This window comes from Bacteroides finegoldii DSM 17565 (genome assembly GCF_000156195.1).
GTDB lineage: Bacteria > Bacteroidota > Bacteroidia > Bacteroidales > Bacteroidaceae > Bacteroides > Bacteroides finegoldii.
This window is the reverse complement of record NZ_GG688322.1, coordinates 57672-115342: the sequence shown is the minus strand read 5'-3', so window position 1 is coordinate 115342 and position 57671 is coordinate 57672. Positions and strand designations below refer to the sequence as shown.

The following is a 57671-nucleotide window of genomic DNA, read 5'->3' as shown; positions in this document are numbered from 1 at the left end:
TCCGTAGGTCCACTCGCTGCTTCCGGATGGAATTGTGCAGAAAACCAAGGGTTTCTTTTATGCTTGATTCCTTCGTTAGAGCCATCATTCATATTAATAAATAACGGTTCCCAATCTGCACTCAACGTATTATTGTCTACGGCATAACCGTGGTTTTGCGAAGTGATGAAGCAACGTTCCGTACCTACCATACGAACCGGTTGGTTGTGGCTACGGTGACCGTATTTCAATTTATAAATCTTGGCTCCTCCCGCTTTCGAAAGCAGTTGGTTACCCATACAGATTCCGAAGATAGGCAGTTTCTCGTTTGCCATTGCCTTGCGGATATTCTGCACCGCAGCATCACAGGTATCCGGATCCCCAGGTCCGTTAGAAATAAACAGTCCGTCAAATTCGAGTCCGTTATAATCATAATCCCAAGGTACACGAATCACCTCAACATTACGTTTCAGCAGGCAACGAATGATATTAGTCTTCACACCGCAATCTACCAGAACAACTTTTTTTAATGAAGAATGAGGAATGAAGAATGAAGAATTAGCTGCGCTGTGGCTGCTTGTTCCACTAGGGAAATAATGAATAATTTCTTTACAGGAAACCTGGTCTACATAGTTTATATCGCTATAAGACGGAAATTCTTCATTCTTCATTCTTAATTCTTCATTTTCAAATACTATTTTCCCCATCATTACTCCATGTTCACGAAGCACTTTAGTCAGCTCGCGCGTATCAATGCCCGTGATACCAGGAACTTTTTCCCGTTTCAGCCAGTCACCAAGACTTTCCACAGCGTTCCAGTGGCTGTATTCATAAGAATAGTCACTTACGATAATCGCTTCCGCGTGGATCTTTTCACTTTCCATGAAAGTGGCAAGTCCATTCGGCTCGATAGTAAAAGGAGGAACACCGTAGTTACCTACCAAAGGATAGGTAAGCGTCATCAACTGTCCGGCGTATGAAGGGTCAGTGAGGCTCTCCGGGTATCCGGTCATGGCAGTATTAAACACTACTTCGCCCGCCACCGGCTTCTCGTAGCCAAACGACTTACCGGAAAACCGGCTCCCGTCGTCAAGGATTAATGTCACATTTCTCATTCTTATTATTGAATCGTTGTATGGTTGTTAGAATTGATACATTTGTTCTATATAGTCGATGAACGCCCGGTTCACCATTTTCACACCACCCGGTGTAGGGTAGTTACCGCTAAAATACCAGTCGCCTTTATGATGCGGACAAGCCTCGTGCAATCCCTCCAACGGTTGATAGACGATTTCCACTTTCGCCTTGGTTCCCTTGGGTGTCAGCAGTTCCACCATTTTGGCAGAGATTTCCTCATCAGTGAACGGAGCATAAATATCTTTCACATAGTTTACCATCTGCTCTTTCGGCAGTCCTACCTGCTCTTTCGATTTACGGTAGGCGGCCGCAATCACATCTTTCATATCCCGTTCCTTTAAAAGTTCGACAGCAGCCCTGAAGGCGATAAACTCGCTCATCTTTGCCATATCAATACCGTAATAGTCAGGATAACGCACCTGCGGAGAAGAAGATACGATGACAATCTTCTTCGGACCGAGACGGTCGAGAATACCGATAATACTTTGTTTCAGCGTAGTGCCACGCACAATGCTGTCATCGATAATCACCAGATTATCAACACCGGGTACAAGACTTCCGTATGTAATATCATACACATGGGCAGCCAAATCATTACGACTGTTTCCTTCGGCGATGAACGTACGGAGCTTAATATCCTTGATTGCCACCTTTTCGCTACGAATACGACGGGAAAGAATAACTTCTAACTCCTCCATATTCGGGTTATGCCCCAATGCAGCGATCTGCTGCACTTTCTCCTCATTCAAGTAATCATCCAGTCCCTGCAACATTCCGTAGAAAGCAACCTCCGCAGTGTTTGGAATAAAAGAGAAGACCGTATGATCGATATCATTATTGATAGCTTTCAGTATTTTCGGAACCAACTTTTCGCCCAGCCGTTTCCTTTCTTTATAAATATCGACGTCACTGCCACGGGAGAAATAGATACGTTCGAAGGAACAAGCCTGATTTTCACGTGGCTTATTGATTTGCGAAGTACGTATCTTTCCCTCTTTGCTAATCAGCAATGCCTGCCCCGGTTGCAGTTCCTTGATTTCCTCAAACGGAACGTTCAAAGCTGTCTGGATCACCGGACGTTCGGAAGCAAGAACAGCTATCTCGTCATCCTGATACCAAAATGCAGGCCGGATGCCCCAAGGGTCACGGATAGCGAAAGATTCACCGCTTCCGGTCAATCCGCAAATAACATACCCCCCATCCCATTCGTGACTGGAAGTACGCAGTACGTTTGCCAAATCAATATGTTCTTCTATATAATGCGTGATGCCCATGCCCGTAAGCCCTTCGGCTTCGGCAAGATTGAATACACGCTCCACTTCACGGTCAAGACGGTGTCCCACCTGTTCCAACATGATATATGTATCGGCATATTTACGCGGATGCTGACCAATGGCAGTGATACGGGCAAATATTTCGTCCACATTCGTCATATTGAAGTTTCCGCAAAGAGCGAGATTCTTGGCACGCCAGTTATTTCTTCTTAAAAATGGATGCACGTATGAGATTCCGGATTTTCCCGTAGTGGAATAACGAAGATGCCCCATATATACTTCCCCGGCAAAAGGCAGGACTCGTTTGGCATACGCAGCATCATGCAACTGTTCGGGAGTGAGCTCCTTAAAGTTGTTTTGAACATTTTCAAAAATCTCCGTAATAGCTCCGGAGCCTAAAGCACGTTCACGAAACATATATTCTTCACCCGGATTTGCTTCCAGTTTCACACATGCCAGTCCCGCACCTTCCTGTCCACGGTTATGTTGTTTCTCCATCAACAGGTAGAGCTTATTAAGACCGTACATCCATGTTCCGTACTTTTTCTCGTAATACTCCAACGGTTTAAGCAAGCGTATCATGGCAACGCCACATTCATGTTTCAATTGTTCCATCTATACTATTTACGATTTGACGATTTACTATTTACGATTTAAATTACCACCTGCCAATCAAACAACTTACTATCTATCATTGATTCTTCAATCGTAAATAGTAAATTGTCTAATTGTAAATCACATTACTCTACCGTTACCGACTTCGCCAGATTTCTCGGCTGGTCTACATCCATCCCCTTACATACCGCAATGTGATAAGCAAGAAGTTGGAGAGGTACCGTAGTAATTAACGGATCGAGACACTCTATTGTTTCAGGAAGTTCGATACTACAATCGGCAATCTTGCTGATAACCGTATCTCCCTTCGTAACGAACGCAATCACTTTTCCCTTCCTCGCCTTGATCTCCTGAATATTACTTAGCACTTTTTCGTACAGTCCATTCTGCGTAGCAATCACCACTACCGGCATTTCCGCGTCAATCAAGGCAATCGGTCCGTGCTTCATCTCGGCAGCCGGATAACCTTCGGCGTGAATATACGATATTTCTTTCAATTTCAATGCACCTTCCAATGCAACAGGATAACTATATCCGCGTCCCAGATAAATAAAGTTATGCGCATACGTGAAAGTTTTCGATAATTCCGCCAGGGTATCATTCAGTTTCAGCACTTCTTTCATCTTCTCCGGAATATGATTTAATTCCTGTACAATTGAAAGATAATGCCGTTCGTCAATTGTTCCTTTCGCTTTGGCAAGCGTCAATGCCAGCATTGCCAACACAGTGACCTGTCCGGTAAACGCTTTGGTGGAAGCGACTCCGATTTCCGGACCTACGTGGATATACGAACCGGTGTGAGTGGCACGGGGAATAGAAGACCCGATAGCATTGCAAATACCATATATAAATGCTCCGCGGCTTTTTGCCAATTCCACAGCAGCCAAAGTATCCGCAGTCTCACCGCTTTGGGAGATTGCTATCACTACATCCTGTCCGTCAATCACCGGATCACGGTAACGAAATTCGGAAGCATACTCCACTTCCACCGGTATGCGGCAGAAACTTTCAATCAGATGCTTTCCAATCAGTCCGGCATGCCAGGAAGTTCCGCAGGCAACGATAATAAACCGCTTGGCATTCAACAGCTTTTCCCGATGATCGATCACAGCGGAAAGTACCACATTGTCTGCTTCCACATTGATACGTCCGCGCATACAATCGTGAATACAATCGGGCTGTTCGAAAATCTCTTTCAACATAAAATGCGGATATCCTCCTTTTTCCAGCTGGCCGAGATTTAGCTCCACTTTTTTAATTTCAGGTGTCATTTCAACATTACTCAAATTGACCACCTTCAATTCTTTTCCCAAATGGAGAACAGCAATTTCTCCGTCTTCCAGATAAACCACCTTATCTGTATATTCTACAATCGGAGTGGCATCCGAAGCAAGGAAGAACTCGTCCGCTCCAATCCCCACTACCAGCGGGCTACTCTTACGGGCAGCAATAATCTCATCGGGATGCTCTTTATCAAGAATCGCAATCGCATAGGCACCAATCACTTCTCCCAACGCCAATTGAACGGCTGTCAGCAAACTGACCTGATTAGTGACTTTCATGTATTCTATTAATTGAACAAGGACTTCGGTATCTGTACTACTTTTAAAAATATAGCCTTTGGCTTGAAGTTTTTCTTTGAGAACGGCGTAGTTTTCGATAATACCGTTATGAATGAGAGCGAGCTTTTCGGAAGAAGAGTAATGAGGGTGGGCGTTAGCGGAACAAGGTTCCCCGTGAGTAGCCCAACGAGTATGGGCAATTCCGATTGTACCGGAAATATCTTTTTGTGTGACGAAATTTTCAAGATCGGAGACTTTTCCTTTCGTCTTATACACATTTAACTGTCGGTCATCACTGATGATTGCTACCCCCGCGCTATCATATCCACGATACTCCAGTCGCTTCAGCCCTTTTATAAGGATAGGGTAGGCTTTTCGTTTACCAATATAGCCTACTATTCCACACATATTATGATATTTTTATTTCGACTGCAAATATACACATTACAAATAACATAAAGACAACAAAAAGCATATTTATTTGACAGAAACGCATAAAAAAGTTGTAAACACATCAAAAAGTTAAATAATATATTATTTTTAGCTCAAAAAGAAACAAATTACAATTAACTCACCATTAACCCAAAAGAGCTAACAAATTAAAAGTAAATCTCCCTCTTTTAATTACAAATTAGAAGAAGACAGGCTCTTCTTTTAATTTCGCGTTACAGAAAACTTATATTTTACTATCATTTTGAAATTAAACCACTAACTTTGCCGAACAAATTGACACTTCAATTAGGTATTATCATACAATAAAGCTAGTAAGAATGAAGAAACAAGAACTTTTTAACAACGTAACAGAAGGATCCCCTTACCAACGACAGCCCAAACTGATGGGCTTGTATAATGCGGCATACGAACACGATGCCTGCGGTGTTGGTATGCTGGTAAACATTCATGGAGAAAAGTCACACGACATTGTTGAGTCGGCTTTAAAGGTATTAGAGAACATGCGCCACCGCGGTGCCGAAGGTGCGGATAACAAAACCGGCGACGGTGCAGGTATCATGCTGCAAATTCCGCATGAGTTTATTTTATTGCAAGGTATTCCTGTACCCGAAAAAGGACGGTACGGCACAGGATTGCTATTTTTGCCGAAAAATGGAAAAGACCAGGCAGCCATTTTAAGTATCATTATTGAAGAAATTGAAAAAGAAGGACTCACATTGATGCATCTGCGCAATGTACCCACCTGCCCTGAAATTCTAGGAGAATCTGCTCTGGCAAACGAACCAGACATCAAGCAAGTATTCATCACCGGATTTACAGAAACGGAAACTGCCGACCGGAAGTTATATCTGATCCGGAAAAGAATCGAGAATAAGGTCAGACTGTCATCCATTCCGACAAAAGACGATTTTTATGTTGTTTCGCTTTCTACAAAAAGTATTATATATAAAGGTATGCTTTCGTCGTTGCAACTGCGCAACTACTATCCGGACCTGACGAATAGCTATTTTACCAGCGGACTGGCACTGGTGCACTCCCGTTTCAGTACCAATACATTCCCTACATGGGGATTGGCACAACCATTCCGCCTGCTGGCACACAACGGTGAAATCAACACGATCCGTGGTAACCGCGGATGGATGGAAGCCCGCGAAAGCGTACTCTCCACTCCTACCTTGGGTGATATAAAAGAACTTCGTCCGATTATACAACCGGGCATGAGCGACAGTGCTTCCCTGGATAATGTACTGGAGTTCCTGGTGATGTCGGGGTTGAGCCTGCCACACGCCATGGCTATGCTCGTGCCGGAATCTTTCAACGAAAAGAATCCCATCAGCGAGGATCTGAAATCATTCTACGAATACCACTCTATCCTGATGGAACCGTGGGACGGACCGGCTGCACTTCTCTTCAGTGACGGACGATTTGCCGGAGGTATGCTCGACCGTAACGGCCTGCGCCCTGCCCGTTATCTGATTACTAAAAACGATATGATGGTAGTGGCTTCGGAAGTCGGTGTGATGGATTTCGAACCGGGAGACATCAAAGAAAAAGGTCGTTTACAGCCCGGTAAGATTTTGCTGGTAGATACGGAAAAAGGTGAAATTTATTATGATGGCGAACTGAAAAAACAGTTGGCTGAAGCCAAACCTTACCGCACCTGGTTGTCTACGAACCGAATCGAACTGGATGAACTGAAGAGCGGACGCAAAGTACCTCATCATGTAGAAAACTACGACTGTATGCTTCGCACTTTCGGCTACTCCAAAGAGGATATCGAAAAACTGATTATGCCGATGGCAAGCAGCGGAGCAGAACCGATCCATTCAATGGGTAATGATACTCCGTTAGCTGTACTTTCGGATAAGCCGCAATTGCTTTACAACTATTTCCGGCAGCAATTTGCACAAGTGACCAATCCTCCCATTGACCCGCTCCGCGAAGAACTGGTAATGTCATTAACTGAATACATCGGGGCAGTCGGCATGAATATCCTGACACCCAGCGAGAGTCATTGCAAAATGGTCCGCCTGAATCATCCAATTTTGAGCAATACACAACTGGATATTCTTTGTAATATCCGCTATAAAGGTTTCAAAACGGTCAAACTGCCCATGTTATTTGAAGCAGCGAAAGGGAAAGCCGGATTGCAGGAGGCACTGAACAGCCTTTGTAAAATGGCGGAAGAATCTGTGACGGAAGGCGTAAACTACATTGTCCTGACCGACCGTGACGTGGATATTACCCATGCCACTATTCCTTCATTGCTGGCAGTAAGCGCCGTTCATCACCATCTGATTTCAGTCGGCAAACGTGTACAAACAGCATTGATTGTAGAAAGCGGTGAAATACGTGAGGTAATGCACGCTGCGTTATTACTGGGTTTCGGAGCAAGTGCCCTGAATCCTTACATGGCATTCGCCGTTCTCGACCGCTTGGTTAAAGACAGGGATATTCAGTTGGATTATGCCACTGCTGAAAAGAATTATATCAAATCCATCTGCAAAGGCTTGTTTAAAATCATGAGTAAAATGGGGATCTCTACCATCCGCTCTTATCGTGGCGCAAAGATCTTCGAAGCCGTCGGTTTGAGCGAAGAATTGAGTAAGGCCTATTTCGGTGGACTCGGTTCGCCCATCGGAGGTATTCGCCTGGAAGAAATAGCCAGAGATGCCATTGCTTTCCATGAGGAAGGATTTTCAGAAATCAAAAATGGAAATGAAGGAACACAAAGTAACTCTCCATCTTCTACTTTCAACCTTCCATTATTAAAAAACAACGGTTTGTATGCCTTCCGCAAAGACGGAGAAAAGCACGCATGGAATCCGGAAACAATCAGTACGCTGCAATTGGCTACACGGCTGGGAAGTTACAAGAAGTTTAAAGAATATACTCATTTGGTAGACGAAAAAGAGAAGCCTATTTTCCTTCGTGACTTTCTGGGATTCCGTCGTAATCCGATTTCGATCGATCAGGTAGAACCGGTGGAAAACATTCTGCATCGTTTCGTCACGGGGGCCATGTCTTTTGGTTCTATCAGCAAAGAGGCTCATGAGGCAATGGCTATTGCCATGAATAAAATTCACGGGCGCAGTAATACCGGTGAAGGTGGCGAGGACGCTGCCCGTTTCCAACCGCTGCCCGATGGCAGTTCCTTACGAAGTGCAATCAAGCAGGTAGCTTCCGGACGTTTCGGTGTAACGGCAGAATATCTGGTTAATGCGGACGAGATTCAGATTAAGATAGCACAGGGAGCAAAGCCGGGTGAAGGCGGACAACTTCCGGGATTTAAAGTGAATGATGTGATTGCAAAAACACGCCATTCCATTCCGGGAATTTCACTGATTTCTCCCCCACCTCATCATGATATTTATTCGATTGAGGATTTGGCACAATTAATCTTCGATCTGAAAAATGTAAATCCACAGGCCAAAATCAGTGTGAAACTGGTAGCAGAAAGCGGCGTCGGTACAATTGCCGCCGGGGTGGCAAAAGCAAAGGCGGACCTGATTGTCATCTCCGGTGCTGAAGGGGGAACAGGTGCTTCTCCGGCTTCTTCTATCCGTTATGCGGGCATCTCACCGGAATTGGGATTGAGCGAGACACAACAAACATTGGTTTTGAACGGACTTCGTGGGCAAGTAGTTCTGCAAGCCGACGGACAACTGAAAACCGGACGTGACATCATCTTAATGGCGCTAATGGGTGCCGAAGAATATGGCTTCGCCACTTCGGCATTGATTGTATTAGGGTGTGTAATGATGCGCAAATGCCATCAGAATACTTGTCCAGTGGGAGTTGCCACACAGAATGAGGAATTACGTAAACGCTTTCATGGGCGTAGTGAATATTTGGTAAATTTCTTCACATTCCTGGCACAGGAGGTCCGCGAGCATTTGGCCGAAATGGGATTCACCAGAATGGATGATATTATCGGGCGCACAGACTTGATCGAACGCAAATCCGTTACCAACGACCCGAATCCGAAACATGCGTTAATCGACTTCACCAAATTGCTGGCACGCATTGATAACAACGCGGCTATCCGCCATGTCATCGATCAGGATCACGGTGTTTCTACTGTAAAGGATGTAACCCTCATTGATGCGGCACAAGAAGCTATTGAACATGAGAAAGAGATTTCTTTAGAATATACGATTGCCAATACAGACCGTGCAATAGGTGCGATGCTCTCCGGAGTGATTGCCAAGAAATACGGTGCCAAAGGATTGCCGGAACATACGCTGAATGTGAAGTTCAAAGGCTCGGCAGGTCAGTCTTTCGGGGCTTTCCTCGTACCGGGAGTTAACTTTAAACTGGAAGGTGAAGCGAACGATTATCTGGGTAAAGGATTGAGCGGCGGACGCATCTCCGTATTGCCTCCTATCCGCAGCAACTTCGAAGCCGAAAAGAATACAATTGCCGGTAATACCTTGCTTTATGGAGCAACAAGCGGTGAAGTATATATCAACGGTCGTGTAGGAGAACGTTTCGCAGTTCGTAACTCCGGTGCAGTTGCCGTAGTGGAAGGTGTGGGCGACCATTGTTGCGAATACATGACAGGAGGTCGTGTGGTAGTCCTCGGGCAAACCGGACGTAACTTTGCAGCCGGTATGAGTGGCGGTGTGGCTTACGTATGGAACAAGGATGGCAACTTCGATTATTTCTGCAACATGGAAATGGTGGAACTGTCACTCATCGAAGAAGCCAGCTACCGGAAGGAGCTACACGAACTAATCCGCCAACATTATCTGTACACAGGCTCAAAACTAGCCCGTACCATGCTTGACAACTGGAATCATTATGCAGACCAGTTCATCCAAGTAGTACCCATCGAATACAAAAAAGTATTGCAGGAGGAACAGATGAGAAAATTACAACAAAAAATTGCAGACATGCAAAGAGACTATTAGATTTACAATTTGACTATTTACAATTTACTATTTGAATGTATAGTCTGTAAATAGTCAAATAGCAAATGACAAGATAGTCTAAAAATAGTAAATAGTAAATCGTCAAATAGTAAATAACAAGATGGGAAATCCTAAAGCATTTCTAAATATACCTCGACAAGAGGCGGGATACCGCCCTGTAAACGAGCGAATCACTGACTATAGTCAGGTAGAACAGACTTTGAATACAAACAGCCGTAAATTGCAGGCGTCACGCTGTATGGATTGCGGTGTACCTTTCTGTCATTGGGCATGCCCGATAGGAAATAAACAACCGGAATGGCAGGACGCATTATACAGGGGAAAATGGAAGGAGGCATACGAAGTATTGTCGTCTACTTGCGATTTTCCGGAATTTACGGGACGTATTTGTCCTGCTCTTTGCGAGAAATCGTGTGTGTTGAAACTTTCCTGCGATCAGCCGGTGACTATTCGCGAGAATGAAGCAGCTATCGTGGAAGCGGCTTTTCGTGAAGGATATATACAGGTAAAGACGCCGAGAAGAAACGGAAAGAAAGTGGCGGTGATTGGTGCGGGTCCTGCCGGATTGGTAGTGGCTAATCAGCTGAATTTAAAAGGATATAGCGTTACTTTATTTGATAAGGATGAAGCGCCCGGAGGATTATTACGATTCGGTATTCCTAATTTCAAACTGGATAAGAATGTAATTGACCGACGGATGAAGATATTGGCTGCAGAAGGAATACAGTTTGAAATGGGAGTAGAAATAGACGTCAATCATTTGCCGGAAGGATTCGACGCTTACTGCATCTGTACCGGAACGCCGACTGCACGTGACTTGAGTATTCCGGGACGCGAACTGAAAGGGATTCATTTCGCACTCGAAATGCTGGCACAACAGAATAGGATTCTGGCAGGACAGACTTTCTCAAAAGATAAATTGGTGAATGCCAAAGGCAAAAAAGTACTTGTGATAGGTGGCGGAGACACTGGTTCCGACTGCATCGGAACCAGTGTGAGACAGGGAGCCGTCAGTGTCACTCAAATCGAAATCATGCCGAAACCTCCTGTCGGCTACAATCCGGCTACTCCTTGGCCACAATGGCCGGCAGTCTTCAAAACGACTTCCAGCCATGAAGAAGGTTGTACACGCCGCTGGTGCCTGGCTTCCAATCAGTTCCTCGGAAAGAATGGAAAAGTGACAGGTGTAGAAGTGGAAGAAGTGGAATGGATTCCGGCAGCAGATGGCGGACGTCCCACGATGAAACCAACAGGGAAGAAGGAAGTCATCGAAGCTGATATGGTATTATTGGCAATGGGATTCCTGAAACCGGAGCAACCGAAATTTGCAAAGAATGTATTCCTAGCCGGTGATGCCGAGACTGGTGCCAGCCTGGTGGTACGCGCCATGGCGGGAGGACGAAAGGCTGCTGCGGAAATAGATGCTTATCTAATACAATAAGTTTTGCAACAGTGTACAACAAGAAGCTCGATTACTATTATCGGTTCGTTCCATATCTGTGGAACTAAAGGATAACAGATATGGAACTAAAGGGAAACAGTTGTGGAACTAAACGATAACAATTATGGAACGAATTAAGAATAGCTAATCAGCTTCTTAGAAATAGCGAATAAACAATCAACAGATTACATTACCCCTCTAAAAATTAAAGTTATGTGTGGAATAGCAGGTATACTCAACATCAAAGTTCAAACGAAAGAACTAAGAGATAAAGCACTGAAAATGGCCCAGAAGATCCGTCATCGCGGACCGGACTGGAGCGGAATCTATGTAGGCGGAAGTGCCATCCTGGCACACGAACGTCTTTCTATTGTCGACCCGCAGAGTGGCGGGCAGCCGTTATACTCTCCCGATCATAAACAGGTGCTCGCCGTCAACGGTGAGATTTACAATCACCGTGATATTCGCGCTAAATATGCGGGAAAATATAACTTTCAAACCGGAAGTGACTGTGAGGTAATTCTTGCCCTTTACAAAGATAAAGGCATCCATTTTTTGGAAGATATCAGCGGTATCTTCGCTTTCGTTCTTTATGATGAGGAAAAGGATGAATTTCTGATTGCCCGCGATCCGATAGGGGTTATTCCTTTATATATAGGAAAAGATAAAGAGGGAAAAATCTACTTCGGCAGCGAGTTGAAAGCTCTCGAAGGATTTTGTGACGAATATGAAGTATTCCTTCCCGGACATTATTTCTATAGTAAAGAGGGAAAAATGAAACGTTGGTATTCGCGCGACTGGACAGAATATGAAACTGTCAAAGAGAATGATGCACAAACCGAGGATGTGAAAGTGGCATTGGAAGAGGCTGTGCACCGCCAGTTAATGAGTGACGTACCGTATGGAGTGTTGCTTTCGGGCGGGTTGGATAGTTCCGTTATCTCTGCCATTGCCAAAAAATATGCGGCAAAACGTATAGAAACAGACGGTGCAAGTGATGCGTGGTGGCCTCAACTTCACTCTTTCGCCATCGGTCTAAAGGGCGCGCCCGATTTGATTAAAGCGCGTGAGGTGGCCGAATATATCGGTACCGTCCATCATGAGATCAACTACACCGTTCAGGAAGGTCTGGATGCTGTTCGCGATGTAATTTATTTCATCGAGACGTATGATGTAACTACCGTACGCGCTTCCACTCCCATGTATTTATTAGCGCGTGTCATCAAATCAATGGGGATCAAAATGGTGTTGAGCGGTGAAGGTGCTGATGAAGTTTTCGGGGGGTATCTGTATTTCCACAAGGCCCCTACTCCACAGGCATTTCACGAAGAAACAGTACGTAAACTTTCAAAGTTACACATGTACGATTGCCTCCGTGCCAATAAAAGTTTGTCAGCATGGGGAGTAGAAGGACGCGTCCCTTTCCTTGATAAAGAATTTCTCGACGTGGCAATGAACCTGAACCCGAAAGCTAAAATGTGCCCCGGAAAGGAAATTGAGAAACGAATTGTTCGCGAAGCCTTTGCCGATATGTTACCGGAAAGTGTGGCTTGGAGACAGAAAGAGCAGTTCAGTGACGGTGTAGGATATTCATGGATTGACACATTGAGGGAAATCACAGCAGCTGCCGTGAGCGATGAGCAAATGGAACATGCTGCCGAACGTTTCCCGATCAATACGCCACAAAACAAAGAAGAGTACTACTATCGTAGCATTTTCGAAGAGCACTTCCCCAGTGAAAGCGCAGCACGTACCGTCCCCAGTGTTCCGAGTGTAGCCTGCTCCACAGCAGAAGCACTGGCATGGGATATTGCTTTCAGGAATCTGAACGAGCCTAGCGGACGTGCTGTGAAAGGAATACATGAAGAGGCCTATACCTGATTAATAAAAGAGTGACAAATTCCTTTTGTGCAAACTATCAGACGTGTCCGGAGAATGTTTTTATGACAGACTGTTTTATTTTTGACACTCTTTTGTAGCATTTCTATTCTAAAATCCCAAGGATTAACGCAGATTAGCATATTATTGTCTGATTTGCGTTTTCTTTTTTATAATTTTGAGGCCAAACCCAATTAAATCTATCAAACTTTTAAAAGACCAAACAAATGAATTTAAAAAAAATGATGATGGCTTCTGCCCTTCTAATGGCTGCTTGTTGTATGCAGGCACAGACAAAAGTAATAGCTCACCGTGGTTTCTGGAAAACTCCGGGATCATCGCAGAACAGTATTTCATCACTTCTAAAAGCAGATTCCATCGGTTGTTACGGTTCAGAATTTGACGTATGGATTGCGAAGGATAACAAGTTGGTGGTTAACCATGATCCCGTATATAAGATGAGGCCGATGGAATATTCCAAAGGTGATGCGCTGACCGGACTTAAATTATCCAACGGAGAAAACTTACCCAGCCTGGAACAGTATCTGGAAACCGGAAAAAACTGTAAAACCCAATTGATTCTCGAACTGAAAGCGCATAGCAACAAGAAACGCGAGACTAAAGCGGTACAAGGAATCGTTGCCATGGTAAAGAAAATGGGACTGGAAAACCGTATGGAATATATCACGTTCTCTCTACATGCCATGAAAGAGTTTATCCGTCTGGCTCCTGCCGGTACTCCGGTATATTACCTTAACGGAGAATTGACTCCCAAAGAGTTGAAAGAACTTGGCGCTGCCGGTCTGGACTATCACATGGGAGTGATCAAGAAACACCCCGAATGGATCAAAGAAGCTCACGACCTCGGCTTGAAAGTTAACGTATGGACTGTGGACGAAGTGGAAGATATGAAATCGCTGATCGAACAAAAGGTAGATTTCATCACCACTAACGAACCGGTCATCTTACAAGAAGAACTTAAAAAGCTTCAATAAGATAAAATCATTACAAAGTAAACTTTTTAATATCCATCTTTAAAGAAACAGCTCGTTCCTTTAAAAGAAACAGGATGTTTCTCGGTGTCGAACGGGTGGTTCCTTTAAAAGGAACCACCCGTTTCTTTTAAAGGAAAAATGAGCTTTCATAACAAACTAAATATCAACACATTAAGAACACCCATTTTTTCATCTGAAAAAGAAAAGGTCATTTTCATATATGCCAATAAAAGATTACAAACGATTTACTGGAAATCATCTAATACCTCTTTCAACTCTTCTACCGTAAGCTCTCCTACCTGCCTCCATAATTCATGCCCCTTATGCAATAGAAGGAAAGCCGGTACTGTTTCTACATTATGCGCATCGGCAATTGTTCTATTCTCTTCTGCATTCACTCTAATCAATTCCACAGTTCTCTTTTCGTAAGTTCGAAGCACAGGCCCTATCCACTCATAATGAGGGGACCAATCGGCATAGAACACCACCAACACCAAATGGTTGGTTTTAACTGCTGTTTCTAATTGTTTCTCTATATTCATATCGCTACGTTTTTATATTAATGATAGTGCTAAAACAATGAATACAGAAAAAGGTTCTTCAAAACACACCGCGAACAATATGATAGAGAAATAAGGATTTTCACTTTCATATCGTCAAAAGAAAAAGAATATATTTCTTGTTTTTATAACTGGTTTTATGGATTATCAGGACTAAATATTCTTCATATATTATGAAAGAATATACAAAGCAATTCGTTCAAATAACAGTTTATTAATATATGAATATATATAATTCCAAATTATAACTAAACATAGCCGTATGAAAGGCAATTATAAGTTCACAGAAAATTAATAGAGATTAGACATACTTTTCAATAAAATATAAAGCAAAAAGTCATATCTTTGCATCGTAATAAAACAAAAGGATATAACAATCAACAAATACCAATCAAAATGACAACAAGAATTAAGTTCACTAAAATGCATGGAGCAGGAAATGACTACATATATGTAGACACGACCAGATATCCGATAGCAGACCCTGAAAAGAAAGCGATCGAATGGAGCAAGTTTCATACAGGAATCGGAAGCGATGGACTTATATTGATTGGTGTCTCTGATAAAGCGGATTTCAGTATGCGTATTTTCAATGCCGACGGTTCGGAAGCAATGATGTGTGGCAATGGTAGCCGCTGCGTAGGCAAATATGTATATGAATACGGATTGACTGATAAAACAGAAATAACTTTGGATACACTATCGGGAATTAAAATTCTGAAATTGCAGGTAGAGGGAAAAACAGTCAGTACAGTCACCGTAGATATGGGCAGTCCGCAAGAAACAGGAGAGATTGATTGGGGAAAGAAATATCCTTTCCAATCTACTAAAGTATCAATGGGTAATCCTCATCTTGTCACATTTATTGATGACATTACCCGAATTAATCTGCCGGAAATCGGTCCTGAACTGGAGAATCATCCTCTCTTTCCCGACAGAACGAATGTAGAGTTTGCACAGATCGTCGGTAAAGACACCATACGGATGAGAGTATGGGAAAGAGGATCGGGAATTACTCAAGCTTGCGGAACAGGTGCCTGCGCCACAGCAGTAGCCGCCTTCATCAACGGACTTGCAGGAAGAAAAAGTGATGTGATAATGGATGGAGGGACAGTTACCGTCGAATGGGATGAAACCTCCGGACATATATTAATGACCGGACCGGCAACCAAGGTTTTCGATGGGGAAATTGTTGAAGAAGTTGAGAGTTGAGAATGGAGAGTTGAGAATGAATAGTAATAGAAACTTAAAACAATAACAATATGGCATTAGTAAACGAGCATTTTTTAAAATTACCGGGAAGTTATTTATTCTCGGATATAGCAAAAAAGGTAAATACTTTCAGGATAACGCATCCCAAACAGGACATCATCCGGCTAGGTATCGGCGACGTCACGCAGCCACTTCCTCCAGCCTGTATAGAAGCAATGCATAAAGCGGTAGAAGAACTGGCCGGCAAAGATACATTCCGCGGATATGGTCCTGAACAGGGATATGATTTTCTGATTGAAGTAATCATAAAGAACGATTTCGCTCCACGCGGGATTCATTTCTCGACATCCGAGATTTTTGTCAGTGACGGTGCTAAAAGCGATACCGGAAATATAGGTGATATTCTTCGCCACGACAATAGTGTAGGTGTTACAGATCCTATTTATCCGGTTTACATAGACAGTAACGTTATGTGCGGACGCGCCGGAGTACTGGAAGAAGAAACGGGTAAATGGAGCAACGTTACTTATATGCCTTGCACAAGTGAGAACAACTTTATCCCGGAAATTCCGGACAAACGGATAGACATCGTTTATCTCTGTTATCCGAACAACCCGACAGGGACCACCTTAACCAAACCGGAACTGAAAAAGTGGGTGGACTATGCCTTGGCAAACGATACACTGATTCTGTTCGATGCCGCTTACGAGGCATATATCCAGGACGAGAATGTCCCCCACTCTATCTATGAGATTAAAGGAGCTAAAAAGTGCGCGATTGAATTCCGTAGTTTTTCAAAAACGGCAGGATTTACAGGAGTACGCTGCGGATATACCGTAGTACCAAAAGAACTCACTGCCGCCACTCTGGAAGGTGATCGCATACCACTCAACAGATTATGGAACCGTCGCCAGTGTACTAAGTTTAACGGCACTTCTTATATTACCCAACGGGCAGCAGAAGCCGTTTACAGTGCAGAAGGCAAGGCACAGATTAAGAAAACAATCGACTATTATATGACCAACGCAAAAATCATGAAGGAAGGCTTGGAAGCCACAGGACTGAAAGTATACGGCGGCGTCAACGCTCCCTACTTGTGGGTGAAAACTCCGAACGGACTTTCTTCATGGCGATTCTTCGAACAGATGTTGTATGAAGCCAATGTGGTCGGTACTCCCGGTGTAGGTTTCGGGCCAAGCGGTGAAGGGTATATCCGTTTAACTGCGTTCGGCGAACGCAACGACTGTATCGAAGCGATGAGAAGAATAAAAAACTGGCTCTGATTGAATGAATAATGGATAGCGGGAAATAGAAAGTTCAACATGCCCCCATTAAACGAACATCATCATTCCTGCAGGATCAGTTATCCACAATCAGTTATCTATAAAAAACGATAGTATTTTGCGCGCTACTATATAACAAATGGACCGTACATCCACATTTTTCTAACTTTTAAAGGTAAAAAGACGATGAAAACGACGATTAACAGCAAATTGGGGGTAATAACAGTAGCATTATTACTGTCAGGACTTGTCCCGTCTACAATGATGGCACAAGATAAGGTAGAAGCTTCCATTGGGGCAGATTTGGTAAGTGGTTACATCTGGCGCGGTCAGAATTTAGGCGGAATTAGCGTCCAGCCTTCACTGGGAATCTCTTACAAAGGTTTATCACTCGGAGCATGGGGATCAGTAGGAATTGAATCCAAAGATGCAAAAGAGTTTGATTTAACTCTCGGTTATTCAATTGGTGGATTTAGTGTTTCAATAACGGATTATTGGTTTGATAAAACATATACAGGGGATGTAGATGAATACGGAAAGGAGATCTATACAACCAATAAATATTTCCAATATGGGGCCTATTCTACAGCACATGTATTTGAAGCACAAGTGGGATATGATTTCGGTCCGCTAGCCGTCAACTGGTACACAAACTTTGCAGGTGCCGACGGTGTGAAAGAAAACGGCAAAAGAGCTTATTCTTCTTACCTCGCACTTAGCGCACCTTTCAAATTGGGAGGTCTCGACTGGACAGTAGATTTAGGTATGGTTCCCTGGGAAACGACTTTTTATAATGGCTATACCAGTGGATTCTGCGTAACAGACATCAGTCTCGGAGCATCCAAGGAGATTAAAATCACAGATTCCTTCTCCGTACCGACATTTGCCAAAGTAACAGTGAACCCTCGCACTGAAGGAGCCTACTTTGCTTTCGGACTAAGTTTTTAAGAGAGAGAATTTACAATACAAAGAGCGTATAGGGATTAGAAAAGGTAGTTAGAGTTTAGATTTTATCGGTTTGTTGTATGGTAACCTGCTATGGCTGCCGCTACCCTATACCTCTTTCTTTTACAGGACACACTAATATTTAAGGTATATGAAAAAGATTGAAGCTATTATCCGTAAAACCAAATTCGAGGACGTAAAAGACGCCCTACTCGAAGCGGACATCGAATGGTTCTCTTATTACGATGTAAGAGGTATTGGAAAAGCACGGCAAGGACGTATCTACCGTGGCGTAGTTTATGACACCAGCACCATTGAACGAATTTTGATCTCTATTGTCGTGCGCGACAAGAATACCGAGAAAACAGTGCAGGCTATCATCAAAGCTGCACAGACCGGAGAAATCGGTGACGGACGTATTTTCGTCATTCCTATCGAAGACGCTATCCGCATACGCACTGCCGAACGTGGTGACATAGCCCTCTACAATGCAGAACAAGAACGTTAAATAAGATTATACTATTATGGATACAAAATATAAAAGCCATAGCTTCGTAAAGCTGTGGATAGCCACTACTATATTCATTTTGTGCTGTTTTACTACTGATATGTCGGCACAAAACACGGCCGCTGCCGATACAGTTGCAGCAGTTACAGAAACAATTACCGAAGTCGTTACCGCTCCTGCCGAAGAAGCATCAGCAGCTCCCGATACGCTTGGTGAATTAGCTCTTGGATTGAATACTGTATGGATGTTGCTTGCAGCAATGCTCGTATTCTTCATGCAGCCGGGATTTGCATTAGTAGAAGCAGGTTTTACCAGAGTGAAAAATACTGCCAACATTCTGATGAAGAACTTTGTAGATTTCATGTTCGGCTCTTTACTATACTGGTTTATCGGTTTCGGATTGATGTTCGGCGCAGGCGGATTCATCGGAATGCCTCATTTCTTCGACCTTTCTTTCATTGATAATGGTTTGCCAACCGAAGGATTCCTCATATTCCAAACCGTATTCTGTGCGACAGCAGCTACAATTGTATCAGGAGCCATGGCAGAACGTACAAAATTCTCTATGTATATCGTCTACACCATCTTTATCAGTGTACTGATTTATCCGATATCCGGTCACTGGACATGGGGCGGAGGCTGGTTGATGAACGGTGAAGAAGGTTCTTTCATGATGAGTCTCTTCGGAACCACCTTCCATGACTTTGCCGGTTCTACGGTCGTTCACTCTGTAGGTGGATGGATTGCTTTGGTAGGTGCCGCCATTCTTGGCCCCCGTATCGGTAAATATGGTAAAGACGGCAAATCAAAAGCTATCCCAGGCCATAGCCTGACTATTGCTGCACTAGGCGTATTCATTCTTTGGTTCGGATGGTTCGGGTTCAACCCCGGTTCTCAATTGGCAGCAGCAACCGAAGCCGATGCTATCGCCATCTCCCACGTATTCCTGACAACGAATCTGGCTGCTTGTGCCGGTGGTTTCTTCGCTCTGTTGGTGAGCTGGATGAAATATGGAAAACCTTCCCTGTCATTGACACTGAATGGTATCTTGGCAGGGTTGGTAGGCATCACAGCAGGATGTGACGCAGTATCTCCTGCAGGAGCAGCCTTAATAGGTGCAATATGTGGTGTCGTAATGATATTCTCCGTTGACTTCATTGACAAGGTGTTAAAGATAGACGATCCGGTAGGTGCATCTTCTGTACATGGTGTTTGTGGCTTTTTAGGAACTATTCTTACAGGTTTGTTCTCCACCAGTGAAGGTTTATTCTATGGCTACGGTTTCGGGTTCCTCGGTGCACAAATATTTGGAGCATTGGTAGTAGGTGCATGGGCAGCAGGCATGGGATTCATCATTTTCAAAACGCTTGATAAGATTCACGGACTTCGCGTTCCGGCACGTATCGAAGAAGAAGGTCTTGATATTTACGAACACGGAGAATCGGCTTACAACTAATTTAGTGATGAACGGTTTAGTGATTAGTGAAAGACAGCTACGCACAACTTACTACTAATCACTACCCCGCTAATCACAGAAAAAACTTCCGGACAGGTTTGATCGCCTTTCCGGGAACCACATAACAAAGTAATTATTTACTCTAACATATTTAACAACAAATCAAATCAGGTATTATGTCAAAACTTAGATTCAGAGTAGTAGAGACAGCTTTCAAAAAGAAAGCTGTTGAGGTAGCAACACCTGCCGAACGTCCTTCGGAGTATTTCGCCAAGTATGTATTCAACAAGGAGAAGATGTTCAAATACCTTCCCAGCAAGGTATACAATGCACTGATTGACGCCATTGACAACGGTGCTCCGCTAGATCGCAGTATTGCCGACGAAGTAGCTGCCGGCATGAAGAAATGGGCCATCGAAATGGGTGTTACTCATTATACGCACTGGTTCGCACCGCTGACCGAAGGCACAGCTGAAAAACATGATGCTTTCGTTGAACATGATGGCAAAGGCGGTATGATGGAAGAATTTACTGGTAAACTGCTTGTACAACAGGAACCGGATGCTTCTTCTTTCCCGAATGGCGGTATCCGTAACACATTCGAAGCCCGTGGTTACAGCGCATGGGACCCCTCATCACCTGCTTTCATTGTAGATGATACGCTTTGCATCCCAACTGTGTTTATCGCATATACCGGCGAAGCTCTCGACTATAAAGCTCCCTTGCTGAAAGCATTGCGGGCTGTAGATAAAGCTGCTGTAGACGTATGTCGTTACTTCAACCCGGAAGTGAAAAAAGTAGTTGCTTACTTGGGCTGGGAACAGGAATACTTCCTAGTAGACGAAGGATTGTATGCCGCACGTCCGGACTTACTAATGACCGGTCGTACTTTGATGGGACATGACAGTGCCAAAAACCAGCAGTTGGAGGACCACTACTTTGGTGCTATCCCCACCCGCGTAGCCGCTTTCATGAAGGACCTCGAAATTGAAGCGTTAAAGCTGGGTATTCCTGTTAAGACCCGTCACAACGAGGTTGCCCCGAACCAGTTCGAGTTAGCCCCCATCTTTGAAGAGTGTAATCTTGCTAACGACCATAACTTGCTGATTATGTCATTGATGCGTAAGGTAAGTCGCCGTCATGGTTTCCGCGTACTGCTTCATGAAAAACCTTTTAAGGGCGTCAACGGATCGGGTAAACACAACAACTGGTCTTTGGGAACTGACACGGGCATTTTATTAATGGCACCGGGTAAGACTCCGGAAGATAACCTGCGTTTTGTTACCTTCGTCGTAAACACATTGATGGCAGTTTATCATCATAACGGATTGTTGAAAGCTTCTATCTCCAGCGCTACCAACGCCCATCGTCTGGGAGCTAATGAGGCACCTCCTGCCATCATCTCCTCTTTCCTAGGGAAGCAATTGTCGCAGGTATTGGATCACATTGAAAACAGTACGAAAGATGATTTGATTAGTCTTAGCGGCAAACAGGGAATGAAGTTGGATATTCCGCAGATTCCAGAATTATTGATTGATAATACTGACCGTAACCGTACCTCTCCTTTTGCTTTCACCGGAAACCGTTTTGAGTTCCGTGCCGTAGGTTCCGAGGCAAACTGTGCGTCTGCCATGATTGCATTGAACTCTGCCGTAGCAGACCAATTGGTGAAGTTTAAGAAAGATGTGGATGCTTTGATTGAAAAAGGAGAACCTAAAGTGTCTGCCATTCTCGAAATTATCCGTGGATATATCAAGGAATGTAAAGCGATTCATTTTGACGGCAATGGTTACAGCGACGAATGGAAGAAAGAAGCCGCCCGCCGTGGACTGGATTGCGAAACCAGTGTTCCTGTTATCTTCGATAACTACCTGAAGCCGGAAACCATTGCCATGTTCGAAGCTACCGGTGTAATGACAAAGAAAGAACTGGAAGCCCGCAACGAAGTGAAATGGGAAACGTATACGAAGAAGATTCAGATCGAGGCGCGTGTATTGGGTGATTTGGCTATGAACCATATCATTCCGGTGGCCACTCAATATCAAACAGATTTAATTAATAATGTCTATAAGATGCAATCTCTTTTCCCGGCAGAAAAGGCAGCGAAATTGTCTGCTAAAAACCTGGAACTTATTGAAGAGATTGCCGACCGCACAGCCTTCATCAAGGAACATGTAGATGCAATGATTGAAGCTCGTAAGGTTGCGAACAAGATAGAAAGCGAACGGGAAAAGGCCATTGCCTACCACGACACGATCGTTCCGGCACTGGAAGAAATCCGCTACCACATCGATAAGTTGGAACTCATTGTTGACAACCAGATGTGGACGCTTCCGAAATACAGGGAACTGTTATTTGTGAGATAGAGAAAAAGAACGGTGAACGATAAATGGTGAACGGTGAACCAATTGCACTGCAACGCATTTACCGTTTACCACTCACAGTTCACCGTTATGAAATTATCTATTTCTTTTGTTGGTTGTTTTAAGTTTGCGGGGAGGGGTGCTGTGAAGCAGTCCTCTTCTTTTTTATTCGATTATCTTTGCATCCTCAATATCATCATCGTCATGTACCACCGGAGTCTTCGGACGACGACGGTCAAACTTGAACCAGTTGATTAATTCGGTAAGCGAATAAACCAAACTACTCACACCAATAATTATAAATGCAGTATTACGTGCTCCCGTCGGATTAAACAAAGCGATAATACCCGCAATGAGAATCAATGAAGGAACCAAATAAAACGCTCCCGGAACGGGCATCCACCGACGTGCCATCGATAAAGAAGCAATCTGTTGCACTCCTCCCATTATCAGGATAAATCCCAATAGAAACATCAGAACATCTGCAAAGAATTCAGGCATCACAATCAGCCAAAGTCCAAATAATAAACTGCCGATTCCTTCTATCGGGAAACGGGGAGCCGCCTCACCTTCCTGTCTTTTCCGGCCGAAATAGCCAAAAAGGCTGATAACACCAGGAATCAAGAAGGCAACACCTACCGTAATAACAATATAGCTGGCAGCCGCATTGGGCCAAATCACGAGTACCAATCCAATCACAAGTGCGAAGAGAATGCGAATAAGGGAATAATTCATTGTTTTCATAAATTCTATATTTTTTAACCGAGTCTGTTCCAATACTTTTGCGAATATAAGTGTTTCTACTGAAATATAAAAATAACAAATAAACTTTGTAATAAGTTCGTAATAATATCGTTATGACGATTACATCTCGCATTGATATTTTTGCAGAAAATTTAGACGGTTCTCTTTCAGTATGAAACAAAGTGAAATAAGAAAGATTACTGCAAGATATATATGAAACATTGAAAGCTCTCTCTACTGAACAGCGTATCAAACAATATAAGTTGAAACCGAACCGGGCCGATGTTATTATTCCTGCTGCTGAAATATTTCTTGAGATAGCTACTCATATAAAAGCCACCGGAATTATTGTACCTACCATCGGACTGTTCGACAGTATCATCGATAGTCTGTACACGCAAAAGATGAACAAGGTTTAATTCTCTACAATCTTGATGCATCAATACAAAAAGCTCCTGATACTAGTGTATATTCAAACTTTGTATCGGGAGTTTTTGTCTCATCTTGCTATAATGCACAGATTCGTCCTTAAAGAGATAAATATTCGAATTTTGTTCTTTATATTTGTGCAACTATATATTTGAAATAAGATGGATATAAAACTTAGAATTGAGCAACCTTCGGATTATAATGAAACCGAAAATGTCACACGGGAAGCCTTTTGGAATCATTTTTCTCCGGGATGTGACGAACATTATCTCCTTCATATCATGCGCAACCATCCCAAGTTTGTACCGGAACTCGATATTGTTGCAGAACTTAATGGCAAGATTGTCGGCAATGTAGTCTGCCTTAAATCATTTATCATGGCGGATGATGGTAACCAATATGAAGTATTGAGTCTGGGGCCCATTTCTGTTCTTCCCGAATATCAACAGAAAGGTATTGGAAGAAAAATGATTGCGCTGACCCAAGAACGAGCTTTCGATATGGGATTTCGTGCCATTTTACTTTGTGGTGATCCGGATTATTACCTCCGGCAAGGATTCATTCCTGCTGAAACATTAGGGATTCGCACCGAAGATAATATGTATGCCACAGCTCTTCATGTTTATGAATTATATGATAATGCCTTAGCCAACGCTAAAGGACGTTACATAGAAGATGAAATATATCAGGTCGATAAATCAGCTGCTAATGAGTTCGATAAGCGATTCCCTCCAAAGGAAATTATAGTTGGCACTCCGTCACAAAAGCGATTCGATCAGATAGTAGTGATGCGGAGAAAAGCGATTTAAGGTTGAATAAACTTAAATCGCTTGATTTGTACATTATAGAAGTTCTATCGTGCTATGCCATCAAGCAACTATTATTCAACATAGCTACTATTCTTTGTCTCTTCATAGTTACAAAGCATTAAAATATATAATTGGGATAGAGAGAAAAAATGCCTTAACAATTGATGAAACCTATCTTATAAAAACTATAGTTTACAAAAAGTCACCATTGACACTTTGTAATTCTTAATCTAGCAGGAATCGTTTCTTTCCTCCCTTTTATTGTAATAAAGAGTTTCTGCCACTGTAGAGGAATTTGCTCAAATCGTTATTCTATAATCAGGCACGATATATACACTTTTTGATACATCATCAAAACATTTACCACCAAAAGAGAGATTATCTATACCAATAAAGTTCCCTTTTATTCTTTTCTATTTATCATTATCAAAGACCGAAATAGAAAAATCAATGGAAGGAAAGTAGAAAATACTAACAATATTTACGACATAGCGACACTATCCCAATGGTTTGCTTACTCTATCCATAGCTTTTGGTGACATTATCCGCATCTTTTGCTTACTTTATCCTTATGTTTTTCACAAATATAACGATGCTTTTCCGATAAAAACACGGTGCTTTTGTACAAAACAAGCAAAATTTTCAGCATTTTAAAGGTTTTTGCTTGCTAACAGAGAGAAATAACAAAACATGTGAGATAGCAAAATCCCTGATTACACAAACAATCGTCAGTATAATCAGGGATTCTAAAACTTTATGTAAAAAGTATAGAGATGACGAAAAGTTTAGTACTGAACCACCTTGTCACTACTAACAGTCTTATACCAATCTGTGGTTGAGCTCTGATCGTGTGCCCAATCTGCAAATTTAGAATATGCATTCGTTATCACTGTTGTTTCTGTTGGATAAGCAAATTTATCAGGAACGCAAAGAGCCCAAGTATTATTAACTGCCTTGATTACTTCGAGCACTTCATTATCTGCCAATTGCCCATTCGCCGTAGACGAATTAAAATGAGTCAAATGGATTTCCGTTCTCTTTTGACCTATCCCCTGATAAGCAATGAAGAAGTCTAAATCATCTGTCACACTAGGGACAGATATTGCATTCTTAAGTTTGACGTTCACTTCAAGAGTGTATATATCGGTCAGAGGGGTACTAGCATTCCCTGTATTCAACATGGGACGTTGTGTTCCTGTATATCCATATATATAATGTGCGTCTCCAAACAAAGGAATCACAAGTTCATTACCATTCGTTTCATAAGATGCATTTTCAAATATTCCGGAATTTAATGAGCCAGTACGTTGAGCGGCACCTGCACCAAAATTTACCTCTTCTACATTATTTTTGTCTATTCCTCGTATTCTCAAACCAGCACCTAATTGTTTCACGGCACCAACCGCCCGAAGGTCGATTTTATATTTCAGTTCTTTCACGTCATTACCGGCTGCAGGCAAAGTTACATTCAACACAATATCATTGAAATCGTAATCGCCTGCTTTCGGATAGTTATCTTCGAAAGCATAAGAATAAACCGCATATCGGATCTCTACATTATCCGGTTCTTCATCAGAGTTATATCCTTCTTTAATACAGTCACCGTCAGCAGGAAGTATAAATTCTGCTTTACCCGGGTTACAATAGGTAGCACCTTGCTGCAATCCTTTATTTACTAACCATGCAAAAGGAGACCAGTCATAGTGTGCTTCGCCTTTATATGTTTGATCTGTTATCTCACAAATGATATTATTAGTTACTTTAGAAGTAGATTGAGCCAAACCGGCAGTATTGTCTATTGTGTGAATTCTTAATAAGGCAGTTCCTTGTGTCGGACCGGTAACTGTTCTGAATAAATTAGCTTTGCCCGTACAAGTCAACATGGATTGCGCTTCCATCACGATATTATTATCATTTCCATTACCCGTCAATTCTTTGCAAATAGCTTCGGAAGTATTTCCCATAACAAGTGTACCAAACTGTAATTTTCCTGCCTTCAGATAACAACCGTTTTTAATATTAGTATTGTTGTTACCATCTATATTTTCAACTTCAATCGTTCCATGATTTATCAATGTGGTACCATTGGTAGAAGCATTATAAGAATTCAGTTCAAGTGTTCCATAATTCACAAAATCAACTCCACTTCCACCTCCATCAATTTTCAAAAAGTCACAATCAATCGTACCGGCATTATAGTTCGTACGCCCGGCCGAACTATTTGTTATCTGAATACCTCTGTCGCCTACAATACTTCCTCCCTGCATCACAGTTATATAAGAAGCTTGAGTTAATACCAGGCTCCCATTTTTAACGACCTCTATCTTTCCACCATTCTCAACTATAATTTCTGTGATATTAGAAAATTGATTACTATTTTCTATAACCCATGTGCTTCCTTGAGGAACAATTACTTTCACAGCTTGGGCTCCACCACTGACACCAGAAGTGGTAAATCCACCATTAAAAGTACCATCCGGAATCTTAAACCAACGTTTTTGTTCCTTGAATACAGGCAAATTAGCATACTCAAACCATCCGAAACCTGCCCCCAAATCCCAACCGTTTTTAACTTCAGTAGCCGTCATTTTTTTATCACTAATAAACTCTGTTGTATAAGGAGCCTCCATAACAGGTATACTAGTCGCCACAGCTCGTGACATAGAACGTGTTGGTGTACCTTTGTCTCCAAAATGCGCTGTCACTGTGCCATTTTCAATCGCTGCCGGTTGAACCAGATAGCGTTTGTGCTCATCTATGCGTGCAACAAACACCTTATCAAGCGCTGTTGCACAATCCATCACCACATTCAAAGTCGTACTTTGATTGACAGTTCCTTCCGCTAAGAGTTTTGCTGTACTTCCCGGACTTAATGGATCGGCATCAAATATTTGTATCTTATAATCTACTCCCTGATCTCCATTAACTGACACATGCGCTGTCACACTTCGTGACACTGTCCAATCACCATCAGGATCGATGTTTTTTACAGGAAAAGTTTCTTCGTAAATTTGCTTCAGTTGATCTGCATCAAACAGATTTTTCTCATTATCAACACAACTGATAAAACTGATGGAAGACGCCAACAACGAGAAAGTGAATACTTTTGCAATGTTCTGTTTCATAATCTTTTAATGCTTTAGTTTGTTTTATTTGCGAAAAACATAAATCACTACTAATCAATAATCAGCAATGAACGCACAAAGATAATTGTATTTATAAACATTATACAGATTACATTGCATTTTCCGATTTGCAGTTAACATCTTTTAAAGCGCCTCACTCTAATTATTTATATTAGAAGACAGTTAGTTATATCGTTGAATATAAAAATTTTAATACTATTTATTCAATAGTATACAGCAAAAAAAAAGAGTTGCATGGAAATATGCAACTCTTCATAAAAAGACAAAGATTCAGCGCTACAAATCTCTATTTCTTTCATCTCCCCCATTGACAAAATAAAAATCAAAGACTAAAAGGGGAAAATCAATGGCAATACAAAAATCATCACGATTCCCATAATAATCTGCAACGGCAATCCTACTTTTACATAATCCATAAAGGTATATTGTCCGGCAGGCATCACCAAGGCATTAGGCGGTGTAGAAAACGGAGAAGCAAAACACATACTTGCACCTACCGTCACGGCAAACAAGAAAGGAACCGGACTGACTCCAATCTGTATGGCACTTTGCAAAGCAATCGGAGCAAGCAAAACAGCGGTAGCCGTATTACTAATAAACATCGTCATCAACGAAGTCGTAAAATAAATACCTGCCATCAATGCAATCGGTCCGTATGATCCCAAGCCGTTCACCAATGTATTGGAAATATATTCCGAAGCTCCCGTTTTCTCCAATGCCAGAGACATAGGAAGCATGGCAGCAATCAATACAATACTTTCCCAGTTGATCGTTTTATAAGCCGCCTCTACATTGCGGAAACATCCCGTAAGCACCATCAATATACCCGCTATCATAACGGCTGTAACCGGAGCTACCGGAATGAAATCAAAAACCATCATTGCCACCATTAACACCATAATAGCAGCTGCTACCGGAGCTTTATAATCTAACGTAACTTTAGCCGCTTCCGCCAAAGGTTGTCCCAAAACAACCCAATCAGCATCTTCCTTACTAAGACGGGCTATATTATTCCATGTTCCTTGCACCAAAAGCACGTCACCACTATGAATACGCTCATTCCCCAAATCTTGCAATAAATATTCCTTTTTACGACGAATCCCCAATACGTTTACATTAAACTTATCACGGAAACCAGCTTCTTTAATTGTCTGGTTTATCAAATTAGAAGATGGCATCAATACTATTTCAGCAATACCGATATCATAAAAATCAAGCGAATTAGTCGTACTTTTTGTTTCTTCCGTTGCATGGTCGCCCAAAATCTCCAACAGGTAATCTTCCGCAAAGAGTTGCACCTTATCAAAGTCTCCAGTCACATACAAAATATCCTCTACTTCTAACATCGTGTCCGGTGCAGCAAACTTTTGAGTAATCGTTTTCAGAAAACGATGTTGCGATGCATCACCACGACGAACTTCCATAATATTCAGACCATATTTACGACGAATATCCAGATCGATTATTGTCTTCCCCAAAAGCCTTGAATCTTTTATCACCTGTAAACGAAACAAGTTACTGGAGAGTCCATATTCATTAACCAACTGTTTCAATGACTTGCCCGAACGTTTATTATCATCTTTCTGGCCTTTTTTAGAAAGAAACCATTTACTAAGCGGCATCAGAACCAGTGTACCGACAATTACACAGACAATGCCGACAGGTAGGAAAGAGAAGAAAGAAAGCGGCTCAAGTCCGGCAGAAGTCAACGTATTCTGTATCACAAGGTTCGGCGGAGTACCAATCAGAGTCATCATACCTCCCATACTACTTGCAAAAGCCAACGGCATCAACAGCCTGCTAGGATTCATGTCGGCACTCATCGCCAGACTAACAACAATAGGAAGCATCAATGCCACCGTACCTGTGTTACTGACAAATGCACCAATGGCAGAAGTCACCAACATCACCAATAGAAACAACCGGATCTCACTGGTTCCCGCAAGTTTAAGTATTCGTGAACTAATCATTTTTGCCAGTCCCGTTTGGAAAATAGCCCCTCCTACTACAAACAATCCGATCATCATAATGACTACCGAATTGGAAAAACCGGAGAGTGCCTCGTCAGGAGTTAATATCTGAAAAACAAGTAAAGCTATCAGCGCACATAGTGCCACAATATCCGAACGAACCTTGCCATTCACGAAAAAGACAGCCGAAAGAACGAGAATAATAATGGTTATTAGCATACGTAATTAAATGATTGTTTTATTTTGACTCTATCAAAACTTATTTAGGTGAACAAAAATAGAAAATACTCCAGTGTCATTAAAACAAACTAGGTATGCTTAAAGTGCAACCTCTAATATCCTGCGAGCAACAGCACCTGTTACATTTCCATTCTCACCATATTTAGCACCACGTTCATTGAAGCGGCGTTCGATTTCCAGAATAGTTTCCTGTCCGATGTTCTCTTCATGCAAACGTGTAGTCAGTCCCAGTGAACGGAAAAATTCTTCGGTACGGCAAATTGCTTCATCAATCCGCTCTTCTCTTGTACCGGAAGTAATTCCCCAAACTCTTTCACCATACTGCAAAAGCTTATCCCCTTTTTCTTCATGAAGCACTTGCAACGTGGCAGGAAGAACAATGGCTAACGTATGGCCATGTGTCAATCCGTGCAAAGCAGTAATTTCATGCCCGATCATGTGAGTAGCCCAGTCTTGAGACACTCCCATAGCAATAAATCCATTCAATGCCATTGTAGCCGAAAGCATAAAATCAGCCATCAGTTGATAATCATGCTGGTTTTCACGAATTTTCGGAGCAATCTCCACCAGAGTTTGTAGAATACCTTCCGCCCAACGGTCCATAACGCGACTCTGTCCGGAAGTAGTCATATATTGCTCCATCACATGAACATAGGTATCAGCCAATCCACAAGCTACCTGATGAGGTGGCAAGGTAAAAGTTACTTCCGGATCAAGAATAGAGAAGATTGGATAGTTGGCATAAAAAGGATATTTCTCTTTCGTTTCGCGACGGGAAATAACTGCTCCGTTATTCATTTCCGAACCGGTAGCAGGCAAAGTCAATACAGTGGAAAGAGGTACAGTATGAGTTACCGGGCGTCCGGCAAGTACTAAATCCCAGGCATCACCATCATACAGGATTCCTGCGGAAATCAATTTCGTACCGTCAATAACAGAACCGCCGCCAACAGCCAGCAAATAGTCCACTTTCTCTTCTTTTCCCAAAGCAATCGCTTTACGGAGAGTTTCGATGGCTGGATTGGGTTCGATTCCCCAGAATTCTACCGTAAAATGGTCCTTCAATGCTTCCTTTACCTGATCGTACACTCCATTTTTCTTCACGCTTCCGCCGCCAAAAGTAATCATAATACGTTTGTCGGACGGTATTTCTTTAGCCAGCCGGGCAATCATCCCTTTTCCCATGATTAGTTTCACGGGATTTTGAAAAATAAAATTTTCCATATCTTAGTCTATTGTTATTATTTTGGTTATTAGTCACTATCCTTGCAAAGATACATGATTTATCCGAAGCCTGTCAGAATCAAGCAAAGAATTGTTGTGCCACGGAAGGAACCATAGCCGACAACCAGGGTTTCATATCCTCTGCTACCAATAACCAATACAATAATAATATAATGAAAATGGCAATAGCGATACCTACTAAAACTTTTCTCTGTTTCATAATTGTTTTTGTTTAAATATTCAATATTTATAAGAACAGTTCAGGTTGAAAATTGTTCTATATCAGAAAAATGAAGGCAAAAGAGAAAAAAAGTCATATTTTGTTTGCTGTTTCAAACAAAGTGTCTATATTTGCCCCCATAAAATTACAAAAGACAATGAGAACAATGTTAGTAAATACATATTGGTGGTGGCGCCCGTTACAACTCCGACAGTCGTAAGGGAGCAGTGCTCGTATGTATATACCTCATTAAAGATATAACAAATTTGAAAGAGCCCTGTCGCAACCTGCGACAGGGCTCTTTTTATTTACCCCCGTTTCAAAACAGATTCAATAATAACATAAAAATAGATATAGGATTATGAAAAGTTTTTTAGTTGACCAGGATGGCTATTACGGAGAATTCGGCGGTGCTTACGTACCGGAAATCCTCCACAAATGTGTTGAGGAACTAACGAATAAGTACCTCGAAGTGATTGAAAGCGAAGATTTTAAAAAAGAATTCGACCAGTTGCTACGTGACTACGTAGGACGTCCCTCCCCACTCTATCTAGCCAAACGTCTTTCTGAAAAATACGGTTGCAAATTGTATCTGAAGCGGGAAGACCTGAATCATACAGGTGCTCACAAAATCAACAATACCATCGGACAAATCTTACTGGCACGCCGCATGGGAAAGAAGCGTATCATCGCCGAAACCGGAGCCGGACAACATGGAGTAGCAACAGCTACCGTCTGTGCATTGATGGATATGGAATGTATCGTTTATATGGGAAAGACGGATGTAGAACGCCAGCACATCAATGTAGAGAAAATGAAAATGTTGGGAGCTACCGTTATCCCCGTTACTTCCGGCAACATGACTCTGAAAGACGCAACCAACGAAGCGATCCGCGACTGGTGCTGTCATCCTGCCGACACTTATTATATCATCGGATCTACCGTAGGTCCTCATCCCTACCCTGACATGGTGGCACGCCTGCAATCTGTTATCAGCGAAGAAATCAAAAAGCAACTGCAAGAAAAAGAAGGACGTGATTATCCGGATTATCTGATAGCCTGCGTGGGAGGAGGAAGTAATGCTGCCGGAACGATTTATCATTATATCAACGACGAACGGGTAGGCATTATCCTGGCGGAAGCGGGAGGTAAAGGAATAGAGACCGGAATGACCGCCGCTACCATCCAACTCGGCAAAATGGGAATTATCCACGGAGCACGTACCTACGTCATCCAAAACGAGGACGGACAGATAGAGGAGCCATACTCCATTTCCGCCGGACTGGATTATCCGGGCATTGGTCCGATACACGCTAACCTTGCCGCCCAAAGCCGTGCCAACGTATTGGCAATCAACGACGACGAAGCGATAGAAGCTGCCTACGAACTAACCAAACTCGAAGGTATTATCCCTGCATTGGAATCCGCCCATGCATTAGGAGCTTTGAAAAAATTGAAGTTCAAGCCGGAAGATATCGTTGTATTGACTGTTTCGGGACGAGGAGACAAAGATATTGAAACCTATTTGTCGTTTAACGAACAGCTATAAATAATTAGTCAACCATCATTCGCAATCAATAATCAAGCAATTATAGAAATGAAAACATTTAATTATACTACCCATAGCAAACAAGTGCTCGGAGATATGCATACTCCCGTCAGCATTTATCTGAAAGTGCGCGACATGTATCCTCAATCCGCATTAATGGAAAGTTCCGATTATCATGCCGGAGAAAATTCCCTGTCATTTATAGCCCTTTGTCCCTTGGCAAGCATCGGTGTAAACGGTGGCATTGTCACTGCCAACTATCCCGATAATAGCCGTACGGAAGAACCGCTGACAAAAACATTCAATGTAGAAAAGGCCATGAACCGGTTTATCAATCAGTTCCAGGTGACCGGAGATAATAAGAATGTGTGCGGACTTTACGGATATACGACGTTTAATGCCGTGAAGTACTTCGAGCACATCCCGGTAAAAGAAAGTCATGATGAGCAAAACGATGCTCCGGATTTACTATACATATTATATAAGTATGTCATTGTTTTCAATCATTTCAAAAATGAGCTGACATTAGTTGAAATGTTGTCCGAAGGAGAAGAAAGCGGTTTGCCGGAACTGGAAGCAGCCATCGAAAACCGGAATTATGCTTCCTACAATTTCTCTGTAACAGGCCCCGTAACCAGCCCCATCACCGACGAAGAGCACAAAGCAAATGTGCGCAAAGGAATCGCACACTGTATGCGCGGAGATGTTTTCCAAATCGTGCTTTCCAGAAGATTTATCCAACCATACGCCGGAGATGATTTCAAAGTTTATCGCGCACTCCGCAGCATCAATCCTTCTCCTTATCTTTTCTACTTCGACTTCGGAGGATATCGTATCTTTGGTTCTTCGCCGGAAACACATTGCAAAATCGAAAACGGCCGCGCCTACATTGATCCGATTGCCGGAACCACCCGTCGCACGGGAGACACAGTAAAAGACCGCGAATTGACAGAAGCTTTACTGGCCGACCCTAAAGAAAATGCAGAGCATGTCATGCTGGTTGATCTTGCAAGAAACGATCTTTCACGTAATTGCCATGATGTACGCGTGGTATTCTATAAGGAACCGCAATATTATAGCCATGTTATTCATTTGGTAAGCCGTGTCAGTGGTATGCTGAATGAAGGCGCCGACAAAATAAAAACGTTTATTGACACATTCCCGGCCGGTACGTTAAGCGGTGCCCCCAAAGTACGCGCTATGCAGTTAATCAGTGAAATCGAGCCACATAATCGTGGAGCCTACGGTGGTTGTATCGGTTTTATCGGATTGAATGGCGAATTAAACCAAGCAATCACCATCCGTACTTTTGTAAGCCGCAACAACGAACTCTGGTTCCAGGCCGGAGGAGGTATCGTAGCACGCAGCCAGGATGAATACGAACTGCAAGAGGTGAACAATAAACTGGGAGCACTGAAAAAGGCGATTGACCTAGCAGTCAATTTAAAAAATTAGCCAAAGATAGTAACTCACTCCCAAATTATGCACGATGATTGCATAGAGTTATGCACGACGGCTGCATAGAGCTATACACGATGGTTGCATAGAGCTATGCACGATGGCTGCATAAAATTGGTAAACAAACTAATTAAAATTAAAAATCAAAAATGAAAATATTACTTTTAGATAACTACGACTCTTTCACCTATAACCTGCTGCATGTAGTGAAAGAATTAGGGGCTACAGATGTAGAAGTAGTCCGCAACGACCAGATAGAACTTGATGAAGTAGATCGTTTTGATAAAATCATCCTGTCTCCCGGACCGGGCATACCCGAAGAAGCCGGATTGTTACTACCTATTATTAAGAGATACGCTCCGACCAAAAGCATTCTGGGGGTCTGCTTGGGTCATCAGGCTATCGGCGAAGCCTTCGGAGCACGTCTGGAAAACCTCAAAGAAGTATATCATGGTGTACAAACTCCGGTAAGTATCCTTCGTCAGGACCTGCTTTTTGAAGGATTAGGAAAAGAAATCCCTGTTGGAAGATATCATTCCTGGGTAGTCAGCCGGGAAGGCTTTCCGGACTGTCTGGAAATAACAGCAGAAAGCCAGGAGGGACAAATCATGGCAATCCGCCATAAAACATATAATGTACATGGTATTCAGTTCCATCCCGAATCAGTATTAACTCCGCAAGGAAAAGAAATTATCAAAAACTTCTTAAACGATTGAACTTATGAAACAGATTCTATACAAACTTTTCGAACATCAATATTTGGGACGCGATGAAGCGCGCACCATTCTACAGAACATCGCGCAAGGGAAATATAACGATGTGCAAGTGGCCTCACTCATCACCGTCTTTCTGATGCGTAATATTTCCGTAGAGGAATTATGCGGTTTCCGTGACGCACTGTTGGAAATGCGTATTCCGGTCGATTTGAGTGATTTCGCTCCGATTGATATCGTAGGAACCGGAGGTGACGGAAAAAACACATTCAATATTTCTACAGCTTCCTGCTTCACAGTTGCCGGAGCCGGCTTCCCGGTTGTGAAACATGGTAACTATGGAGCAACGTCGGTCAGTGGTGCCAGTAATGTAATGGAGCAACACGGTGTAAAATTCACCAGTGATGTAGACCAACTGCGTCGCAGCATGGAAAAATGCAATCTTGCTTATCTACATGCCCCTTTATTCAATCCGGCATTAAAAGCAGTAGCTCCGGTTCGTAAAGGATTGGCAGTGCGCACTTTCTTCAATATGCTCGGTCCATTGGTAAATCCGGTATTACCTGCTTACCAACTGTTAGGAGTTTACAATCTACCGTTACTTCGCCTTTACACCTATACTTATCAGGAAAGCAAGACGAAATTTGCCGTTGTTCATAGCCTTGACGGATATGATGAGATTTCTCTGACCAATGAGTTTAAAGTGGCAACCAGCGATCATGAAAAGATTTACACTCCCGAAAGCCTCGGCTTCTCCCGTTATAAGGATATTGATCTGGATGGCGGACAAACACCGGAAGATGCAGCTAAGATTTTCGATCATATCATGAATAATACAGCTACGGAAGCTCAAAAAAATGTAGTGATAGTCAACTCCGCTTTCGCTATCCATGTGATTCGTCCGGAAAAGACAATTGAAGAATGTATTGCTCTTGCCAAAGAATCATTGGAAAGCGGACGTGCATTAGCAACTTTGAAGAAATTCATTGAGTTAAATAGTTAATTTGATTTACGATTAGACAATTTACAATGTACGATTGAAGTTAGTATTACAAAAAAAGATCCGTGCGTGTACATGTGTTTATGATTTCAAAAGTGATATCAATCGTGCATCGTAAATCGTCTAATCATAAATCAATAAGTCTGATCATAAATATAAAAACCAACGAACTGATGAAAGATATATTATCCGAGATTATAGCAAACAAACGATTTGAAGTTGACCTGCAAAAGCGGGCTATTTCTATCGAACAATTACAGGAAGGTATTAGCGAATCTCCGACTCCCCGCTCTATGAAGCAAGCATTAGCCTCTTCCGCATCAGGAATCATCGCCGAGTTCAAGCGACGCTCTCCTTCCAAAGGATGGATACAAGAAGAAGCGCGTCCGGAAGAGATCGTTCCCTCCTATGCAGCGGCAGGTGCCTCCGCCCTTTCCATCCTTACTGATAAGAAGTTTTTCGGAGGAAGCCTGAAAGATATCCGCGCCGCACGCCCTTTGGTGGAAATTCCCATTCTTAGAAAAGACTTCATCATTGACGAATACCAGCTTTACCAAGCTAAAATTGTCGGTGCAGATGCCGTACTTCTCATCGCAGCCGCACTAGAACTGGAAAAGTGCAATGAACTGGCAGAGAAAGCCCACTCGCTGGGTTTGGAGGTCTTATTGGAAATTCACAACACTGAAGAACTATCATATATCAATAAGAAAATAGATATGATAGGCGTTAACAACCGTAATTTAGGAACTTTCTTTACGGATGTGGAAAACTCTTTCCGTCTCGCCGAACAACTCCCCCAAGATTCTGTATTGGTATCAGAAAGTGGCATCTCCAATCCTGAAATAGTGAAACGCCTTCGGACAGCCGGATTTCGCGGATTCCTGATCGGCGAGACATTGATGAAAACGGAACATCCGGGAGAAACCTTACAGAATTTCCTGCAAGCAATGCAATAACCAATCGCCTAAAAACAGACAACCCTATGATCAACGGAAAAATCATCAAAGTTTGCGGAATGTGTGAAGCAGAAAACATACGGGACGTAGAAGCGCTCGAAGGTATTGATATGCTGGGATTTATTTTTTATCCCAAATCTCCGAGATATATCTATGAACTTCCCGCTTATCTTCCTATTCACGCCAAGCGTGTCGGAGTATTTGTAAATGCAGATAAGCCGACAGTCAGTATGTATGCTGACCGTTTTGGGCTTGACTATGTACAACTGCATGGGACGGAATCACCGGAATATTGCCGGTCACTACAAGAGAGGAGACTGAAAATCATCAAAGCATTTTCGATAGCCCTACCCAAAGACTTGACAAAGGTATATGAATATGAAAAAGCTTGCGATTTTTTCCTGTTCGACACTAAATGCGAACAATATGGCGGTTCGGGGAATCAATTTGACTGGAATATATTGCATACATACAAAGGACACGTACCTTTTATATTAAGCGGAGGAATCCATTCCTGCAGCACCCATTCTCTCAAGGGATTCAGCCATCCCCTCCTTGCCGGATACGACCTCAATAGTCGTTTTGAAGTGAAACCCGGAAAGAAAGATACAGACCGGATCCGAACATTCCTAAATGAATTAAAATCATAATTAAAAAACTCAATAATCATGAATAGAATCAATCAACTTTTCAATAGCGATAAGAAAGACATACTTTCTATCTATTTCTGCGCCGGTGATCCTACTTTAGAAGGTACTGCTCACGTAATCCGTACTCTCGAAAAAAACGGAGTCGACATGATCGAAATCGGAATCCCTTTCAGCGACCCGATGGCGGACGGCATTGTCATTCAGAATGCCGCTACTCAATCTTTACGCAACGGTATGTCTTTAAAACTTCTTTTTGAACAACTACGGGATATTCGAAAGGATGTAAAAATTCCATTGATATTAATGGGATACTTAAATCCGATCATGCAATTCGGATTTGAAAATTTCTGCCGTAGATGTGTAGAATGTGGTATCGACGGCGTCATTATCCCTGATCTCCCTTTCCGTGATTACCAGGAACAATACCGAATCATCGCCGAACGATATGGTATCAAGGTGATTATGCTTATTACCCCGGAGACCAGCGAAGAACGCGTGCGGGAAATCGATGCTCATACGGATGGTTTTATCTATATGGTTTCATCAGCGGCAACCACCGGAGCACAACAGGATTTCAATGAGCAGAAGCGGGCCTATTTCAAAAAAATAGAGAATATGCACCTCAACAATCCGCTAATGGTAGGGTTCGGAATCTCCAATAAAGCGACTTTTCAAGCTGCTTGCGAACACGCCTCCGGAGCAATCATAGGCAGCAGATTCGTTACTTTGCTTGAAGAAGAAAAAGATCCGGAGAAAGCAATACTCAAATTAAAAGCTGGGTTGAAATGATTTATTGATGTGGATCAGCAGTTTACTCTGAGTCGTTAAATCCTCTCTCACGCTTTGCCTACATCTTTTATAAAAAGATGGCGGGAAATCTAAAAGAAGCAACCATCTTTTTTAGATTTCCCGCCACAACTTATTCATACAAATGAGGAATCCACAAAATTATTCGAAAACTCATCAATCATAAATCACAATTATTTCATATCTTTGCCAATATTTTAACAGTAGTTCAACAATTATGAGAGCAGAGACCCCTTCCGTTTTGTTAATTTACACGGGTGGAACGATCGGAATGATAGAAAATCCGGAAACTGGTGCCTTAGAAAACTTTAACTTCGATCATCTACTCAAGCATGTACCCGAATTAAAAAGATTCAACTACCGCATCTCTTCCTATCAATTCGAACCACCTCTCGACTCTTCGGATATGGAACCTGCTTACTGGGCAAAACTGGTAAAGATTATCAATTATAATTACGACTATTTCGATGGCTTTGTCATTCTTCACGGAACGGACACTATGGCTTACACAGCTTCCGCATTAAGTTTTATGCTCGAAAACCTAAGCAAGCCTGTCATCCTCACAGGTTCACAGCTTCCTATCGGGACTTTACGGACGGATGGAAAAGAAAACCTTATCACAGCCATTGAAATCGCTGCCGCCAAGAACTCGGACGGAACAGCCATCGTTCCTGAGGTTTGCATATTTTTTGAAAATCATTTGATGCGTGGCAACCGTACAACCAAAATCAATGCGGAAAACTTCAACGCATTTCGTTCTTTCAACTACCCACCATTAGCACGGGTAGGCATCCATATCAAATATGAGCCTAACTTGATTCGCAAACCCGATCCGACAAAACCGTTAAAGCCACATTATTTATTTGATACCAATGTCGTTATTCTGACGCTCTTTCCCGGCATTCAAGAAAGTATCGTGACCTCTCTCCTTCATGTTCCGGGACTGAAGGCTGTCGTAATGAAGACTTTCGGATCGGGAAATGCACCGCAAAAAGAATGGTTTATCCGCCAGCTAAAGGAAGCGACAGAACGTGGAATCATCATTGTCAACATTACCCAATGCGCGTCCGGAGCTGTGGAAATGGGACGTTATGAAACAGGAATGCATCTTTTGGAAGCCGGTGTTATCAGCGGATATGACAGTACCCCCGAATGCGCCATTACGAAACTGATGTTTCTGCTGGGACACGGATTATCCAACCAAGACATTCGGTACAAAATGAACTCTTGTCTGATAGGAGAAATCACTAAAGTTTGAAATAGAAGCCTATTATCATACTTATTTGATTTTATTTGTTTAAATATAGGTGTTATTCTAAAATAATATTTATATTTGCACTACTTGTAAATTTTATGTAACAACAAACTTATCTATAAACCTGATAACAAAACAAGCGACAGAAAGGTCTATTCGTATGAAAAAGAAAATATTACTAGTCGACGATAAAGCGACAATTGGAAAAGTAGCCAGTGTATACTTAGGAAAAGATTATGATTTTACCTATCGGGAAGATCCTATCAAAGCTATCGAATGGCTGAACGAGGGCAATATACCCGATCTTATCATATCGGATATCCGCATGCCTCTCATGACAGGAGACGAGTTCTTAAGATACATGAAAAATAATGAATTATTCAAGTCAATCCCTATTGTCATGTTATCCAGTGAGGAAAGCACGACGGAAAGAATCAGACTATTGGAAGAAGGCGCGGAAGACTACATATTAAAGCCATTCAACCCATTGGAACTCAAAGTCCGAATCAAAAAGATTATTGACTAATACCAGGCTGCTACATGCAATATTTTATTTATATAGGTAGAGATAGCAAGACGATAGAGTTGTTTTCCAAATTAAATGTAGGGGTATTTTATGCTGTGCCAAATTGTAGCAAAGCTATTAAAGCAGTAGACAAAATACGTGAAAAATATGATATAGCTCTATTTTTTGAACAAGTAGACCTCTCCAAAGATATTGCAGATGTCCGGTATATGCGCAAGAAATATCCGGGACTTTACATGGTACTTGTTATGGATTCGTTGTCTAAAGAAGAAGCGGCACAATATCTGAAAGCCGGAATCAACAATACCATTAAATTTGAAATGACTCATGAAGCCTTAACAGACTTATCAACTTTTCTCAAACGCCGCAAGGAGCAGAAAATAAAAGATCTCCAGCTCAAGGCACAAAATATCAAAGCTTTCCAGTTACCTTTATGGAAACGAATCTTTGATATATTATTTTCGGGAATGGCTATATTATGTCTTTCCCCTCTTTTGATATTTACTGCATTAGCCATTCGCTTGGAAAGTAAAGGAGCAGTCATCTATAAATCCAAACGAGTCGGAAGCAACTATCAGATATTTGATTTTCTCAAATTCCGTTCCATGTATACTGACGCGGACAAGCATCTGAAAGATTTCAATGCTCTTAACCAATACCAGCAGGAAGAAGAGGAGCCCGATATATGGGGAGAAGACATCGATACAGACATGAATGAAGAAGGCGATGAAGAAGAAATTCTTTTAGTATCCGATGATTTCGTTATCTCCGAAGAAGATTATATTCACAAAAAATCCAAAGAGAAAAGCAATGCTTTTGTTAAACTGGAAAATGATCCGAGAATAACAAAGATAGGACGCTTTATCCGCAAATACAGTATCGACGAGTTACCGCAGCTTTTTAATATCTTAAAAGGGGATATGTCGATAGTCGGCAATCGACCTCTCCCACTCTATGAAGCCGAACTACTGACTAGTGACGAACACATCGACCGCTTCATAGGTCCTGCCGGGCTAACTGGTCTATGGCAGGTAGAGAAAAGAGGTGAAGCAGGCAAACTTTCCGCTGAAGAACGTAAACAATTGGATATCATTTATGCCAAAACTTTTTCTTTCTGGCTGGATATAAAGATTATTCTAAAGACAGTTACTGCATTTATTCAAAAAGAGAACGTATAACTTCCCTTAAGTGATGGACTCTTATATCTACATAATAGATGATCTGGCATTCTTCCTTACAGGGATTCTGTTTCTATATTTTTTTGTATTATCCACCGCTTCACATTTCAGACATATCACATACCCTAAAGCTCAAAAAAAATATCGCTGCGCCATCCTTATTCGTGAAAGCAGTCCCCTTCCCGATTTATATGGGAAAGAATCACCCTACGAATTCATCACATACAACGATCTATATCAAGGTATCATCAGTTTAGACAAAGAACATTACGACTTGGCTCTTATCCTGCCTGATACTGCCCGCACTCTGTCCCCACAACTGTTGGACAAGATTTATGACGCTTATGATGCCGGAATACAGGCAATCCAGCTACATACACTCGTAAAAGGCTGCAAGGGATTTCGTTTCAAATTTCGAGTGATGCGTGATGAAATAAAAAACAGCCTGCACAGGGCAGGCAATACGCAATTCGGGTTATCATCCAATTTGCTTGGAACCAATATGGCTATTGATCTGGCATGGTTACAGAAAAACCTGAAAAGTTCCAAAACCAATATCGAACGGAAGTTACTTCGACAGAACATATATATCGACTATCTGCCGGAAGCCATTGTTTACTGCGAATCCTATCCGACCTCTCCTTATCGGAAACGCCCCCGAAAAATGATCTCTTATTTGCTCCCCTCTCTATTAGAAGGGAACTGGAGTTTCCTTAATCGGATTATGCAGCTATTGATACCCTCTCCGCTGAAATTGTGCATCTTCGTCGGTATCTATGCTTTACTGATGACAGCATATAACTGGACGTCATCATTTGGATGGTGGAGCATATTATTCGGTTTATTCATTGTATACAGTCTGGCGATTCCGGATTATCTGGTAGAAGACAAAAAGAAGAAAAAACACTCAATATGGAGAAAAAAACACTTAAGCAGCGAATTAAAGAAAACTCCGGTTTAAAACAGGCCGTTCACCGATTCATCATGCATCCTGTCAAAACGCGTCCTAACTGGTGGATACGTATCTTCGGTTACGTATATCTTAAACGAGGTAAAGGCTCCGTGATTTATCGAAGCGTTCGCAAAGATCTCCCTCCCTTCAACCGATTCTCCTTAGGAAGATATTCCGTTGTTGAGGATTTTTCCTGCCTCAACAATGCAGTCGGCGACTTGACCATCGGAGATTATACACGAATCGGATTAAGAAATACAATCATTGGTCCGGCCGCTATCGGCAACCACGTCAACCTTGCTCAGAATGTAACCGTCACAGGACTCAATCATAATTATGAAAATGTGGAAAAGAGAATTGACGAACAGGGTGTCAGCACACAAGCGGTTGTTATTGAGGATGATGTATGGGTAGGCGCCAATTCAGTCATTCTCCCGGGAGTGACTTTAGGAAAACATTGTGTTGTAGCTGCCGGAAGTATAGTCACTCATTCCGTCCCTCCCTATTCGATATGTGCCGGTTGCCCCGCAAAAGTTATCAAATCATATGATTTTGAAACAAATGAATGGGAAAAAGTAGAAAAATCAGCCATCAATAACTATAAATAATGAGAATAGCTACGCAATATACCTTATATAGGGGATTGTGACATATATTGAGATACACTATCTTTGCAGTATCAGAATTGAATTAATTAGTCATAATTTTATTACGTAGCCACATTTAAGTAAAAATGAAATAGGATCCTGCCGAAGTGATTTCGTCGGGATTTTGTTTTTATACTGACCCGAAATATCTACTGCCCCAATATTTTGCCGTTTTATTCACAAGCAATAAAAAAAACGAGTTAATTCTTTTTTTATAGAATCACTCGCCACCGCATCAGAAAAGCCAAAAGGCTTTTCCATAGTACCTCATTTTTTTCCTGAAAACTAATCTTCTTTTTTACCTCTAAAACGTCTTTACCTATTGTTATCCTTTTTACCTAACTATAAAAACTTTCCTATTGAATAAAAATTTTAATACCTTAAATCTTTACTTAATCTAATACCTTACATTTTTTCTTTTACCTTATAAACTAACAGCAATTTCCCAATTGCATTGCAAAGGTACGAATAATTTCCGTGTGCGCAAACGGTTTTATATTTTATAACACTTTTCCTTGCTATAAGCCCTTCACATCATTCAGCGTAACCAACTTATTTACAATAGCATAAATAGTCAAACCCGCCGCACTATGTATTTGCAATTTTTTGCTAATATTTCTCCGATGCGTGATAACCGTATGAATAGATAAAAACAGCTTTTCCGCTATTTCTTTATTTGTCATTCCTTTTACCACACAGATGACGATTTCCTTTTCCCGCTGGCTGAGCGCATCCTGATTTTCCAAATCTTCTTCCTCAGAAGGAACATTCAGCAAACCGGAGATTTTCTTAGACAATCTCTCCAAATCATCAAATATAGAAATAGACTCATCATATTTGCTCAACAAGGAGGCATCTACAAAAGAAGTGACCAATGCTATCACCCGTATCTTCTTACCGGACGTTTCCTCTCGGAACTTACCTATATCGAAATAATCACCGAAAGCCGGATTGACAATCAGCATATCAGGACACTGCGTCCGGACACAGTCATGCAGAGCCTCGATAGAAAGCAACTCTATAGGTTGCACTTTCACATTAGGAAGACGCTTCAACGCAGCAGTCAGTCCGCCACGGATAATTACAGAAGTCTCAGCAATTGCAATCCGGATAACTTCATTATTTTTCATTTTCCATCATCCTCCTTTCCAGGTTCAAAATAGCAGGAACAAAAATATAGTCCTCTATCTTGCAATGAGATTCCAGTCCCTCCTCACAAGCATAAATATCAAAAAGCGCCGCATTCAGAAGATTCTCATTGGCTTTGGCCGGACAATATTTAATAATGATATTCTTCAGTTCGGTCAACTTCTCTCCCACTTGGTCGTGATGTTTGGAGAATGTACTGATCTGGTAGTTTTTCGGGGCATTTCCTGCTATTAGCGCATCCACATACTTAAATACGGTTTTCTCTTCATAATCCATATGTTTACGCACTTCACGGGTATATTCATCAAAAAACTTCAGAATAAGGAAAGCAACATCGTCCTGCGAGCAGTCAATGGCTTCAATCAATTTGCGCCGGATGGCGGGAAGAGAAAAATCAAGAAAATAGATGTGTGCCTGCCGCAGATAATCAATCAACGCAGGGATGGAAATATCATCTTTATCTCCATCTAACCGAGAAAAGCCCTCAGCCATAAAATTAACTACAATAAGGAAAGTACGGCAATCTACTCCATTCAGCTCGCAAACCTCCTTTACCGTTTTATCTCCAAACCCTAACGAAAGCCCGAAACGACTCATTACCTGCAACAAGGAATAATTGTCACTGATAAGATCAATCATCTTATCAGTCGGCTTATATTTTTGTAAATTATCCATCTTACCTATTATATTTAGCGAGTGCAAAGAAACGGAATATTTCACGAAATCGCAATCACCATTTATAGGTATTTTGAACCATTACAATATTCTAAATACTAATTACATATTACTATTTTACAATACAAGTCTAGGCAAGCTTATCTTTTTTTCGTAATTTTGTCGCTATCAATTTGTAATTAGCAACTCATAATTTATAATTAATAAAATGGCAAACGAACTCGAACTGAAATACGGCTGCAACCCTAATCAAAAGCCTGCCCGTATCTTCATGAAAGAAGGCGAACTCCCCATCGAAGTGTTGAATGGACGTCCCGGTTATATCAATCTATTGGATGCATTCAACAGTTGGCAACTAGTGAAAGAACTGAAAGAAGCTACCGGACTGCCGGCTGCCGCTTCTTTTAAACATGTCAGCCCTGCGGGTGCTGCTGTTGCGGTAGAAATGAGCGACACGCTGAAAAAGATTTATTTCGTAGACGACATGAAACTATCTCCATTGGCTACAGCATACGCCCGTGCACGTGGAGCAGACCGCATGTCGTCTTACGGAGACTTTATCGCATTGTCCGACACTTGTGACGAAGAAACAGCACGCATCATCAACCGTGAAGTATCCGATGGTGTCATTGCTCCTGACTACACTCCCGAAGCACTGGAGATTCTAAAGAATAAAAGAAAAGGAACCTATAATGTAATAAAGATAGATCCTGCATACCGCCCGGCTCCTATCGAACATAAAGATGTATTCGGAGTAACTTTCGAACAAGGAAGAAACGAATTGAAGATCGATGAAAGTCTTTTGAAAGAGATGCCTACGCAGAACAAGGAAATCCCGGCTGATGCAAAACGCGACTTAATCATTGCCTTAATCACTTTAAAATATACACAATCTAATTCTGTATGTTATGCCAAAGACGGACAGGCAATCGGTATTGGCGCAGGCCAACAGTCACGTATCCACTGTACGCGCCTGGCAGGAAATAAAGCAGATATCTGGTATTTACGCCAACACCCGAAAGTGATGAACTTGCCGTGGATTGAGAAAATCCGTCGTGCAGACCGTGATAACACGATTGACGTTTACATCTCAGAAGATTATGACGACGTACTGGCAGACGGCATCTGGCAACAGTTCTTCACTGAAAAGCCGGAAATACTGACACGCGAAGAAAAACGGGCATGGTTGGATACGATGACAGGCGTAGCTTTAGGATCGGATGCATTCTTCCCATTCGGAGATAATATAGAACGCGCACACAAGAGTGGCGTTAGCTATATTGCACAACCGGGCGGATCAGTACGTGACGATCATGTGATTGAAACTTGCGACAAATACAATATGGCAATGGCATTTACAGGCATCCGCTTGTTCCACCATTAAAAAGATCGACCATTTTTATTCCATATATCCCCATTTATAATGAGAAGGAGACAAATCTTCCATTATAAATGGGGATTTCCTATTTCTTTAAGCCCCTCTATCTTTGCAGCGTTACATTTAAAAACGAATCAAAGATGAATAAAATTGGTGTATTTTATGGTTCTACAACCGGAACAACAGAAGACCTTGCCCGTCGAATTGCAGAGAAATTAGATGTACCATCGGCAGATGTATTTGATGTATCCAAGCTAACAGAGGCGTTAGTCAATGAATATGACGTATTGGTGCTCGGCTCTTCCACATGGGGAGCAGGCGAACTTCAAGACGACTGGTACAATGGAGTAAAAGTTTTAAAGAAGTGTGATTTATCCCACAAATCTGTAGCCCTGTTCGGTTGCGGCGACTCTGACTCGTATAGCGACACATTCTGTGACGCAATAGGTATTCTTTATGAAGATCTGAAAGATACCCACTGCAAATTCTGTGGAGCAACAGACACTGCAGGCTATACCTTCGATTCTTCCATTGCCGTCGTAGACGGTAAGTTTGTAGGTCTTCCACTTGACGAAGTCAACGAAGATAGCAAAACAGACGAACGTATCAGCGCATGGGCTAAACAAGTGAAACAAGAAATTAGCTAATTTCACCTTAACATAAAAGACCGCAGTAAAAAGAAGGTATAAAGATAGCAGTTTAAGCGATAACCTTAGCATAAGTTTAGCTTTGTTTGTATGTAGTTTGTCTGAGGTGAATCGTTTCTAAGAAGACAGTCTCCTGATAGTAGATATACTCAAAGGAACAGGCTGTAGAAGAAACGATTCACTCAAATACAAACAAGGCAACAGAATAGTTATTCATGTTTCAGCCATGCATTTGGCAATACTTCTTTTTCACCTTTTTCATTCACCAGTTCCATCTGCAATACGCCTCCGTTACAATCGAAGTAACGCACTTCTATCGGATGAAGCCCGGCTTTCAAAGCCTTCTGCACAATAATCTCTACCGGCGAATGTGCTCCATCATTATCTCCCAACAATTCACCGTCAAGCATTAATGTGCTACCGTCGTCCGAGAGAAGGGCAAATGTATAGATACCATCGGCAGGAACTTCCAGATAGCCAGTCAATACCAGACCGATATTTCCTTTCACCTCTTCGGGAATGGATACCGATTCCACCACATACTCCCCTTTGACAGGAGCTGCATCAATATCCGCACAAAGATTACCACGAAAATCGTGCCATACTGCTTTCAAGCCGGGCTGCAAAGCAGCCGGAGCAGTCACCGCCTCTGCATAAGGAGCCTTTACATACTTGGTACGCACCACATCCGAAGGAGAACCATCCGGACGGAAAGTGCGGAAAGCGAAATCCGTAGCCTTCCCAACCTCCAAAGCACCGTTATAAAGAGCTGATTCTTTGGTAGGCATACTGCCGTCTGTCGTATACCGTATTTCAGTACCGGGTAACGGGCAAGTCAATTCCACAGTTGTTTCATCAATAAATGCATTCACTTTATAGAATCCCTGCAAGTCAGGCACCCTATAATTTACCCTCATCACATCCATCCGCTTAAATTGCGGAACAAGCTGACGATAGAATTCTTCGAGATCCGGTTTAGCTGTCGGCTCCGCCCAAGCTATTTCACTCAACGCTATCATACGGGGAACAATCAAATATTCAATGCGCTTCATTGTCGGAATCCATTCAGCCCAGAGATTCGCTTGCACACCCCAGATATATTCCTTCTGTTCCGGCGATAACCGCTCGTCTGCACACGGATCATACGCAAGTATTTTCTTTACTGAATTCTGATCCTGCGCATAATCGAAATAAAAATATTCATTCGGACAAACAATCACTTTCTGCTTTTGTGCAGTTGCCGTAGGCAATGCATCTTTCGCCCAACTTCTCCACCATGTAATAGTGGCATCGGAAGATAATCCGTCGGATACCACTTCATCCCAGCCTATGAGTTTCTTTCCGTTGGCAAGGAAAAATTTCTCCATGTCACGTACAAACCATGCCTGAAGTTCTTCTACCGAACCCAATTTCTCCGTACGAATCCGTTTCTGACAAAGAGGACATTTCTTCCAGTTGGCTTTTTCCACTTCATCACCACCCATGTGCACATATTCATAAGGGAAAAGTTCAAAAACTTCTTTGAATACATTCTGACAGAACTCCAGCGTTGTATCTTTACCCGGACAGATAGGAGAAGAGAAAGTTTCCCCCCACCCGATTAATCCGTCACACGCCAATTCCGGATATTGACCGATAGCTGCCAGGAAATGTCCCGGCATATCAATCTCGGGAATGACATCGATACCTCTTTGCGCAGCATAGGCGACTATTTCTTTTATATCATCATGAGTGTAATAACCTCCATACAGCGTATCTCCTTCCACAATGCGTATCTTATCTTCCGGAATCAGGAAATCGGTATTATCTTCTTCTTTCGCACGTGCCATACAGGTACGATCCTGCGTATTGAATTTACGCCAGGCCCCTTTTTCTGTAAGCAACGGGTACTTCTCGATCTCTATACGCCAGCCCTGATCATCGGACAGATGCCAATGGAACTTATTAAGTTTATACAAAGACATCAGATCTAATATATGCTTCACTTCTTTTTTATTCCAGAAATGGCGGGAAGCATCCAACATAAATCCACGCCACTCAAATCGTGGCGCATCTTCTATTTGCACGACAGGAATAGAATAATTCTGTTTCTCTCCCTGCACTTCTGTCACCGCAGGAAGCAACTGGCGAATAGTAGTAATAGCAGAAATAATGCCCGAATAGTCAGTTGCCTCTACCCGAATATACTCCGGCGTAGACTCAAGCTTATAAGAGCCGGGCTTTCCAGCAGTATCCTTCAACTGAAAATACATACCTACCTGACTCTTATCGGTAGTGACCTCAACAGAAGACGATACGACATTCCGAAGAATTTCCTGCAGGTATCCGGTAGCCGGAAACAACGACTGATCGGAAACTCCGATCTTCATGCCATCTTTTAAAACAAACGAGCCCGACTGCTCGGTCAGACTAACGGGGGTAGGCAGAATTGCAATTTCTTGCTTGACGGTAGGCGTGCAAGAAGAAAAAATACAAGCTGACACAATGAGAAAAGAGCTACTTAGTTTTTTGAACATGCGGTTAACTATTTAATAAATGATTTGTCTTGTTTTTAATTGACCATCTATATATAATACAACTAAAACGCATAAACTACTAAAAAGGCGGAAAAAGTTTTTCATAACTTCATATCACAAACTCCTATTAATGTTTATCTTTGCTCCCCCAATCCATTACAAAACAATTATAAAGGGTCACTTCAATGTCAAGAGAGAACATACTAATCAAAACCTCATGGATCAGCACAATCGGCAATGCAATCCTGTCCGCATCCAAAATCATAATCGGTTTATTTACCGGTAGTTTAGCGGTAATAGGCGACGGTATCGACTCGGCAACCGATGTCCTCATCTCTATCGTGATGATTTTTACAGCAAGAGTGATGAATCGTCCGCCTTCAAAGAAATATGTATTCGGTTATGAAAAAGCAGAAGGGATCGCGACTAAAATCCTGTCACTTGTGATATTCTATGCTGGTATGCAGATGTTGATATCATCCATCCAAAACATCTTTTCCGATGAAATGAAAGAGATACCGTCAGCCATCGCTATCTATGTTACTATATTCTCTATTATCGGTAAGCTACTATTAGCTTCATATCAATACAAGCAAGGAAAGAAAATAGACAGCTCCATGCTGACGGCAAATGCGATTAATATGCGTAATGATGTCATTATTTCGGCAGGAGTTTTATTAGGCTTACTGTTTACTTTCCTACTTAAGTTACCCATACTCGACTCAATAACAGGATTGATAATCAGTCTCTTTATCATCAAATCTTCCATCAGTATTTTCATGGACTCAAATGTAGAACTTATGGATGGTGTAAAAGATGTCAATGTATACAATAAGATATTCGAAGCCGTCGAGAAAGTGCCGGGAGCAAGCAATCCGCATCGGGTCAGATCACGAATGATAGGAAACCGGTATATCATCACTCTCGACATTGAAGTGAATCCTCATATAACCATCACACAGGCACACGAAATTGCCGGAGCCGTAGAAAAAAGCATAGAAGACTCCATAGACAATGTATATGATATTTTAGTACACGTAGAGCCTGCCGGAGAATGTCAGACAGATGAGAAATTCGGAGTGAACAAGGGTATGGTCTGATTAGTACAAATACAAAATCCTGCACGTTTCTCGTACAGGATTTCACATTACAGATTTAGCTAGGCATTTTTACAGATTTGTCTTCAATGTAACCTCTGTACTCATATGTAGTAAGATATCTTATTCTCATAATCATGAGCTTTTTACATTTATAAATCAGCCTCTGCTTTTCCATCATTAGGCAAGGTAGCAGGATTCCATGATTTTATAGTCGTATTTGACACATCTCATTTTGTCTTGTTTAGAGTCACAGTATACATATATTCTTTACCTGCTTCTGTTGCAAATACATTATCGCCAGTTAATAGTTCAGTATGAAGAGTATACCCATCAGTATTATCATATGTCAGGTCCACGCCCAGACCACCCTCAACAAATTCACCCGGACATAATATAAAAGTATAATAAGTAACTTTTTCATCCGTATCATAGTCTCCCCCATTAAAACCATTTTGGGAATAAACAAAATCCAGCTTCCCTACATCCTCCAGCGGCTCTACTTTCCCTGTTGCTATCTCAAATGAAACCTTAGAATGTAAACTTGAAAAACTAAAATTCCAATACGACGAGAAATTACCCGGTTGATACGACATGGTTTTATAACCCTCTCCCGGTACTAATTTCAAAGTCAATTTACTCATTTTATGTTCAAATTGAGTAACCTGCGTAAGCAAGTTTCTTGTGAGCTTTCCATCTTTTATTTGAATATTACTCCTTTATTTTCTGCATACGGATAATATGCTGTAAAAGAACCTATCTCAGCACCGTAATAAATAATATTCGAACTAGCCTCAAAAGTATTGCCACTTATCCAATTGTAACAACGATTCGAATACTCTAACTTACCACTTTTCCCAAAAATTCCCATTTTATCCCTTGTCTCCCACTTCGTATCTACCATACGCGTCTTCGCTCCCTCAATTCCGGCCAATACCTCAATTGCTACTTGCCCATCGTTAGCGACATTATCCATTTCACCATTATCACATCCCGCAAATATTGCAGCCAAAACAGCAACATAAAAATAAATCTTCTTCATAACTGTATTTTTTAGTTTATATTTATCATTAATCTTATTGACCAGTTAGTGTGCATCCACAGCACCTCCATTTTCCGGTGTCCAACCGGTGATACTAGCACTTGTTATTTCCACTTTCGTACGATGTAAACGGACCTCATACGTGTACTTGCTGCCTGCATCCAATGCCTTATCCATTGTCCAGGTGAAAGGTTCGTCATTTCCATTATTCAAATCAAAAGTCAGCACACGTGACTTAACTGAATTGGGTAATAGAATAGCCTCGCTCAAAGTGCCGGACTCGGTTGTAAACAATGTGATATCCGACTTATCCGCTCCGCACATAAGCGTACCGTTAGAAAGATTAAAAGTCGCTTTTATAGGTTGATTTCCAACTGTGACACCAAGATTTCTCAGATCAGCCGTATTCAATCCATCGCCCGGACTTATTTCCAATACTAATTTAGAAAGTTTATGAACAAAATTGAATCCTACTTTCGGATTATCCTTTGTACATCCTTCCACTTTGCCAGCATACATGAAGTCGACAGCTTCCTGACTACTTTGAACAGTCACATCCAACGGATAAGTATAATCCGTCAGCGGAAAGACAAAAGGATAATATGCATAAAAATCCACTGCACCGACAACGGGGAAATAGATAATATTCGTATTTTCCCCTGTACAGTCAATGCCGTGCGTCCGTCGGGTACAAGCGAGGATTCCGACTCATTATCCTTTCACGGATTGCTCGTCACTCATTCCTAAACGACCGGAAATACAAAGCAGATAGGATACAGGCTGCACAGACTCAGAGGAGCGGTCACTCCAATCTGTCGTCACCAGCAATGCTCCTTGTGTCGGGTGAGGAGTGTGATATACATCATCCTTAGCACAGGAGGACATCAGAAAAACAGCACCGCAAATGAGAGCGGCACATGAAGTTATTTTAATAGTTTCCATATCAGTGTGATTCCTAATTGGTTAATACCCCAATATTTTTTTGTCTTACAATCTTTGCGCACACGAACCTTATTGATAAGCGTGTATTCGTCATAATCGGCGTAAGTATAACCTACTCCGGCATGAAAGTCGAGCGAAAGATTACTGTTCAGTCCTAGCTGATACCCGCCTGTAAATCCCCCGCCCTGATAGTCACCCTGACAACCGATATTACCAAGTTTGTAGTGAAACTCGCCCGTATGATACATCGCTCCGAGAAAGCTACGACTTTTCCCGCCCAGATAGTAACGTATTTCAGGAGAAACCTTCCAAAGAGCGTAGCGACGGTTTTTATCATCCCAATTCCATGAGGTCCAACTACCGTTGACTAAAATACCCAAGTGGCGGTTTACACGCCATTCAACACCCAGTTCGGGGAGTCAGCGTAGCCCAACGAAGCGGGTTAGCGCGTAAAGCAAGGCGATAAGACGGATGTGTTTCAGATGAAGCCAGAGGTTTCTCCGAAGAAACGCCGACAGATGTTGTTCCCGGACAAGCTTCCTGTTCAGAATTTTCCGAAATAACCTCCATTACCTTTTCCTTTATTATAGATATTACAGAATCCTCTTTTACATTTGCCGCCGTCCCATTTTGGGGTAAACGAAGACGAACGATGACCACATGGCACAAATCCCCATAAGTTTCAGCATGATTACGAGTGATGAAGCAGTTTTCGTCGATTCCTTTGCTCAGGATAAGTTCCGATTTCACACGATTACTGCGAATTTTAGCTAGTTTCAGATTCTCCGCAACCGTGGGTTCCGAAACACAATAACCATCTACCAGCAAAGGAACTTCACCACTCAAAATAGCGGCTTTGTGGTTTTCTACAAGAGATAACAGATGATCCAATTGCGTACCGTTCCCTTTCCAAGGAATATAGAACATATTCTTATGAGAAACAAAACGAAAGACATAAAGAGTGTCGGGTGTCTGTGCCATAGAAACAGCAGGTAGTAAGAGCGACAGAAACAAAAGCAGAAGATAAAATTTGTGTATCTGCATTGTCGTTGAGTTTTTAATGAATATTCAGTCCTTTTCATTTTCCGTTACTTATAATTATTATTAATGGCCTTCACCTTTTTGCTATAACTCGTTATTCATAGGCATTAGCGGGTGAAGGGTGGCGTCTTCACCTGCAACACACCTCCGATTCATTAGCAGCAAACTTCCTTTTTTATAGGCACTAAACTTCTTTTCTATTATAGATAAACTTCTCTTCTTGCGAATATAAAATTCTTTTTCACTAATCACAATCTATAAACGCAAGTTGCGTTTATAAAAACAAAGATTGCGTTTATAAAAACAAAGGCTTCGTTTTTATAATCAAAGCCTTCGTTTATAGTTTATCTATAACCAAAAAGAAATTAGTTCTTATAGAAAGGAAGTTTAGATCCTATAGAAAAGAAGTTCATCTACAATATCCGGTCGCCATCAGACCAATTATCAGTATACATAGATAGCTTAAAAAGAGGAAAGCGGGTGAAACATACGCCCTTCACCCGCTAACGCCTATGAATAGGGTATTATAGCGAAAAGGTGAAGGGCGGTATAAAAAGACCAAATCTGTCGGAAGAGAAGCTATCGGGTAGCGTTGTATAACTTACCGAACAACCGAATTAATAACTGATTTTCACTCCGGCAAAGAAGCTTCTCGGCAAGGACGGACCATAGATATATCCGGAATCGCGGTCGGCTCCTTTATCAAAGTCATTCTGATAGGCATTGAAAATATTCTGTACTCCGGCGTTCACTTGCAAATTCACAGACTTGTAGAGTTTAAAGTCGTATGCAGCCTTCAGGCTTATGTCGAAGAAGTCCTTCGTATTCACCGTTATCGGATTTTCAAGGAATCCCGGAACAGGTTCGTGAGGAACCAGCATCGAACCGGTATATGTACCGGAAAGAGCAATAGACAATGGTTTTACCGGAGTATAAGTTGCTGTAAAATAGCCGTAAGTATTCGGCGTACGCATCATTTTCTTCACAGCCGGAGCGTCTGGATTCCACACGTGCGGTTCGTTGTAATGGCTCTGCTGCAAAGTGACTCCCGCCTGAACCTGGAATTTAGTCAGATATGCCATCTTTCCTTCCAATGTCAGTCCCATCACACGGGCTCCCGGTGCATTGTATCGTGTACGTGTCAGGATTCCATCCACCACCTCTCCGTCGGTAAGTGCAAATACATCTGATAACTTTGTATAAAATCCTTCTACCAGGAAGTTAACTTGAAACGCACCAAAACGATGGTAAATATCTGCCGAGGCACTCAAGCTCTGCGACCTTTCTTCTTTCAGATTATCAGCCAGTTCGACCATCGCTACATTACCGCCTACATTCTCCACATGCAAGTCTTCATCGAAAGCCTGCGGGGCACGGAAACCGGATGAGTAACTGAAACGAAGATTGATGTTTTCCGTCGGATTATAACGCAGATTGGCACGCGGACTGAATATCACATGGTCAATCAGGTTATGTTTATCCAAACGACCGCCAATCAGAAATCCCCAATGTTCATTCTTCCATTCATTTTGGAGGAAGGCACTACCGATATTCACTTTCTGGTCTACCGTACGATTATATCCCCACATATTATCTTCCAGTTTATCCTGATTGAATTCTATTCCGGCAGTCAGGTCGGACGGCATGAAAATACATTTCCCGAAACTATAGACATATTGCGATCCTGCCATCCAGTTCAAGTCGGTGGTGTTTCCGTAAGCATCTAACGGATCTCTATCACCCGGTCCATAATAGCTGTCACGATTGATATGCTGCGCTGATGCAAACACATTGAAACGATGTTTCTCGTTAGGAGAGAAATAATCAAATTTCAGTCCTCCGCCATTGATAGAGTGCTCGGTCTGCTCCGCCACATTCGCTTCGTGAGGCGGGCGGCTCAATAGGTCTCCTCCCCTACGGAATTCTTCCATGTGGTGATATTCAAAAGTCAGTTTCGAATAAGCCGTTGTTTTCAAAAATGAACGGAACCCGACTGTCTGCCCGTGCAACTTGGGTATTTCGGAATATCCGTCACCATCATGGTCATACGCAGAACGATGGCGGTTCTGCCCGAAAATATACAAACCGGCACGCTGGTCGTCCGTCACAAGTGATGCATTCAGTGCTGTACTGTTGTCAAAAGCATCGCCATCACCAATACCTGTTATGGTATGCGACAACATACCGGAATTACGTATAGGTTCTTTGGTAATGATGTTGATTGTTCCGGCAATAGCAGACGAACCGAATAAAGCAGATCCACCTCCACGCATCACTTCCACACGTTCTATCATGCTGGCAGGGATCTGCTCGATGCCATACACACCGGAAAGTGCACTAAAGATGGGACGGGAATCGAGCAGGATTTGCGTATAAGGACCATCCAGTCCATTGATACGTACTTGCTGGAAGCCGCAATTCTGACAATTAGACTCTACACGGACACCCGGCTGAAAACTCAATCCTTGCGCCAAAGTCGTGGAATTGGTATTCTCAAAGATTTTCAAATCCACCACATTCACCAGCGTCGGAGCCAGGCGACGGGTAGTCTCATTACGATTGGCAGATACTACTACACCATCCAAAGCAACCGCATCTTCTTCTATCTCGAAATCTTCTTCCAATGTGCGCCCTTTCTTCAGCGTCACATTCCGTCTGACGGTTTTATACCCCACCGAACTAACTTCGAGCACAAAATTACCTTCGGGAAGATTCTTCAAGAAATAATGCCCGGTAGCATCGGTTACCGTTCCGATGGTAGTACCTTTCAAGGCGACTGTTATATAGGGTAAGTGTTCCTTAGTGTTTTTATCAAGAATATGGCCAATGATATTGGCGTCCGATTTACGTAATTCAGGATGATTAGGATATTCATGAGCTTGTCCTTCAAGGGCAGGCAACAATGCGCAGCACAGGCAGACAAGCGAAAAGATGTATTTCTTCATTTTCCGTTTGTTATTTGTTTTCGTTTAATACTTGTATGTACATATAGATAATCCCCTGCCTCAAATGAGACATGGTACCATCATTTAAATGGCGAAAAGACAAATAGCAGGCGGAGCACGCAGTGCTGTCACTCCATGATAAGGAGCATGAAAATGTGTATGCGGCAAGCGTCCGAGCAGCAAACACAATAGAAAAGAAACGAAAAGGGGAAGGGCAAAAACAACAGTCGCACTATCCGCTATCAGATGAGACAGGATATGGATGTGCAACAATTCGACTGTTGAATGTTGATGCGCCGTCCCTTGCTTAAACGGGTGCGAATGGACAATTGTCACGCCATTAACCACATGGACGTGGGTAAAGAATGTAATACTTGCCAAATACGATATAAAAAGTATCGGCAAGAAATAGCGTGTTATATTTAAAACCAATCGTTTCACCTCATTTTCACTTTGGGACGGCAAAGATACAAACTATTTATTTCACAATCAATGATTAGACAAAATACTGTTAATATACCGCCGAAGCCATGATTTGTATAAACAGAATCAAAAATACCATAGCAATCGGATAAACAGTCGCGTAAGCTACACTAGGTATGTTGCTGTCTACCATTGAATCGGCAGCAGCAAGTCCCGGAGTACTCGTCATGCCTCCCGTTATCGTTCCCAGCAAATCAAGCAGACTGATTTTAAATACCAGACGTCCGACAATGGCGGCAACGAGCATCGGCACCAATGTGATGGCTGCACCTACGCCAAACATCAGCAATCCGCTTTCCTGGAAAGTGGCTACCAGATTCTTACCGGCAGAAGTTCCTACTTCAGCAAGAAAAAGAAGCAGACCTAACTGGCGCAGCAATTGATTGGCTGGTCCGGACATAGACCAGATGATGGGGCCCGTCTTACCAATCGCACTCAACACAAGGGCTACCATCAACACTCCACCGGTCAGTCCCGGAGAGAATGACAGACTGTCAGAGAAAGATATATTTATTTTGCCGAACAGCACTCCCAATACAATACCCATCGCAATGGGGAAGAAATCCGTATCAGACAGTTTCTTCGCATTGTTACCCAGCAGGCGGGCTACTCCTTTAAGTCCTTCTTTCTCACCGACAACCATCAATTTATCGCCAAACTTCAAAGCGAGATCGGGAGATGGAGACAA

General features: G+C 42.2%; 45 protein-coding genes and 2 pseudogenes (2 of these 47 cut by a window edge). 27 read left to right on the top strand and 20 right to left on the bottom strand.

Features of this window, described 5'->3' with window-relative positions:
- The 3 genes from carA to glmS form a co-directional block, all read right to left on the bottom strand.
- Window positions 1–1094, bottom strand: partial view of a glutamine-hydrolyzing carbamoyl-phosphate synthase small subunit gene (carA, locus tag BACFIN_RS11535; RefSeq protein WP_007752280.1) — the 5' portion only. 40 nt of this gene lie to the left of the window's left edge; 1094 of the gene's 1134 nt are visible here — the first part of the coding sequence; the start codon lies at window positions 1092–1094; the stop codon falls past the left edge of the window.
- Window positions 1095–1121: 27 nt separating this feature from the next.
- Entirely contained in the window at window positions 1122–3005 is a 1884-nt protein-coding gene (locus tag BACFIN_RS11540; RefSeq protein WP_007752277.1) for an amidophosphoribosyltransferase, read from the bottom strand.
- 125 nt (window positions 3006–3130) lie between these two features.
- Window positions 3131–4975 carry a glutamine--fructose-6-phosphate transaminase (isomerizing) gene (glmS, locus tag BACFIN_RS11545; RefSeq protein ID WP_004315736.1) on the bottom strand — a complete coding sequence of 615 codons (1845 nt, stop codon included), beginning with the start codon at window positions 4973–4975 and terminating at the stop codon, window positions 3131–3133.
- A gap of 362 nt (window positions 4976–5337) precedes the next feature.
- Between glmS and gltB the strand changes: the two genes are divergently transcribed.
- The 4 genes from gltB (at window position 5338) to BACFIN_RS11565 (ending at window position 14268) form a co-directional block, all read left to right on the top strand.
- Window positions 5338–9933: a glutamate synthase large subunit gene (gene gltB / locus BACFIN_RS11550; protein WP_007752274.1), complete on the top strand. Its 4596-nt coding sequence runs from the start codon at window positions 5338–5340 to the stop codon at window positions 9931–9933.
- Window positions 9934–10054: 121 nt separating this feature from the next.
- On the top strand, window positions 10055–11395 hold the full coding sequence (locus BACFIN_RS11555) for a glutamate synthase subunit beta (RefSeq protein ID WP_007752264.1): 1341 nt from the start codon (window positions 10055–10057) through the stop codon (window positions 11393–11395).
- A 213-nt stretch (window positions 11396–11608) separates the two neighbouring features.
- The gene (gene asnB, locus BACFIN_RS11560; protein WP_007752263.1) at window positions 11609–13276 is read left to right on the top strand and encodes an asparagine synthase B; all 1668 of its coding nucleotides are present in this window, start codon (window positions 11609–11611) and stop codon (window positions 13274–13276) included.
- A gap of 224 nt (window positions 13277–13500) precedes the next feature.
- Complete coding sequence (locus tag BACFIN_RS11565) at window positions 13501–14268, top strand: glycerophosphodiester phosphodiesterase family protein (RefSeq protein WP_007752262.1); 768 nt, start codon at window positions 13501–13503, stop codon at window positions 14266–14268.
- Between the two features lie 245 nt (window positions 14269–14513).
- Here the strand turns inward: BACFIN_RS11565 and BACFIN_RS11570 are convergent, their stop codons facing one another.
- Window positions 14514–14810, bottom strand: a complete 297-nt coding sequence (locus BACFIN_RS11570; RefSeq protein WP_007752259.1) for a thioredoxin family protein — start codon at window positions 14808–14810, stop codon at window positions 14514–14516.
- A 414-nt stretch (window positions 14811–15224) separates the two neighbouring features.
- Between BACFIN_RS11570 and dapF the strand changes: the two genes are divergently transcribed.
- The 6 genes from dapF to BACFIN_RS11600 all read left to right on the top strand — a co-directional run bounded on the left by dapF (window position 15225) and on the right by BACFIN_RS11600 (window position 22598).
- Window positions 15225–16040, top strand: coding sequence for a diaminopimelate epimerase (dapF, locus tag BACFIN_RS11575; protein WP_007752256.1), 816 nt, complete (start codon window positions 15225–15227; stop codon window positions 16038–16040).
- 50 nt (window positions 16041–16090) lie between these two features.
- Complete coding sequence (locus BACFIN_RS11580; protein ID WP_007752253.1) at window positions 16091–17323, top strand: LL-diaminopimelate aminotransferase; 1233 nt, start codon at window positions 16091–16093, stop codon at window positions 17321–17323.
- A gap of 186 nt (window positions 17324–17509) precedes the next feature.
- A complete protein-coding gene (locus tag BACFIN_RS11585) occupies window positions 17510–18271 on the top strand; it encodes a hypothetical protein (RefSeq protein WP_007752241.1) in 762 nt (253 codons plus the stop codon).
- A gap of 148 nt (window positions 18272–18419) precedes the next feature.
- The gene (locus BACFIN_RS11590) at window positions 18420–18776 is read left to right on the top strand and encodes a P-II family nitrogen regulator (protein WP_004303701.1); all 357 of its coding nucleotides are present in this window, start codon (window positions 18420–18422) and stop codon (window positions 18774–18776) included.
- Between the two features lie 16 nt (window positions 18777–18792).
- Window positions 18793–20232, top strand: coding sequence for an ammonium transporter (locus BACFIN_RS11595; RefSeq protein WP_007752233.1), 1440 nt, complete (start codon window positions 18793–18795; stop codon window positions 20230–20232).
- Between the two features lie 176 nt (window positions 20233–20408).
- Window positions 20409–22598, top strand: coding sequence for a glutamine synthetase III family protein (locus BACFIN_RS11600; RefSeq protein ID WP_004315725.1), 2190 nt, complete (start codon window positions 20409–20411; stop codon window positions 22596–22598).
- 162 nt (window positions 22599–22760) lie between these two features.
- Here BACFIN_RS11600 and BACFIN_RS11605 read toward each other — a convergent pair whose 3' ends face one another.
- Window positions 22761–23339 (bottom strand): HdeD family acid-resistance protein, encoded by a 579-nt coding sequence (locus BACFIN_RS11605; RefSeq protein WP_007752230.1) that lies wholly within the window; start codon window positions 23337–23339, stop codon window positions 22761–22763.
- 200 nt (window positions 23340–23539) lie between these two features.
- Between BACFIN_RS11605 and BACFIN_RS11610 the strand changes: the two are divergent.
- Window positions 23540–23758, top strand: a pseudogene (locus tag BACFIN_RS11610) (Ppx/GppA family phosphatase); the annotation flags it as partial.
- A 171-nt stretch (window positions 23759–23929) separates the two neighbouring features.
- Window positions 23930–24577, top strand: coding sequence for a GNAT family N-acetyltransferase (locus BACFIN_RS11615; RefSeq protein ID WP_007752224.1), 648 nt, complete (start codon window positions 23930–23932; stop codon window positions 24575–24577).
- 785 nt (window positions 24578–25362) lie between these two features.
- Here BACFIN_RS11615 and BACFIN_RS11620 read toward each other — a convergent pair.
- From BACFIN_RS11620 to BACFIN_RS22980, 4 genes are all read right to left on the bottom strand, one after another.
- Entirely contained in the window at window positions 25363–27702 is a 2340-nt protein-coding gene (locus BACFIN_RS11620) for an LruC domain-containing protein (RefSeq protein ID WP_007752221.1), read from the bottom strand.
- 350 nt (window positions 27703–28052) lie between these two features.
- Complete coding sequence (locus tag BACFIN_RS11625) at window positions 28053–29912, bottom strand: SLC13 family permease (protein WP_007752218.1); 1860 nt, start codon at window positions 29910–29912, stop codon at window positions 28053–28055.
- Between the two features lie 99 nt (window positions 29913–30011).
- Entirely contained in the window at window positions 30012–31157 is a 1146-nt protein-coding gene (locus BACFIN_RS11630; protein ID WP_007752217.1) for an iron-containing alcohol dehydrogenase, read from the bottom strand.
- Between the two features lie 79 nt (window positions 31158–31236).
- Window positions 31237–31377, bottom strand: a complete 141-nt coding sequence (locus BACFIN_RS22980; RefSeq protein WP_004300101.1) for a hypothetical protein — start codon at window positions 31375–31377, stop codon at window positions 31237–31239.
- Window positions 31378–31738: 361 nt separating this feature from the next.
- On the opposite strand from BACFIN_RS22980, the gene trpB reads away from it, so the two are divergent.
- From trpB to BACFIN_RS11690, 12 genes are all read left to right on the top strand, one after another.
- Complete coding sequence (trpB, locus tag BACFIN_RS11635; RefSeq protein WP_007752215.1) at window positions 31739–32926, top strand: tryptophan synthase subunit beta; 1188 nt, start codon at window positions 31739–31741, stop codon at window positions 32924–32926.
- A gap of 48 nt (window positions 32927–32974) precedes the next feature.
- On the top strand, window positions 32975–34381 hold the full coding sequence (locus BACFIN_RS11640; RefSeq protein WP_007752214.1) for an anthranilate synthase component I family protein: 1407 nt from the start codon (window positions 32975–32977) through the stop codon (window positions 34379–34381).
- A 152-nt stretch (window positions 34382–34533) separates the two neighbouring features.
- On the top strand, window positions 34534–35100 hold the full coding sequence (locus BACFIN_RS11645; protein WP_007752210.1) for an anthranilate synthase component II: 567 nt from the start codon (window positions 34534–34536) through the stop codon (window positions 35098–35100).
- A 4-nt stretch (window positions 35101–35104) separates the two neighbouring features.
- Entirely contained in the window at window positions 35105–36100 is a 996-nt protein-coding gene (trpD, locus tag BACFIN_RS11650) for an anthranilate phosphoribosyltransferase (protein WP_004316609.1), read from the top strand.
- 170 nt (window positions 36101–36270) lie between these two features.
- Complete coding sequence (gene trpC, locus BACFIN_RS11655) at window positions 36271–37053, top strand: indole-3-glycerol phosphate synthase TrpC (RefSeq protein ID WP_032839511.1); 783 nt, start codon at window positions 36271–36273, stop codon at window positions 37051–37053.
- Between the two features lie 26 nt (window positions 37054–37079).
- Window positions 37080–37703 carry a phosphoribosylanthranilate isomerase gene (locus BACFIN_RS11660; protein WP_007752203.1) on the top strand — a complete coding sequence of 208 codons (624 nt, stop codon included), beginning with the start codon at window positions 37080–37082 and terminating at the stop codon, window positions 37701–37703.
- 18 nt (window positions 37704–37721) lie between these two features.
- A complete protein-coding gene (trpA, locus tag BACFIN_RS11665; protein ID WP_007752200.1) occupies window positions 37722–38492 on the top strand; it encodes a tryptophan synthase subunit alpha in 771 nt (256 codons plus the stop codon).
- Window positions 38493–38727: 235 nt separating this feature from the next.
- Window positions 38728–39768, top strand: coding sequence for an asparaginase (locus tag BACFIN_RS11670; RefSeq protein ID WP_007752197.1), 1041 nt, complete (start codon window positions 38728–38730; stop codon window positions 39766–39768).
- Window positions 39769–39925: 157 nt separating this feature from the next.
- Entirely contained in the window at window positions 39926–40291 is a 366-nt protein-coding gene (locus BACFIN_RS11675) for a response regulator (protein WP_007752190.1), read from the top strand.
- A gap of 14 nt (window positions 40292–40305) precedes the next feature.
- A complete protein-coding gene (locus BACFIN_RS11680) occupies window positions 40306–41469 on the top strand; it encodes a sugar transferase (protein ID WP_007752189.1) in 1164 nt (387 codons plus the stop codon).
- A gap of 10 nt (window positions 41470–41479) precedes the next feature.
- On the top strand, window positions 41480–42430 hold the full coding sequence (locus tag BACFIN_RS11685) for a glycosyltransferase family 2 protein (RefSeq protein WP_032839510.1): 951 nt from the start codon (window positions 41480–41482) through the stop codon (window positions 42428–42430).
- On the top strand, window positions 42382–43029 hold the full coding sequence (locus tag BACFIN_RS11690; protein WP_007752183.1) for an acyltransferase: 648 nt from the start codon (window positions 42382–42384) through the stop codon (window positions 43027–43029). Before BACFIN_RS11685 ends, BACFIN_RS11690 begins: the two co-directional genes overlap by 49 nt.
- 557 nt (window positions 43030–43586) lie before the next feature.
- On the opposite strand, the gene BACFIN_RS11695 is transcribed toward BACFIN_RS11690, so the two are convergent.
- Window positions 43587–44198: a response regulator transcription factor gene (locus BACFIN_RS11695; protein WP_007752182.1), complete on the bottom strand. Its 612-nt coding sequence runs from the start codon at window positions 44196–44198 to the stop codon at window positions 43587–43589.
- Entirely contained in the window at window positions 44188–44892 is a 705-nt protein-coding gene (locus BACFIN_RS11700) for a hemerythrin domain-containing protein (RefSeq protein ID WP_007752179.1), read from the bottom strand. The genes BACFIN_RS11695 and BACFIN_RS11700 overlap by 11 nt, the downstream gene beginning before the upstream one ends.
- A gap of 208 nt (window positions 44893–45100) precedes the next feature.
- On the opposite strand from BACFIN_RS11700, the gene BACFIN_RS11705 reads away from it, so the two are divergent.
- Both BACFIN_RS11705 and fldA read left to right on the top strand, forming a co-directional pair.
- Window positions 45101–46276 (top strand): phosphoribosylaminoimidazolecarboxamide formyltransferase, encoded by a 1176-nt coding sequence (locus tag BACFIN_RS11705; protein ID WP_007752176.1) that lies wholly within the window; start codon window positions 45101–45103, stop codon window positions 46274–46276.
- A gap of 134 nt (window positions 46277–46410) precedes the next feature.
- The gene (gene fldA / locus BACFIN_RS11710) at window positions 46411–46917 is read left to right on the top strand and encodes a flavodoxin FldA (protein ID WP_032839507.1); all 507 of its coding nucleotides are present in this window, start codon (window positions 46411–46413) and stop codon (window positions 46915–46917) included.
- Between the two features lie 209 nt (window positions 46918–47126).
- Here the strand turns inward: fldA and BACFIN_RS11715 are convergent, their stop codons facing one another.
- On the bottom strand, window positions 47127–49433 hold the full coding sequence (locus tag BACFIN_RS11715) for a family 20 glycosylhydrolase (protein WP_007752170.1): 2307 nt from the start codon (window positions 49431–49433) through the stop codon (window positions 47127–47129).
- A gap of 185 nt (window positions 49434–49618) precedes the next feature.
- On the opposite strand from BACFIN_RS11715, the gene BACFIN_RS11720 reads away from it, so the two are divergent.
- A complete protein-coding gene (locus BACFIN_RS11720; protein ID WP_007752167.1) occupies window positions 49619–50533 on the top strand; it encodes a cation diffusion facilitator family transporter in 915 nt (304 codons plus the stop codon).
- Between the two features lie 227 nt (window positions 50534–50760).
- Here BACFIN_RS11720 and BACFIN_RS23590 read toward each other — a convergent pair whose 3' ends face one another.
- The 8 genes and pseudogenes from BACFIN_RS23590 to BACFIN_RS11740 all read right to left on the bottom strand — a co-directional run.
- Window positions 50761–51174, bottom strand: a complete 414-nt coding sequence (locus tag BACFIN_RS23590; protein ID WP_007752165.1) for a fimbrillin family protein — start codon at window positions 51172–51174, stop codon at window positions 50761–50763.
- A gap of 56 nt (window positions 51175–51230) precedes the next feature.
- Entirely contained in the window at window positions 51231–51572 is a 342-nt protein-coding gene (locus tag BACFIN_RS23585) for a fimbrillin family protein (protein WP_007752156.1), read from the bottom strand.
- A gap of 45 nt (window positions 51573–51617) precedes the next feature.
- Window positions 51618–52217 carry a fimbrillin family protein gene (locus tag BACFIN_RS11725; RefSeq protein WP_262479228.1) on the bottom strand — a complete coding sequence of 200 codons (600 nt, stop codon included), beginning with the start codon at window positions 52215–52217 and terminating at the stop codon, window positions 51618–51620.
- Between the two features lie 66 nt (window positions 52218–52283).
- Entirely contained in the window at window positions 52284–52514 is a 231-nt protein-coding gene (locus BACFIN_RS11730; protein WP_007752146.1) for a hypothetical protein, read from the bottom strand.
- Window positions 52496–53558 (bottom strand): annotated as a pseudogene (locus BACFIN_RS20700) (DUF3575 domain-containing protein). The gene BACFIN_RS11730 and the pseudogene BACFIN_RS20700 overlap by 19 nt, the downstream one beginning before the upstream one ends.
- Before the next feature lie 614 nt (window positions 53559–54172).
- The gene (locus BACFIN_RS11735; RefSeq protein WP_007752126.1) at window positions 54173–56500 is read right to left on the bottom strand and encodes a TonB-dependent receptor; all 2328 of its coding nucleotides are present in this window, start codon (window positions 56498–56500) and stop codon (window positions 54173–54175) included.
- An 84-nt stretch (window positions 56501–56584) separates the two neighbouring features.
- Window positions 56585–56965, bottom strand: coding sequence for a hypothetical protein (locus BACFIN_RS0219775; RefSeq protein ID WP_022275212.1), 381 nt, complete (start codon window positions 56963–56965; stop codon window positions 56585–56587).
- A 46-nt stretch (window positions 56966–57011) separates the two neighbouring features.
- Window positions 57012–57671 carry the 3' end of an aspartate:alanine exchanger family transporter gene (locus BACFIN_RS11740; protein ID WP_007752116.1) on the bottom strand. It continues 939 nt past the right edge of the window, so the window shows 660 of its 1599 coding nt (coding positions 940–1599); the start codon falls outside the window, past its right edge; it ends in the stop codon at window positions 57012–57014.

Excerpts from the sequence above, each read along its gene's own strand:
- BACFIN_RS11580 (WP_007752253.1), top strand. The coding sequence starts at position 16,091 with ATGGCATTAGTAAACGAGCATTTTTTAAAATTACCGGGAAGTTATTTA.
- BACFIN_RS11730 (WP_007752146.1), bottom strand. The coding sequence starts at position 52,514 with ATGGAAACTATTAAAATAACTTCATGTGCCGCTCTCATTTGCGGTGCT.
- fldA (WP_032839507.1), top strand. The coding sequence starts at position 46,411 with ATGAATAAAATTGGTGTATTTTATGGTTCTACAACCGGAACAACAGAA.
- trpC (WP_032839511.1), top strand. The coding sequence starts at position 36,271 with ATGAAAGATATATTATCCGAGATTATAGCAAACAAACGATTTGAAGTT.
- BACFIN_RS23585 (WP_007752156.1), bottom strand. The coding sequence starts at position 51,572 with ATGAAGAAGATTTATTTTTATGTTGCTGTTTTGGCTGCAATATTTGCG.
- BACFIN_RS11615 (WP_007752224.1), top strand. The coding sequence starts at position 23,930 with ATGGATATAAAACTTAGAATTGAGCAACCTTCGGATTATAATGAAACC.
- BACFIN_RS11595 (WP_007752233.1), top strand. The coding sequence starts at position 18,793 with ATGGATACAAAATATAAAAGCCATAGCTTCGTAAAGCTGTGGATAGCC.
- BACFIN_RS11540 (WP_007752277.1), bottom strand. The coding sequence starts at position 3,005 with ATGGAACAATTGAAACATGAATGTGGCGTTGCCATGATACGCTTGCTT.
- BACFIN_RS22980 (WP_004300101.1), bottom strand. The coding sequence starts at position 31,377 with ATGAAACAGAGAAAAGTTTTAGTAGGTATCGCTATTGCCATTTTCATT.
- glmS (WP_004315736.1), bottom strand. The coding sequence starts at position 4,975 with ATGTGTGGAATAGTAGGCTATATTGGTAAACGAAAAGCCTACCCTATC.
- BACFIN_RS11675 (WP_007752190.1), top strand. The coding sequence starts at position 39,926 with ATGAAAAAGAAAATATTACTAGTCGACGATAAAGCGACAATTGGAAAA.
- BACFIN_RS11720 (WP_007752167.1), top strand. The coding sequence starts at position 49,619 with ATGTCAAGAGAGAACATACTAATCAAAACCTCATGGATCAGCACAATC.
- BACFIN_RS11590 (WP_004303701.1), top strand. The coding sequence starts at position 18,420 with ATGAAAAAGATTGAAGCTATTATCCGTAAAACCAAATTCGAGGACGTA.
- BACFIN_RS11735 (WP_007752126.1), bottom strand. The coding sequence starts at position 56,500 with ATGAAGAAATACATCTTTTCGCTTGTCTGCCTGTGCTGCGCATTGTTG.
- BACFIN_RS11600 (WP_004315725.1), top strand. The coding sequence starts at position 20,409 with ATGTCAAAACTTAGATTCAGAGTAGTAGAGACAGCTTTCAAAAAGAAA.
- BACFIN_RS11660 (WP_007752203.1), top strand. The coding sequence starts at position 37,080 with ATGATCAACGGAAAAATCATCAAAGTTTGCGGAATGTGTGAAGCAGAA.
- BACFIN_RS11570 (WP_007752259.1), bottom strand. The coding sequence starts at position 14,810 with ATGAATATAGAGAAACAATTAGAAACAGCAGTTAAAACCAACCATTTG.
- gltB (WP_007752274.1), top strand. The coding sequence starts at position 5,338 with ATGAAGAAACAAGAACTTTTTAACAACGTAACAGAAGGATCCCCTTAC.
- BACFIN_RS11645 (WP_007752210.1), top strand. The coding sequence starts at position 34,534 with ATGAAAATATTACTTTTAGATAACTACGACTCTTTCACCTATAACCTG.
- BACFIN_RS11585 (WP_007752241.1), top strand. The coding sequence starts at position 17,510 with ATGAAAACGACGATTAACAGCAAATTGGGGGTAATAACAGTAGCATTA.
- BACFIN_RS11670 (WP_007752197.1), top strand. The coding sequence starts at position 38,728 with ATGAGAGCAGAGACCCCTTCCGTTTTGTTAATTTACACGGGTGGAACG.
- BACFIN_RS11680 (WP_007752189.1), top strand. The coding sequence starts at position 40,306 with ATGCAATATTTTATTTATATAGGTAGAGATAGCAAGACGATAGAGTTG.
- BACFIN_RS11625 (WP_007752218.1), bottom strand. The coding sequence starts at position 29,912 with ATGCTAATAACCATTATTATTCTCGTTCTTTCGGCTGTCTTTTTCGTG.
- BACFIN_RS11620 (WP_007752221.1), bottom strand. The coding sequence starts at position 27,702 with ATGAAACAGAACATTGCAAAAGTATTCACTTTCTCGTTGTTGGCGTCT.
- trpD (WP_004316609.1), top strand. The coding sequence starts at position 35,105 with ATGAAACAGATTCTATACAAACTTTTCGAACATCAATATTTGGGACGC.
- BACFIN_RS11555 (WP_007752264.1), top strand. The coding sequence starts at position 10,055 with ATGGGAAATCCTAAAGCATTTCTAAATATACCTCGACAAGAGGCGGGA.
- BACFIN_RS11640 (WP_007752214.1), top strand. The coding sequence starts at position 32,975 with ATGAAAACATTTAATTATACTACCCATAGCAAACAAGTGCTCGGAGAT.
- dapF (WP_007752256.1), top strand. The coding sequence starts at position 15,225 with ATGACAACAAGAATTAAGTTCACTAAAATGCATGGAGCAGGAAATGAC.
- BACFIN_RS11700 (WP_007752179.1), bottom strand. The coding sequence starts at position 44,892 with ATGGATAATTTACAAAAATATAAGCCGACTGATAAGATGATTGATCTT.
- BACFIN_RS11690 (WP_007752183.1), top strand. The coding sequence starts at position 42,382 with ATGGAGAAAAAAACACTTAAGCAGCGAATTAAAGAAAACTCCGGTTTA.
- trpB (WP_007752215.1), top strand. The coding sequence starts at position 31,739 with ATGAAAAGTTTTTTAGTTGACCAGGATGGCTATTACGGAGAATTCGGC.
- asnB (WP_007752263.1), top strand. The coding sequence starts at position 11,609 with ATGTGTGGAATAGCAGGTATACTCAACATCAAAGTTCAAACGAAAGAA.
- BACFIN_RS11695 (WP_007752182.1), bottom strand. The coding sequence starts at position 44,198 with ATGAAAAATAATGAAGTTATCCGGATTGCAATTGCTGAGACTTCTGTA.
- BACFIN_RS11705 (WP_007752176.1), top strand. The coding sequence starts at position 45,101 with ATGGCAAACGAACTCGAACTGAAATACGGCTGCAACCCTAATCAAAAG.
- BACFIN_RS11630 (WP_007752217.1), bottom strand. The coding sequence starts at position 31,157 with ATGGAAAATTTTATTTTTCAAAATCCCGTGAAACTAATCATGGGAAAA.
- BACFIN_RS23590 (WP_007752165.1), bottom strand. The coding sequence starts at position 51,174 with ATGAGTAAATTGACTTTGAAATTAGTACCGGGAGAGGGTTATAAAACC.
- BACFIN_RS11715 (WP_007752170.1), bottom strand. The coding sequence starts at position 49,433 with ATGTTCAAAAAACTAAGTAGCTCTTTTCTCATTGTGTCAGCTTGTATT.
- BACFIN_RS11605 (WP_007752230.1), bottom strand. The coding sequence starts at position 23,339 with ATGAAAACAATGAATTATTCCCTTATTCGCATTCTCTTCGCACTTGTG.
- trpA (WP_007752200.1), top strand. The coding sequence starts at position 37,722 with ATGAATAGAATCAATCAACTTTTCAATAGCGATAAGAAAGACATACTT.
- BACFIN_RS11565 (WP_007752262.1), top strand. The coding sequence starts at position 13,501 with ATGAATTTAAAAAAAATGATGATGGCTTCTGCCCTTCTAATGGCTGCT.